Annotated in this window: 53 protein-coding genes, 1 tRNA gene, 1 pseudogene and 1 riboswitch (2 of these 56 only partly in view); of the genes and pseudogenes, 12 read left to right on the top strand and 43 right to left on the bottom strand. The window is 40.9% G+C overall.

Annotation, left to right across the window (positions count from 1 at the left end):
* Positions 1-527, bottom strand: the 5' portion of a protein-coding gene (locus PGLA_RS04165; RefSeq protein WP_068529134.1) for an ABC transporter ATP-binding protein. The gene continues 241 nt to the left of window position 1, outside the view; the window shows 527 of its 768 coding nt (coding positions 1-527); it begins with the start codon at positions 525-527; its stop codon lies beyond the left edge, outside the window.
* 313 nt (positions 528-840) lie between these two features.
* On the opposite strand from PGLA_RS04165, the gene PGLA_RS04160 reads away from it, so the two are divergent.
* A complete protein-coding gene (locus PGLA_RS04160; RefSeq protein ID WP_068529131.1) occupies positions 841-1830 on the top strand; it encodes an aldo/keto reductase family protein in 990 nt (329 codons plus the stop codon).
* An 11-nt stretch (positions 1831-1841) separates the two neighbouring features.
* On the opposite strand, the gene PGLA_RS04155 is transcribed toward PGLA_RS04160, so the two are convergent.
* From PGLA_RS04155 to PGLA_RS04140, 4 genes are all read right to left on the bottom strand, one after another.
* Positions 1842-2744, bottom strand: a complete 903-nt coding sequence (locus PGLA_RS04155) for a LysR substrate-binding domain-containing protein (RefSeq protein WP_068529128.1) — start codon at positions 2742-2744, stop codon at positions 1842-1844.
* 139 nt (positions 2745-2883) lie between these two features.
* Positions 2884-2956 (bottom strand) — tRNA-Lys (locus tag PGLA_RS04150).
* 257 nt (positions 2957-3213) lie between these two features.
* Positions 3214-4026 (bottom strand): alpha/beta fold hydrolase, encoded by an 813-nt coding sequence (locus tag PGLA_RS04145; RefSeq protein ID WP_068529125.1) that lies wholly within the window; start codon positions 4024-4026, stop codon positions 3214-3216.
* Between the two features lie 101 nt (positions 4027-4127).
* A complete protein-coding gene (locus PGLA_RS04140) occupies positions 4128-4538 on the bottom strand; it encodes an Lrp/AsnC family transcriptional regulator (RefSeq protein ID WP_068529122.1) in 411 nt (136 codons plus the stop codon).
* Positions 4539-4792: 254 nt separating this feature from the next.
* On the opposite strand from PGLA_RS04140, the pseudogene PGLA_RS04135 reads away from it, so the two are divergent.
* Positions 4793-5538: pseudogene (locus tag PGLA_RS04135) on the top strand (MBL fold metallo-hydrolase).
* A 387-nt stretch (positions 5539-5925) separates the two neighbouring features.
* Here the strand turns inward: PGLA_RS04135 and PGLA_RS04130 are convergent.
* From PGLA_RS04130 to PGLA_RS04045, 18 genes are all read right to left on the bottom strand, one after another.
* Complete coding sequence (locus PGLA_RS04130) at positions 5926-6867, bottom strand: hypothetical protein (protein WP_068529120.1); 942 nt, start codon at positions 6865-6867, stop codon at positions 5926-5928.
* Positions 6868-7069: 202 nt separating this feature from the next.
* Positions 7070-7801, bottom strand: coding sequence for a DUF6518 family protein (locus PGLA_RS04125; protein ID WP_068529118.1), 732 nt, complete (start codon positions 7799-7801; stop codon positions 7070-7072).
* Between the two features lie 328 nt (positions 7802-8129).
* Positions 8130-9356, bottom strand: a complete 1227-nt coding sequence (locus PGLA_RS04120) for an aminopeptidase (RefSeq protein WP_068529116.1) — start codon at positions 9354-9356, stop codon at positions 8130-8132.
* Positions 9357-10190: 834 nt separating this feature from the next.
* Positions 10191-10961 (bottom strand): RCC1 domain-containing protein, encoded by a 771-nt coding sequence (locus tag PGLA_RS04115; protein ID WP_068529112.1) that lies wholly within the window; start codon positions 10959-10961, stop codon positions 10191-10193.
* 72 nt (positions 10962-11033) lie between these two features.
* Positions 11034-11312, bottom strand: a complete 279-nt coding sequence (locus tag PGLA_RS04110; protein ID WP_068529109.1) for a hypothetical protein — start codon at positions 11310-11312, stop codon at positions 11034-11036.
* Positions 11313-11336: 24 nt separating this feature from the next.
* Positions 11337-11963: a hypothetical protein gene (locus PGLA_RS04105; RefSeq protein ID WP_068529106.1), complete on the bottom strand. Its 627-nt coding sequence runs from the start codon at positions 11961-11963 to the stop codon at positions 11337-11339.
* A 305-nt stretch (positions 11964-12268) separates the two neighbouring features.
* Positions 12269-13570 carry an ABC transporter permease gene (locus PGLA_RS04100; RefSeq protein ID WP_068529103.1) on the bottom strand — a complete coding sequence of 434 codons (1302 nt, stop codon included), beginning with the start codon at positions 13568-13570 and terminating at the stop codon, positions 12269-12271.
* Positions 13563-14468, bottom strand: a complete 906-nt coding sequence (locus tag PGLA_RS04095) for an ABC transporter ATP-binding protein (RefSeq protein WP_068529100.1) — start codon at positions 14466-14468, stop codon at positions 13563-13565. The genes PGLA_RS04100 and PGLA_RS04095 overlap by 8 nt, the downstream gene beginning before the upstream one ends.
* 1 nt (position 14469) lies before the next feature.
* Positions 14470-15384 carry an ABC transporter ATP-binding protein gene (locus PGLA_RS04090; protein WP_068529097.1) on the bottom strand — a complete coding sequence of 305 codons (915 nt, stop codon included), beginning with the start codon at positions 15382-15384 and terminating at the stop codon, positions 14470-14472.
* A 7-nt stretch (positions 15385-15391) separates the two neighbouring features.
* Positions 15392-15796 (bottom strand): GntR family transcriptional regulator, encoded by a 405-nt coding sequence (locus tag PGLA_RS04085; RefSeq protein ID WP_068529094.1) that lies wholly within the window; start codon positions 15794-15796, stop codon positions 15392-15394.
* A gap of 126 nt (positions 15797-15922) precedes the next feature.
* Complete coding sequence (locus tag PGLA_RS04080) at positions 15923-16645, bottom strand: hypothetical protein (protein ID WP_084410709.1); 723 nt, start codon at positions 16643-16645, stop codon at positions 15923-15925.
* A 227-nt stretch (positions 16646-16872) separates the two neighbouring features.
* A complete protein-coding gene (locus tag PGLA_RS04075) occupies positions 16873-17337 on the bottom strand; it encodes a DUF420 domain-containing protein (RefSeq protein ID WP_068529087.1) in 465 nt (154 codons plus the stop codon).
* 143 nt (positions 17338-17480) lie between these two features.
* Complete coding sequence (ctaG, locus tag PGLA_RS04070) at positions 17481-18392, bottom strand: cytochrome c oxidase assembly factor CtaG (RefSeq protein WP_068529082.1); 912 nt, start codon at positions 18390-18392, stop codon at positions 17481-17483.
* Positions 18393-18602: 210 nt separating this feature from the next.
* Positions 18603-18926, bottom strand: coding sequence for a cytochrome C oxidase subunit IV family protein (locus tag PGLA_RS04065; protein ID WP_068529080.1), 324 nt, complete (start codon positions 18924-18926; stop codon positions 18603-18605).
* Between the two features lie 3 nt (positions 18927-18929).
* The gene (locus PGLA_RS04060) at positions 18930-19556 is read right to left on the bottom strand and encodes a cytochrome (ubi)quinol oxidase subunit III (protein WP_068529077.1); all 627 of its coding nucleotides are present in this window, start codon (positions 19554-19556) and stop codon (positions 18930-18932) included.
* 2 nt (positions 19557-19558) lie between these two features.
* Complete coding sequence (ctaD, locus tag PGLA_RS04055) at positions 19559-21403, bottom strand: cytochrome c oxidase subunit I (protein ID WP_425415337.1); 1845 nt, start codon at positions 21401-21403, stop codon at positions 19559-19561.
* Positions 21404-21475: 72 nt separating this feature from the next.
* A complete protein-coding gene (gene coxB, locus PGLA_RS04050; RefSeq protein WP_068529072.1) occupies positions 21476-22519 on the bottom strand; it encodes a cytochrome c oxidase subunit II in 1044 nt (347 codons plus the stop codon).
* Between the two features lie 453 nt (positions 22520-22972).
* Positions 22973-23161, bottom strand: a complete 189-nt coding sequence (locus PGLA_RS04045) for a hypothetical protein (protein ID WP_068529070.1) — start codon at positions 23159-23161, stop codon at positions 22973-22975.
* 437 nt (positions 23162-23598) lie between these two features.
* On the opposite strand from PGLA_RS04045, the gene PGLA_RS04040 reads away from it, so the two are divergent.
* Both PGLA_RS04040 and PGLA_RS04035 read left to right on the top strand, forming a co-directional pair.
* On the top strand, positions 23599-23937 hold the full coding sequence (locus tag PGLA_RS04040) for a DUF4870 domain-containing protein (RefSeq protein WP_068529066.1): 339 nt from the start codon (positions 23599-23601) through the stop codon (positions 23935-23937).
* 76 nt (positions 23938-24013) lie between these two features.
* A complete protein-coding gene (locus tag PGLA_RS04035; RefSeq protein ID WP_068529063.1) occupies positions 24014-24919 on the top strand; it encodes a diacylglycerol/lipid kinase family protein in 906 nt (301 codons plus the stop codon).
* A 167-nt stretch (positions 24920-25086) separates the two neighbouring features.
* Here PGLA_RS04035 and PGLA_RS04030 read toward each other — a convergent pair whose 3' ends face one another.
* The 5 genes from PGLA_RS04030 to PGLA_RS04010 form a co-directional block, all read right to left on the bottom strand.
* Positions 25087-26415, bottom strand: a complete 1329-nt coding sequence (locus PGLA_RS04030; protein WP_068529060.1) for a nucleobase:cation symporter-2 family protein — start codon at positions 26413-26415, stop codon at positions 25087-25089.
* Between the two features lie 51 nt (positions 26416-26466).
* Positions 26467-27060 (bottom strand): xanthine phosphoribosyltransferase, encoded by a 594-nt coding sequence (locus PGLA_RS04025; RefSeq protein ID WP_068529057.1) that lies wholly within the window; start codon positions 27058-27060, stop codon positions 26467-26469.
* 171 nt (positions 27061-27231) lie between these two features.
* Positions 27232-27331, bottom strand: a riboswitch (purine riboswitch).
* Positions 27332-27399: 68 nt separating this feature from the next.
* Positions 27400-27687 carry a hypothetical protein gene (locus PGLA_RS04020; RefSeq protein WP_068529054.1) on the bottom strand — a complete coding sequence of 96 codons (288 nt, stop codon included), beginning with the start codon at positions 27685-27687 and terminating at the stop codon, positions 27400-27402.
* Between the two features lie 36 nt (positions 27688-27723).
* A complete protein-coding gene (locus tag PGLA_RS04015; RefSeq protein WP_068529051.1) occupies positions 27724-28584 on the bottom strand; it encodes a TrmB family transcriptional regulator in 861 nt (286 codons plus the stop codon).
* Between the two features lie 110 nt (positions 28585-28694).
* Positions 28695-29402, bottom strand: a complete 708-nt coding sequence (locus tag PGLA_RS04010; RefSeq protein WP_068529050.1) for a zinc ribbon domain-containing protein — start codon at positions 29400-29402, stop codon at positions 28695-28697.
* Positions 29403-29653: 251 nt separating this feature from the next.
* Here PGLA_RS04010 and PGLA_RS04005 point away from each other — a divergent pair, with 251 nt between their 5' ends.
* Positions 29654-31735 carry an ATP-dependent helicase gene (locus PGLA_RS04005; RefSeq protein ID WP_068529047.1) on the top strand — a complete coding sequence of 694 codons (2082 nt, stop codon included), beginning with the start codon at positions 29654-29656 and terminating at the stop codon, positions 31733-31735.
* An 87-nt stretch (positions 31736-31822) separates the two neighbouring features.
* On the opposite strand, the gene PGLA_RS04000 is transcribed toward PGLA_RS04005, so the two are convergent.
* Both PGLA_RS04000 and PGLA_RS03995 read right to left on the bottom strand, forming a co-directional pair.
* Positions 31823-33127 carry an ABC transporter substrate-binding protein gene (locus PGLA_RS04000; protein WP_068529043.1) on the bottom strand — a complete coding sequence of 435 codons (1305 nt, stop codon included), beginning with the start codon at positions 33125-33127 and terminating at the stop codon, positions 31823-31825.
* Between the two features lie 21 nt (positions 33128-33148).
* The gene (locus PGLA_RS03995; protein ID WP_068529040.1) at positions 33149-35770 is read right to left on the bottom strand and encodes a putative bifunctional diguanylate cyclase/phosphodiesterase; all 2622 of its coding nucleotides are present in this window, start codon (positions 35768-35770) and stop codon (positions 33149-33151) included.
* Between the two features lie 495 nt (positions 35771-36265).
* Here PGLA_RS03995 and PGLA_RS03990 point away from each other — a divergent pair, with 495 nt between their 5' ends.
* Complete coding sequence (locus PGLA_RS03990) at positions 36266-36871, top strand: GTP pyrophosphokinase (protein ID WP_084410735.1); 606 nt, start codon at positions 36266-36268, stop codon at positions 36869-36871.
* A 103-nt stretch (positions 36872-36974) separates the two neighbouring features.
* Here PGLA_RS03990 and PGLA_RS03985 read toward each other — a convergent pair whose 3' ends face one another.
* The 5 genes from PGLA_RS03985 to PGLA_RS03965 all read right to left on the bottom strand — a co-directional run bounded on the left by PGLA_RS03985 (position 36975) and on the right by PGLA_RS03965 (position 43608).
* Positions 36975-37814: a M15 family metallopeptidase gene (locus PGLA_RS03985; RefSeq protein WP_068529034.1), complete on the bottom strand. Its 840-nt coding sequence runs from the start codon at positions 37812-37814 to the stop codon at positions 36975-36977.
* A gap of 76 nt (positions 37815-37890) precedes the next feature.
* A complete protein-coding gene (locus PGLA_RS03980; protein ID WP_068529031.1) occupies positions 37891-38619 on the bottom strand; it encodes a hypothetical protein in 729 nt (242 codons plus the stop codon).
* A gap of 57 nt (positions 38620-38676) precedes the next feature.
* Positions 38677-41769: a DEAD/DEAH box helicase gene (locus PGLA_RS03975; protein ID WP_068529026.1), complete on the bottom strand. Its 3093-nt coding sequence runs from the start codon at positions 41767-41769 to the stop codon at positions 38677-38679.
* 732 nt (positions 41770-42501) lie between these two features.
* Positions 42502-42882: a RidA family protein gene (locus tag PGLA_RS03970; RefSeq protein WP_068529023.1), complete on the bottom strand. Its 381-nt coding sequence runs from the start codon at positions 42880-42882 to the stop codon at positions 42502-42504.
* Between the two features lie 57 nt (positions 42883-42939).
* On the bottom strand, positions 42940-43608 hold the full coding sequence (locus PGLA_RS03965; RefSeq protein ID WP_068529021.1) for an oxidoreductase: 669 nt from the start codon (positions 43606-43608) through the stop codon (positions 42940-42942).
* 383 nt (positions 43609-43991) lie between these two features.
* Between PGLA_RS03965 and PGLA_RS26510 the strand changes: the two genes are divergently transcribed.
* From PGLA_RS26510 to PGLA_RS03945, 5 genes are all read left to right on the top strand, one after another.
* The gene (locus PGLA_RS26510; protein ID WP_161487836.1) at positions 43992-44642 is read left to right on the top strand and encodes a phosphatase PAP2 family protein; all 651 of its coding nucleotides are present in this window, start codon (positions 43992-43994) and stop codon (positions 44640-44642) included.
* 282 nt (positions 44643-44924) lie between these two features.
* Positions 44925-45812, top strand: coding sequence for an FMN-binding protein (locus tag PGLA_RS03960; protein ID WP_068529018.1), 888 nt, complete (start codon positions 44925-44927; stop codon positions 45810-45812).
* Between the two features lie 77 nt (positions 45813-45889).
* A complete protein-coding gene (locus PGLA_RS03955; RefSeq protein WP_068529015.1) occupies positions 45890-47764 on the top strand; it encodes an FAD-dependent oxidoreductase in 1875 nt (624 codons plus the stop codon).
* Between the two features lie 125 nt (positions 47765-47889).
* A complete protein-coding gene (locus tag PGLA_RS03950; RefSeq protein ID WP_068529012.1) occupies positions 47890-48348 on the top strand; it encodes a hypothetical protein in 459 nt (152 codons plus the stop codon).
* A 5-nt stretch (positions 48349-48353) separates the two neighbouring features.
* Positions 48354-49334 carry a polyprenyl synthetase family protein gene (locus PGLA_RS03945; RefSeq protein ID WP_068529009.1) on the top strand — a complete coding sequence of 327 codons (981 nt, stop codon included), beginning with the start codon at positions 48354-48356 and terminating at the stop codon, positions 49332-49334.
* Positions 49335-49433: 99 nt separating this feature from the next.
* Here PGLA_RS03945 and PGLA_RS03940 read toward each other — a convergent pair whose 3' ends face one another.
* The 8 genes from PGLA_RS03940 to PGLA_RS03905 all read right to left on the bottom strand — a co-directional run bounded on the left by PGLA_RS03940 (position 49434) and on the right by PGLA_RS03905 (position 57223).
* Positions 49434-50306 carry a UbiA-like polyprenyltransferase gene (locus PGLA_RS03940; RefSeq protein WP_068529006.1) on the bottom strand — a complete coding sequence of 291 codons (873 nt, stop codon included), beginning with the start codon at positions 50304-50306 and terminating at the stop codon, positions 49434-49436.
* 19 nt (positions 50307-50325) lie between these two features.
* Positions 50326-51651, bottom strand: a complete 1326-nt coding sequence (locus tag PGLA_RS03935) for an aspartate aminotransferase family protein (RefSeq protein WP_068529003.1) — start codon at positions 51649-51651, stop codon at positions 50326-50328.
* Positions 51652-51723: 72 nt separating this feature from the next.
* The gene (locus PGLA_RS03930; RefSeq protein ID WP_068528999.1) at positions 51724-53637 is read right to left on the bottom strand and encodes a peptidase U32 family protein; all 1914 of its coding nucleotides are present in this window, start codon (positions 53635-53637) and stop codon (positions 51724-51726) included.
* Positions 53638-53670: 33 nt separating this feature from the next.
* Positions 53671-54501: an energy-coupling factor transporter transmembrane component T family protein gene (locus PGLA_RS03925; protein ID WP_068528997.1), complete on the bottom strand. Its 831-nt coding sequence runs from the start codon at positions 54499-54501 to the stop codon at positions 53671-53673.
* An 18-nt stretch (positions 54502-54519) separates the two neighbouring features.
* Complete coding sequence (locus tag PGLA_RS03920) at positions 54520-55386, bottom strand: energy-coupling factor transporter ATPase (RefSeq protein ID WP_068528994.1); 867 nt, start codon at positions 55384-55386, stop codon at positions 54520-54522.
* Entirely contained in the window at positions 55362-56279 is a 918-nt protein-coding gene (locus PGLA_RS03915; RefSeq protein ID WP_084410705.1) for an ATP-binding cassette domain-containing protein, read from the bottom strand. Before PGLA_RS03915 ends, PGLA_RS03920 begins: the two co-directional genes overlap by 25 nt.
* A 16-nt stretch (positions 56280-56295) precedes the next feature.
* Entirely contained in the window at positions 56296-56847 is a 552-nt protein-coding gene (locus PGLA_RS03910; protein ID WP_211269496.1) for a Gx transporter family protein, read from the bottom strand.
* On the bottom strand, positions 56831-57223 hold the full coding sequence (locus PGLA_RS03905) for a NusG domain II-containing protein (RefSeq protein ID WP_068528988.1): 393 nt from the start codon (positions 57221-57223) through the stop codon (positions 56831-56833). Before PGLA_RS03905 ends, PGLA_RS03910 begins: the two co-directional genes overlap by 17 nt.
* Positions 57224-57460: 237 nt before the next feature.
* Between PGLA_RS03905 and PGLA_RS03900 the strand changes: the two genes are divergently transcribed.
* Positions 57461-57671 carry the 5' portion of an FAD:protein FMN transferase gene (locus tag PGLA_RS03900; RefSeq protein WP_068528985.1) on the top strand. Its footprint extends 854 nt past the window's final position, so 211 of the gene's 1065 nt are visible here — the first part of the coding sequence; it begins with the start codon at positions 57461-57463; its stop codon lies beyond the right edge, outside the window.

The raw sequence follows: 57671 nt of genomic DNA, 5'->3' as shown, positions 1-57671 counted from the left end.
TCTAGTGCACCTGTTGGCTCATCAGCCAGAATTAAGCTCGGATTTGCAATAATCGCTCGAGAAGCTGCTGTTCGCTGTTTTTGACCACCGGATATATGGTAGGGATATTTATCTAGAATTTCCCCAATCCCAAATGTATCAGCCACTACATTGACGCGTTGTTCGATTTCCTTTGCAGGCACCTTTGACAGGGCAAGTGGCAGTACAATGTTTTCTTTGACCGTTAACGTATCAAGTAAGTTGTAATCTTGAAAAATAAATCCTAGCTTATTGCGGCGGAAGTCGGATAATTGTTCCTCTGTCATTTGGATAATATTCTGGTCATCGATAATAATATCGCCTGATGATGGCATATCAATGGTTGATAATATATTGAGCAGTGTTGATTTGCCGGCACCTGATGGACCCATGATCCCAACAAATTCACCTTCTTGTATCTCTAAATTAATATCTTCCAACGCTTTATATACGTTACCTTTGACACCAAATACTTTTTGCACATTTATAGCTTTTAATATGGGTTTCATAATTGCCTCCTGTTAACTCCTATTAAAGCAATTATAATTTACCCATCTTACACCCTTTTAATTTAAACCTTACACGAACCTTAAAACTACGTAAGCGCAAATTAGTTAATTGAAAGAATGTATTTACGTGTCTGACCTACACCTCATATAAACTTACCGTTACACAAGGAATCTCTTAGGACTCTTTAAAAGGAGGGAAGGCAATCACATATTAAAATAATACATTTTTCGAATTAATAAGGTGTGTATTATATATTTTTAATATTAAATAACACTTGTTATAATCAGATTTATATTGAAGGGAGGAATTAAAATGAAATATCGGAAACTTGGCAAAAGCGGCTTATTGGTAAGCGAGATAGCATTGGGTAACTGGATAACCCACGGTGCACAAGTGGATGAAGCAACAGCACAAGCTTGTGTACATGCTGCACTTGACTCCGGGATTACAACATTCGATACAGCTGATGCTTATTCGGAGACGAGGGCGGAATCTGTTCTAGGTGAGTCTTTAAAGGGGATACGTCGTGAAAGTATTGAATTGTACACGAAGGTCTTCCATCCAACCGGTCCTGGACATAACGATAGAGGGCTGTCCCGTAAACATATCATGGAGGCCTGCAATGCTTCGCTTCGAAGATTGCAAACGGATTATATTGATGTTTATTATGCACACCGATTTGATGCGACCGTATCACTTGAAGAAACCTTTTTGGCATTTTCCGATTTGGTTCGGCAGGGAAAAGTTCTGTATATAGGGGTAAGTGAGTGGACAGCAGAACAGATAAAGCTTGGAGCAACTTTGGCGAGGGAAATGAAAGTTCCCTTTGTGGCCAGTCAACCCCAATATTCCATGCTGTGGCGTATTATTGAAGCCGAAGTTATTCCCGCTTGTGAGCGTGAAGGAATTGGGCAGGTTGTCTGGTCACCACTGGCGCAGGGTACTCTTTCCGGTAAATATGCACCAGACAAGCCGATACCAGAGGGCTCCCGAGCTTCTACGACAGCAGGTTCGGGATTCTTCAAACGTTTGGCCGGACAGTGGTTACATCAAGAAGTCCTTCAGGCAGTAGAACGAATCCAGCCGATCGCTAAGGAATGCGGTTTGACGCTGCCACAGCTTGCGGTAGCGTGGGTTCTGCAAAACCCACATGTGTCCTCAGCTATTATTGGCGCCTCAAAGCCCGAGCAGGTAGAGGAAAACGTAAAAGCTGCAGGTGTCTGCCTAGATCCTGAGGTCATGAGGCAAATAAATAACATTTTAAATGGCGTTGTTGAGTTTGATCCAAGTAAAACCGGTTAAGATTATAGGGTTTACACAAGGTTGCCTGTCTGACTATTGGCTGTTTCCTCCATCACTTCTAGGAAATTAGTCAGAATGGTCTCACTCATATCTGTTTTCCAGGACGCATACAAAGGGACTCGCGGTGTATCTTCGTTAAATAGCCGGAATACGACATCACTACGTTGAAAAACAGAAACCGAAGAGGGAACAATTGAAATGCCTATACCCGCAGCTACCAGATTAACAATGGTATACATTTGAACAGCTTCCTGCACGATGTGGGGCTGAAATCCATGCTGCCTGCAACAATCTATAATGAGGTCATGAAAAGAAGCCCCCATATGATGCGGAGACAAGATAAAAGGTTCGTCCGCCAAAGAATGTAGAGACACAGTTGGATGTAAGGCTAACGGATGCATTTCGGGTAATACGGCAATGAGTGTTTCGTTGCTGTAAAGTCGAGAGGTGATATGTTTGGACGGATCTAGCACACGAAGGAAACCAACATGGATTTTTCCATCGTGTAAAGCTTTCAATTGTTGGGCAGATGTCATTTCAGATAGAGTAAGCTGCACATCAGGAAAACGCTCCCGAAATCGCTTTAAAACGTTGACCATCATACCACCAACTGCCGAATCAACAAATGCGATAGACAAATGTCCAATTTTTCCTTGACTTGCAAGTTGTGTCACCTTAATAGATCGTTCCAATTGTGAAACCATGTTTCTGGATTCCTCCAAAAATATCGTTCCTGCTGACGTAAGTCGAACCTGTCTCTTGGTTCGCTCCAAAAGCTTCACGCCGAGTTCTTCCTCAAGATTTTGAATTTGCTGGCTCAAGGGAGGTTGGGTTATATTCAATTTTTTTGCAGCGCGGTTGAAATGCAATTCCTCCGCCACTGCAATAAAGTAACGTAGTTTTTTCAAGTCCATAGACACCATTTCCATCCTGTTTTTGTAGTGATCTCATGATTAATTCGACCATTTTTTAAACCTATTCTCTGTATAAAGAAGTATATCCAGCATAGATTTCCCGTCTACTCTATCATATAAGATTCCGTTTCTTCAAGTATGGACTCTCAGGGATTCGAACCCTGGACCAATTGATTAAGAGTCAACTGCTCTACCAGCTGAGCTAAGAGTCCATGTATAAAATTTTGGTGGAATCTAGGGGGATCGACACCCTTGTATAGAAACTCACTGGAACAGGTCATATTTGTCGTCACAAACTCAAACCAACTAGGGGCTTCCCGAGCTCTCGTTACCTACATATATCGTTGTGTAACGCCTCTTCTTCGTACCGCTAACTGAGTACTTTCACACCCCTTTTAACTTCCAAAAATACGCACTACTTCTTAATGAAGTGCGCGTGTACGGATAAAATAGTATTCACTTTTTTCAATTAAGGAGTGTTTATAAACTGCATCAGTAGCCTGTTAAGATCGTCGGATTGATCTATCGGTGATCCGTGTCCGCTGTTATTCAAAGGAAATAGCTGCGACCCATTTATTTGCTGCTGTGTGAGCTGGGCACTTTGGTAAGGAATCAGTTGATCATGGATACCATGGAATATCGCTGTTGGAACATGGATTTGACTTAAATCCTTCGTTACATCTTCGTTTGATGCGGCTTGCAATATTTTAATGAGCGCATATGAAGCTGATTGGTATCCAAGATTAATAAACCAATTCAACATTTCCGATCCCTTGTTTCGATTGAAAAACATCACAGACAAATCACTAAGAAACTTTGGTAAATTGGCATACATTTGACTAATAAGGGCATTTGCCTGCTCTTTCGGTATCCCGTAAGGAGAGTCGGGAGCTTTAACAAAAGAAGGAGAAACTGCATCTACTAATGCTAATTTCGAAACATGACGTCCTTCATATCGAGACATATATCGAATCGTAAGCGCTCCACCTACAGAGAAACCAAGTAAAATGATATCTTCTAATTTTAACTGTTCCAACACTACAAAGATGTCATCCGCTAAACGATCGTACGAATAGCCTCCCCAAGGCTTATCTGACTGACCATTACCACGAATATCCATACTGATACACCGGTAACCATACTGTGGTAACACATTGAATTGATATTGAAACATGTTGTGATTCAGTGGCCAGCCGTGAACGAAAAATATAGTTTTGCTACTTGGTCCTGGATTTAGATCTTGCACAAATACACGTACATCTTTCTCAACTTCAATATACATGTTCTACCCTCCAGTTAGCGAACAAAATGGTTTTTTATTTTATGCTATGACACGAGGTTAGCAGATATGTTGTGAAATTGGTTAATGATTAAGGGTTCAAGCTATTTATTAATAACAATCGTTAATTTGTAGTTTGCATGTTCGTTTAGCCTTGTCAGGAATTGGTCTACGTGTTCGTTGGATGGAAATCTGCACTCAAGAAGGTAACAACCATCCCCACTAACTTTATAATTATTTAATACGTAGTTTTCTTGTGTTTTTATAAATGAGAGATAAGGTTGATGATAAGTACTATTTGTAAAGATCGTAATAAAAGCATGCATGAAACACCCTAATTTAGCTTCATTAACTTTAATGGTATAACCCTCAAGTACCCCGTTATCCTCCAGTTTTGCAACTCTAGATGCAGCTGCTTGTCCGGTCAAATGAACTTTCTCTCCTAATTCTTTCATCTTAATACGACTGTTCCTGGATAATTCAGCCAATATTAGCATATCGGTTTGATCCAACATGAAACCCATCCTTTCGTGGAATAAGAAATGAATTTATGTATATGCATCCTTATTCCTTCTCTACGTTTAAACCATTGGTATAAATTGAAGTCAACATTCTATCCAATCATAGTAAATTATTCCCACATCAACCTCGATGCACAAATTAATTTCAAATCTCAAGTCAAACCTTCAAATGACTTGATTTTATCTATGTAACAGCTAATTGCTTATCAAGTAAACTTAATACATACAAAAGAAAAGGAGACAATAATATGAATGTAACACAAATTAGAAACGCAACTTTGGTGGTTGAATATGCAGGGAAAAAGTTTTTGGTGGATCCATTTTTAGCGGACAAAGCTTCTTACCCCCCATTCCCCAATTCGTTGAGACAAGATGAATTTAATCCTTTAGTTGGTTTACCAACATCCATGGACAATATTATAAATGTAGATGCTGTAATTGTAACACATCTTCATATAGATCACTTTGATGATGCTGCCAAAGAGGTATTGTCAAAAGATATAAAAATGTTTGTACAAAATGAAGAAGATGCCCAAGAAGTAAAAAAATTCGGTTTTCAAAATGTAGAAGTTTTACAAGAAGATACGATCTTTGAAGATATCAAACTCATTAAGACAAAAGGCGAGCACGGTAGAGGAGAAATCTTAAAAATTGCTGGTAACGTATGTGGCGTTATTTTCAAACACCCAAATGAGAAAACTTTTTATGTAGCTGGAGATACGGTTTGGTACGAAGCTGTTCAGGAAGTGATCGAGACACACAAACCAGAAATCATCGGTGTAAATGGTGGAGGCAATCAGTTCCTACAAGGTGGTTCCCTAATCATGGGGAAAGACGATATCTATGAAGTGTTTAAGGCTGCCCTATTGTCAGCCATATGGAAGCTGTAAACCATTGGACACTTTCAAGAAAAGAATTAAAAGGCTTCATTAATGAAAAAGGAATCTCTTCTAATGTATTAGTGCCAGATGACGGCGAATCTTATACATTTTAAGAAAAAACATATAAAGCAAAGATGATCATGTAAATTGAAACCAATAAAGAATTAGTTAGTCGTTTTTATGAAGCACTTCAACAACAAAACTTTGTGTTTTATCCGCAAGTTGATACTCCTTATCATGGCATTGACGGATTTATAGAAGCAGAAACACTTCGATGCATTTCCTGACTTCAAAATGCCGATTAAAGCTATGGTTGCTGAAGGAAAGGTCATCGAGAAAAGAGCTCATGTTGATAAGTATGACATCTATACGCAACTTTGAGTTAACCTGGCTCCATAAAAAAAAGAGGCGTCCAGTAATTTGGAGCCTCTATTTTTCCATGCTATCCTGCCTGTTAGTTGAACAAGCGTGTTCCGTTAGTGCTATGAGGCTGCGGAAATTTATAAAATTAGTCTATCCAGACCAATTGCACTAATTAATAGCCGCTCTTTCCTGCTACCTAACATATTTTGTGTCCAATCTACAAAACCACCATCACCAATGTAATACTCCGTTTCACCTATAACTGTCTTTAAAGTGAATTGCAATCCTTTGTAATACTGGTTTTCCTTATCCGGCTCACCTGTACTTACCGACACATTCATTGACAGTTCATGCCCGTGTTTTATGATCCTTGAGACCAGACCAGCAGTATCTTTGTAACCATTACGTTCACTTAAGATGATCTCGATTTCAGATCCAAAAAGAGTCTTAAATATACTTTGATAAACTTTTATATGTTCCCATAATGATTGTTTTTCGAAGCTGTAGGAACCTTCATCTACTCCAGAAGTCACCATACAAAATAAATGGAAATGTGGTAGCATCCCTGGAGCATCTCCAAAGAATTGCGCTCGGACATGCCTATGGGTTGTACAGAAGCGAATGAAATTATCTCTCCTATTCTTTGAATAATTTGTTTTAATTAAATCACTGATATGTAGTGTTAAAAGATTAGTTGCATCTGATACAACTTCCGTTCCTCTAAGGGCTGAGATGGCTTTGTTTTGATCAACCGTTCCTAGCACAGAAGCACAACCCAAAGGTGCTACGGGAGATAATTGAATTGCCGAAATAGAATGTTTAGAAGCAATATCTAAAACGTCCATCTCCAACTTCTTAAGCAAGAGTACATCGACCTCAGCTGGGTGTACAAAACGGTTTTCCCGATATCTTTTAAGTAGATCATTCGGAGAAGATGTTTTTGTTTTCTCGCTGAATACTTTTAAGAGAAGTGAATTCAAGTCACTTGAGGATATCCTATCAACTAAAAGGTTAATTAAATCAGCTTTTTCAAGTTTTCGCAGGATTCTTTCAAGATCGGCTGTAAGCGTAGGTTCCATAAATTTCACCCTCCTTTGCTAAATAAAAACAAAAAACCTCCCAAAATATGAGGTGAATTATTCGCGGTGCCACCCAAATAGCCATTAACAACTAACGACGATACAGGTAATAACGGACCTGGACTTTTTCAAATTGGTTATTAATGGATAATTATATTATATAACTCATTCACTCCTATAATCACGCCTTACAATACACCGTTCATTCACCAAATATCCGGCCAAAAATATTAAAATTTATCACGATTAAAGATAATATTATGGCTATTGGTAGAATAATCAAAAATCGAATTTTGTTTTTCGGAATGATAAGTAACAAAATAACTATCATTATTAGATATATTCCCATAAGCCATGGTATTAAATAGTAATGAGTATGAACGGGTAAGTAAGCATTACATAATTCAAACCCTTCTGACAGCAATACTGTGATTGGAAGGGCCGAAACAATATTAGAAAACAATCCGCTTCCACGCGCATACCACATAATATAAGCACAAACAGGTGATACAGCTGCGCATATACTCCAAAAAATAATTTCTCTTTCCGGGAAAAAATGTAGCACCATCGTTGTATACACATAATAAACGGTAAGCATCGACCCAAAAAAGGCGAATATTTTTACAGCCGCTAATTTGGGGGAATAGCTGAAAACCGATAAAAGTGTGGCAACAAATACCCATATACCAAGACGATCACCTATTTCAGTGAATATCGGGTTGAAATAAGAAGGGTTATCCATAATTTTTGCCAGTAAACCCAGAATAACCCCAATAATAATTGCAATTACTATTGAAAAAACTTTTTGTTTTGTAGTTGATTTGTTCGCAACTCTAATCCTTATCAACTTATTATATATTCCCATTATACCCTCTAATTTTTCAAACTCATTTGCGGGTAGTGACAGCTTCGCTGGTACGTGAATACTTCCCAATCGATTTCATAAAAAAAACCGCAGTCATAGGCCTCTCTCATGATTGCGAGGGTATTATTTGTGACATATCATCTTATTTCTTATGACATTAGTTCATCGTAATTTTTATGTTTATGACTGAGATTTGTTGTTAAGCTCCTTTTTTGAATATTATTTCTTAAAACTAAGTTTGATCGAAAATGTCTCGCGAGCCTCATTTTACGATAAAATGAAATCAGTTTGGATCGGTTACACTCTTCTGAACAGAAAAATTGTGGTCTAGTAAACTACAGACCAATTCGTGTTTTAGCTACTACTATTTTATCGGAATACTCTATTCCAATATATATCAAATAACCCACTGCCCTTTTATCATTATTGCTTCTTCTTGCCCATCATTTGTCACACCATAGACTGCCATTTCTTTATTGCCAACCATGAAATCTTTATGGATTGAAGAGTGATTCATACCGCGTTCTTTTCTTTCTTCAAGGCTCATAATATTACCGTCTTCTATATTATCTAAGTAGGCCTGTCCAAAAGCCAAATGACTCGCAGCATTTTCATCAAATAATGTATTTTTAAAATGGATACCTGTTTTCTCAATTGGTGAATCAATAGACACTAGCGCAACTTCTCCTAAACGTTTAGCTCCACTATCTGATTCTAGTAACAGCTTAATGGTGTCTGGCTGATCACTTTCATACTCCACAACTTCTCCATGTTTGAATACCAATTTTAACGTACTCACGAGTTTTCCAGAAACGATTAGCGGTTTAGTCATGGTAACATATCCATTTACTTCTATTGTATTGGGCATCGTCCAGACTTCTTCAACGGGCATATTGGACATAAATGCTTCTCCTGAAACGGTTTTTTCCGAACCACCATTCCAGATATGTCCTTCAACAAGCCCTACTGTTAAATCAGTCAGCTCACTCACAAAATGCAATTTACAATATCTTTTTTGATTCAAATACGATTGATACTCTTTTAACCGAGCATCATGTTTTAACCAGGCCTCTTTGGGATCTTTCATAGTAACACGTGTTGCCGTAAAGATATTCTCCCATAAAAGTGATATGGCTTCTTCTTCAGGTAAGGTTGGGAAAACAGCTTTTGCCCAGTCTTTTGATGATGCAGCTGCCACAACCCATTTTGAGTGATTTTCCATACCGTATCTCATCGATTCTTGCATGGATTTTGAGCGAGCTTTATTAATTCTTCCCACTCGAGCACTTTCCACTTGTTTCAATAGGTCTGGATTGGGAGATACTAGCGATAATTGCAAATAACCTGCTTTGTACAAATTCAGTTTAAAATCTGCCACCACAGATGGAAAATCGTCTAAAAGGTCATCGTTCAAATGTTGGTATCTTGCCAAATTCATTTCATCATCTTGAAAATCATATACAATATGAGCCGCTCCCATTTGATAAGCTCTTTTGACAATCAATCGAACTAATTCGAGATTTTGTGAATCAAATTTTATCTGAATGTTTTCTCCTGGTTTGACATTCAAGCCCACACTTAAGATCAAATCAGCATATATTGCTAATTTCTCCTGAAAAGTCATCTAAACACCTCTCTTTCACCCAAATACTACCATGTACCTATTTAAAAATATAGTTGTAAAATGATTTTTAGGAGAAGGAACGTTTCCTTAGCAAAACAAAAAAAGAAGACCACTTTGGCTTATGCCTCGGTGGGTCTCTCCTTTGCACTATCGTGTCCCATAAGACAAATTGTTCAGTGACATTATAGTTGGTGCCTAAAAAACCTGTTAAATCAGGTTTTTTTGAGTTTATAACCCTTCTCTCATTTTACATTATAGTAGGTACCTGAGAAAAATGAATTCATCATGCGATTACATTAAAGTTGGTGCCTTTAAAGCAAACAATTCACACACTTTGGGCCATTATCGGCTTTTAGTTTCACTTCATTAAAATCATTATTTTCAGGAACAAGATATTGGTCTGGCATAATAGAAATATTGGGCTCCAGGCTCCAATTTATCAGCATGTACACACTTTTCAATTAATTGTACTCTTTCAAGCTGATAATTTTCATCCAATCGCACAATACTGTATTATTAACTTCCCAAGGCCCCCCCTTCCGGCTGACTACGTTAGGTGTCAATTTAAATTGACACCTAACGTATATCTTTTCTGAAGGGGGATAACTATTTTTCTTCCACTCTAATTATTATTTTCTATCTATGTTTCTTCTAAGCAAACTCCTACATTTTCTAATAATAGGATCTAAACCATACATAATGAAAGTATACACCGCGTCAGTTTTAATATCACTTATCATCAATTTCCAAAAAAATTAAATCCCTTTTCCATCTGTATTAACTAAGGTTTTTCCAGAAGGTCCCCCTCTCGACTCTTCAGCTTATCTATAACTATTAAGCAATAAGTATATTACAAAACTTATCTTTTACAGCATTAAGCGACTGTTTCTTAAGCTCTCCTTTCCCATTAACGAGTGTCACATGTTCAGTAATCGTCAATTCAAGTTCTTCAGAAGGAATAATCTCTAATTCTAACTTGCCCACATCAATTTCATCTAAAAGAAAATAAATTGTTTGTTGTCCAGTTTGATATAAAGATAACTGAATCTCGGCAATTCCTTGATGAAATTCAATATCTACAACAGTAGAACCACTATTTGAAAGCTCCTTCTTCCCGAATTGTCCAGAAGCACCGTTAGGTGTGGTTGTATATCCTGATATAGATACTTTATGTGTACCATTAAAATCAGTATTTGAAGAGCCATCCGATCTATATACCGCTAAAGTAACTGTTGTTTCTTCTCCTGACATAATAGATATATTACCGTTATTTTTAATAGTATAACTGTTTGTATCTACAGGATATTTCAAGGTTACCTTCAGCGCTTTACCCTCTATCACAGGGGCTGGAGTTAAGCGTGATCCAAGTGTCCCATCTCCTAGTTGTCCTACAGTGCTGGTGCCCCATGCCCATACACTTCCGTCCGTTTTTAAAGCTGCACTATGCCTTTCGCCGACCGTCACTTCGCTGCTTCCAATTAGGCCTGTGATTCTTATATGTGAAACTGGATCAATTCTCGTTCCATCTCCCAGTTCTCCATTCCAGTTAATTCCCCGATGGTAACAACTCGTAAGCTGATAATATATTTGGCATAATATTACCAATAGCCCTACCTATTACTAAATCATTAAGGGTAACCCCAGTTGCATTACCTGTTTCAAATATGTAAGAAGCCTTTAAGTATTACTCATATCGGTTGACCATACTGTAGATTTCTTTAACCATTGTTCATCTTTATATATCTCTATCCTAACAGGATGGGGTTCATCATCAAAACTAAAATGAATTTTCACATCTTTCCCAAACTCTACCTTATATTCTTCTGCCCAAACATTTGTACTTCTGGTACTGATACCACCAGAACCATCAGCATTTACATTTAAAGAATAACCATAATTAGGAATTGAATTAAATAATATCAATAAAACAAGTAATGTCGAGATAATTTTCCTCATATAATTAACTCCCTCTTAATAATTTTACTTACAAAACTCCATTGGATCACAGTCAACAATTCTTTTATCTTTGTTAAGTACAACTGAAACGTATTCTTGTTGATTTTTATCATAAAACACTAATCTCAGCTCAGCATTTAGGCGGTTCCTTAGTACCAAACCAACCTCATTTTGTTGAATCTTACCCTCAGTTTCCTTTTTAAGAAGAATTACAGTTCTAATAACCTCATATTTTGTCCGACTTTCACTTTCTTTCGAATCTATAATATAAGGTAAATCATTTTCTTCTATTATCCGTTGGATTTCTTTCCTAATGGCTGTCTGTGTTTTATGAGAGGGAGTTTTAAAGTAATTACTGACATCCACAGAGTAACGAATAATTAATGGAGTTAAGACAAGGGACAAAAGAAAAGTGTAAAGGGCTATCATTACCAGCCTTTGATTATTCTTCTTGTTTAAAATAAACATTAAAACACTGTATCCTATAATAATAATGGATAAATAGAATGTTAAAACTCCTCCAGGTCCTGGATCCCAAACAATAAATTCGGGATCTTCTAACCCTGCCATAATATTAATACTTAAAGAACAACTTGTAACCCCGACACCAAAACTCAATAACAACAATAACGCTTTCAAAACTATCCTCAAGTTTCATCACCTCCCTATACAATATATATTCGGATGAAATAGGGAATAAATGAACATTTGGTATATTATTCAATTCAATATAACTCCAACAGCTAATAATATTTAGTAGTACTGCTAGTACCAAACTCAAAAAAAAAACAGTTAGATCAACGAATTGATCTAACTGGCCTTAATAGTCTCATTTTCAATATTTATAAATTCTCAGTTATACATAAATTATTAATTTCAAAGTATATTCAGCCAGCCTACGTTCTTTTCTTTCTCTCCTTGTCCATTGTCCACAAATTTCAATGTGCAAGCTGCCACTATATCTTATAAGCCTTCATCGCTTTACGAAGCTCTTTGATCGTTGGACGTTTACCATACATAAGTACACCTGTACGATAGATCTTCGCAGATAACCATCCGAAGAATAGGATTGAGACTAACATGATAAGGATTGAAACCCATATTTCCCACATCGCTATTTCCCCGATACCAATCCGTACAATCATTGTCGTTGGTGATAGGAATGGGATGAATGAAGATACTTTCATCAACATGGAATCAGGAGCACCCATGCTGAAGCTTCCAATGTAGAATGCCGCAAGTGATAACATCGTAATCGGCATAACTGCTTGACCTAAGTCTTCTGTACGGCTCACGATAGATCCAACAGCTGCGAACAACACTGCATATAGGAAGTATCCGAGCACATAGAATAAGAACCCATAGACTATAACGTCTATACTAACCTGTGAGAGATCTATATTAAAATCTGCAAGTAGTTCTTTATTTTGTGGCATCAATAGATTTCCTATGATCACCAGAATAAATGTAACGATCTGGGTCAAGCCCACTAAGAACATCCCAATAACCTTACCGAACATTTGAGTCAATGGTGATACGCTTGTGATAAGGATTTCCATGATCCGTGAGCTTTTCTCCGTCGTTACTTCGGCGGCGATCATATTGCCTGTGGTCATGGAAGTAAAAAAGAAAAGAATAATCAGGAGATACACCACTCCAAATTCCATCATCTCCGCTGCTTCATCTTTTTCTTCGACAACTGTAGAAGCATTAGGATTGGCATTGATGTTCTGTGCATCAAACTGCACCGGCGTTTTTAATTCAGCAATTTGCTCTGCTGTGAGGGAATCCTTCACAATAACCTGCATCTTAACAGCCTGCAATGCAGCTGAAAGCTCCGCCTGAGCGATTGGGTTCAAACCATCATCTTCATTAGAAGAATATACAACTGAAGGGAATAATGTCGCCTGTTCTTCTGAGAATTCCAGATATCCGTCAATCTTACCGTCTTCAATGTCTTTCTTTAACACTGCTGCATCTGATGTATCATATTTCATGAAGGTGAATTCATCATTATTCTGTTCCTTCCAATAACTATCTAACTGTCCTGCCAATTCAACTTGTTGACCATATACGAGACCTATCTTCGTACCCTCCGACTTCAAATCCTCTCCAGTAAACAACTGGATCAAGTAAGGAATGTTAATAGCAATAGATATGATAATAGCTAACACTAATGTTGTTATGAGAAATGCTTTTGTCTTCACCTTGTTACGAAATGTAAATCCTATGACAGTACCTAACTTATTCTTATTCATGTGATTCACCTACCTCTTTAATAAAGATTTGATTCAGTGTTGGTTCCTTTAACTCGAACTTCTCTACAACACTTTGCAGCATCGCTGTCTGCAATATCTGTTGAGCAGCTGATGTATCAGAAATGGCGATCAGATACCCACCTTGCTCTTGAATGGTCACTTTACTTACACCAGGAATATTCTCTAGTCCAGTTACTTCACTTGTCGTTCCCAAAGCCACCTGTTCACGTGGATATCTACCTTTGATTTCTTTCAGACTACCCTGAACAATAGGGTTAGAACGATGCATAATGGTAATGTTTTGGCATAACTCTTCGACGTGTTCCATGCGGTGCGTAGAGAAAAGTATGCTTGTTCCTTGATCGCGAAGCTCCTTAACCGTTGACTTTAATAGCTCCACATTCACAGGATCTAACCCACTGAATGCTTCATCTAATATGAGGATCTGAGGCTTGTGCACAACAGCTGCGATGAACCCGATTTTTTGTTGATTTCCCTTGGATAATTCTTCAATTCGTTTATCATAATACTCAGGAACTTCGAAGCGTTCCAACCAATAACGCAGACTCTTATCTGCATCTTTACGAGGCATGCCTCGAAGCTGCGCTAAATAATTAATTTGATCACTCACTTTAATCTTCGGATATAGTCCTCGTTCCTCAGGTAGATAGCCCATGATTTGCCGAAGTTCATCATTATGTGGTTTACCATTGTAACGTATACTTCCTCCATCGGGATATATAAGTCCTAATACCATACGCATAGTTGTCGTCTTGCCAGCCCCGTTTGCTCCAAGTAGTCCATAGATCTCACCCTTCTCTACTTGTAGAGACAGTTCATTTACAGCGGTCTTATCTCCAAATTGCTTTGTTACCTTCTCCAGCTTTAAAGATTCCATATTATTCTCCCCTCACTGACTGTGCAATGACAGCCTCATCTCTTTGAATCCATAGACTTAGTATTTCATCAAACTCTAACCCACGCGTCTTTATTACTTGTATTCCTGAATGTTGTAGAAGATTCTCTAGTTGCTTACACTCAGTTGTTATCAGTCGTAGCACACCCGGAGACTCCTGATGCGCCTGCACAACTCCTGGTAAATCTTCTAGAATTGTACTATCACTTCTAACCCATACTTCCTTCCAATTATCCAGAAGACTATCTTTCTCAACCATCCCGAGTATTCGACCCTGATGTACCAGTATGATGAAATCTGCAAGTCTTTTAATCTCATCTACAATATGGGTGGATAATAGAATCGTCGAGTCCCCCTGCTTCATATATGTTTGAAGCTCATCAATCATTCTCTTCCAGGCGAATGGATCAAGCCCGGAAGAAGGTTCATCTAACAACAATAATTTGGGACGTGATGCCAAAGCCACTGCAATTTCCAGTTTTCTTCGTTCACCCTTAGACATTTTATTTAATCGAGTGTTAACGGGTACATTAAACGTCTTCAACAATTTCTGTAACAGGATATCGTCCCATTCTTTGTACCAGTATGAACGAAATGTTGCGACTTCTTCCGCTGTCAGATGGTCCTCTTCGCTGTTAGATTTCTCTGATACATATCCAATTTGTTGCTTAATCTCTGGTGGAATACCATCAGGATAGGATTGACCGAAAATTGTTATATCTCCTTCATCAGGGATCACGGTCTGCATCAGCATATTGATCAACGTACTTTTACCCGATCCATTCTCTCCTACGATCACAACGACATATCCTTGTGGTATAGACAGATTCAGAGGGCCAATCATTTTATTTCTTCGCTTCTTCTTTACACCAACCATATTAACGACCATCTGCTCCATATCAGAATTACTCCTTCCCATCCTCGGGATGATATTTACGCGTTACTATATCTAGAAACAGCCTCTTGATCTCTTCTTCACTACACTGAACTGAAATCCCAGCATCAACTGCTTTGCCTAAAGCATCCTCAACAGATTCCCGTTTGAATGTTTCACGTTTAGACTCACCAACCTTTGCAACAAAGGTTCCTGTTCCTTGTTTCGTTCTAAGCAGGCCTTCACTCTCTAAATCCTGATACACCCTTCGAACCGTAATAACACTGCAATTCAATCCACTCGCAAATTCCCTAATCGATGGTAAAAGTGTATTCTCCTCGATCTGACCATTTATGATAAGCGATCTTAGTTGAGTCTCTATTTGATGATACAGCGGCTCTGCACTATTCTCGTTAATTTGAATTGGTATCCACACCTTTCACACCTCATTCCTGAATCTGATACATCTATATAGATTGAACTAAAGTTTGCGCTCACAAGCTCAATCATCTTTAAAGAGAATCATGAATATGAGGGTTCGTCTTTAGTTCAATCTATCTAGCTAAAGAAGATCTCTGTGTTGTAATTTGCGAAAAGTTAACTTACCCAATAGAGCCAAGGTTATCATTCCACCTATCAAGGATATCCACATGACTGGCGATAGTATCCCCCACTCTTTGCTCATTTTTACCGTATATAAGAACATATTTCCACCTAGTAACCAATTGGTAATCCCCACAATAGCCGTAACCACCATCATCACCATCGACAACCAGAAGTATTTCCTTCCACTACTAGTAAATTCGAAATGAATATAAAACCCTGTGACTGCCAGTGCATATCCAATCCATGTTAGAGCAAAACAAATGTAATTTCCTATAGACATTTCCGATCTCAACTGATAGCTAACTCCATATATGATACTAAAAACGATTACGCTATTAATTGTAAATGCTATTAACATCTGGATGTATCTATAGCACATTATGACTTTAGGGGAGATGGGTAATGTACGTAGATAGATCAACATTTGTGTGTATGAATCCTCTGTCATATATTTAAAAGACTTCTTTGAGAAATAAAAACCCAACATCGGGATCAGTGTTAGCAGTAGAACATCGGCTGCCGGTATTATTTCGTTCTGATGATCATATTGAGTTCCTATAAGCGTGCTAATCATAACTCCTATATATCCCATGAATATGATAGAAACGATCACCATGAACTTCTCGATTTTTATATCCTTTTTAAAAATGACCCAAGCATCTTTTATTACAGTATTCACTCTCATCGCCTCATTTTTAAAAATTATTGTTCTCCAGCATTGTCGTCTCTCACTGTTATGTTGGTGTGTTCGCTGTGCTTACTGTATATATCTTTATACACAGTATAATGTGTGCTTATACATTCGTCAAGAGATAATTTGATATTTTTCCCATAAAAAAAGACCCCTCAGTTAAACTGACAGATCTCATCTTAAAGTTACATATACTGCTTATAACAAGCTATTCACTATATCCCGAAAATGGCTTCCCACATCGGTTTCGTATGACCACCTGGATATAAAAGGTAAAGAAGAGTGTATACAGCCACACCCGTGATCGCTGTGAAGAACCACATGATCGAAGAAACCTTCCCCCATTTGCGGTGCTTCGCATACTTAGCCTTAAATCCAAGTGTAAGTGTTGTAAGTCCAAATACCGCAGCAACCGTTGCCAGAGTAATATGAAATATCAAGAATACGCGATAATAAATTTCAAGATCTTCCGGACCGCCCCATTCGGTATTACCCACAAATATGGTGCGTGACGAGTAAATAACAAAGAATATCATCGCCGCAATAGCTCCAGCAATCATGACCTTCTTATGTGCTTCCCTTTTACCCTTAATAATAAGGACCCAACCAATGGCTACTAATACTGCACTTATGACTATGAATGTGGTACTTATCGTTGGCAGCAAGAAATATAAATCCATGTATATCCTCCTAAAATTTTTTTAGCGTTACTTCGGTGCAATAACTTCGAAAAAATCACTTCGGAAGCACTACTTCGTTTTTTTATTGCAGCGCTTCTTGATATTACTTCGTAAAAAAACTAGCATCGGAAGCATTTCCATTACTACATATGATTCAAAGTACTATCCTTAAGTTCACTAGGATTCATATCATCGTCTTCGCGATTCTCTTTCTTATACCAGTTAAAGAACACGTAAGCTAATATCGAAGCGAAAATAATCTCCTGTATGAACTTCATCAGAATACCACCTACCTGTTGGTCAACCTGTGGAGACATCAGATTAAAGAAGGTAGGACCTCCGAACTTGTCCAATATCGCTGCAGGATCTCCACTAATGCAATACCCCATCGCTTCGGCCCAGATATTCGGATCACTGTATGTAGCATACAGTGGCTGAGATGCAAATATTATTAATCCACATGCTGGAGTTAATAATACCATATTTAAAAAGATATATCCCATTTTGCCTACACTCGATCCTTTTGTACTCTCAGGTAATGGATTGAGAAGTGTCCACCACATCAGCATAGCTGTTATCAATAATACAATATAATACAACCGATGCACGTTAAAGTGTAACATCACATAATCATGAATGGCTGGTATGTGATAGAGAGAGAATAATCCATTGAATAGAAGAGCCGCAACCACCGGCTTAGCCAGAAACTTCAAACTCCGCAATGGATTTACTTTCACCAACGCTCGCCATAACCATTCGGGTAATCCCATCATGATTAACGGGGGTGCTACTAAATACGAAAGCGCCATCGTTAACATATGGAACGAGAACATCATATGACCTAACAGACTTACAGGCCCTCCTTGAGCTAAATAGAGCATAAATATACCCATGATAAACATACTTTTCTTCATCCATGAAACCGGCTTGGCTCCTTCGAACTTCTCACTTAGTGGACCCACAACAAGCAAGTACCCAACAGTTATGAGCAACATGAAGACCAGAAATAATGGACTCCATAAGTCCGCAACACTAAAGTATTCTAATCCCAACATTTAATAACCTCCTACCTCAACCGACTTCCCTTTGTCAAAACAAGCACAATTCTATGAACAATATACGAACATTCAAGAAGAAATAGCTACACAGTCCCTTAAGGGGCGGCTAGCCGTCTCTCTCGGAAATATAAGATGTAGCGTATCAAGTGAAACTTATACTTTCGTATATTTTAAAAAAAGAGGTGGCATGAGCCACCCCTTCTCACCTTACCCCCACCACATCCAAGACAATGCAGTAACAATTGCCGTACCTGCTACAAAGAATCCACCTAACATGAAAATGATAGGTATCATATGTCCTTTATCCTTCAGATGCATCCAATACCCCATCTGTACAAACACCTGCAAGACAGCCATTACCAACAATATGATGATCGTAAAGGCTGGATTTATTCCTCCTGCAGCAACCGCTGCAAAAGCAATCAGCGTTAGTACAATCGAGAAGATAAAAGCTACAATATGTTTCTGTGGACCCTCGTGCCGATGCCGTTTATTAACCAGTTGATGCTCATTCTGCTCATCTACTGTCATGCTTTAGCCCACCTTTCCAAGCAAATATACGACCGTAAAGATAAATACCCATACTACGTCGATAAAGTGCCAGTACATAGCGGACACGTAAATCTTCGGTGCCGTCACGACTGTTAATCCTTTTTTATACAACTGTCCAATCAGAACACCGATCCACAATACTCCGAAAGCTACGTGAGCACCATGAAAGCCGACCAATGTGTAGAACGCTGAACTGAAGGCGCTGGTAGTCATGCCGAAATTTTCTAAATGCATATACTCATAGAATTCGTAAATTTCAAGACTTAGAAATCCAAGACCTAGAACGACTGTAACAATCAACCAGAATATCAGGTCTTTCACCTTGTGACGATGCAATGCCTGAATTGCAAACACACTGGTTAAACTGCTCACTAGCAATATAAACGTTGCAGCTGCCGTCAGTGGCAGACTAAAAAGTTCAGCTGCCGTAGGGCCTTCATTCGTCTGATTACGAAGTGTAAGGAATGTAGCGAAGAGAGTACCAAAGAGTACGGCCTCGCCACCAAGAAATAGCCAGAAAGCAAGAATTTTATTACGACCTTCAAGTGTTGCCTTCTCAGGATATTGAGGCAATTGGCCTTTTTCATGTTCTGTGTGTGTTGAAGCCATACTTATACCCCCTCCTCTTCTAGTTCCTCTGGTTCAATGTGCCAGCCATGATCATCAAAGAGAGAACGCATTAACATGGATCCGAACGTAATAAGAAGTCCTAATCCACACACAATCCAGTTATTAAATATAAAACTCATAAATGAATTAGAGAATTCTTCTCCGCTGAACATTAAACCAAGACCTGCGATAAAAATACCAACGGACATTACAAAAGGAATAATGGTAGGTGAAGGCATATGGATTGGTCCTACAGGTTCTGCAGGTGTCATTTCCGTATTTCCAGCCATTTTTTCTTTCCAATATGCATCAATACCCCGTACAAGTGGTATTTGTTTGAAATTGTATTCTGGTGGAGGAGAAGGAATCGTCCATTCTAATGTACGTCCATCTTCCCATGGATCATTAGCACAACCTCTTGGCTGCGTGAATGATCGACAAACATTTATGAAGAATAGAATCACACCAACGCCCATCAAGAAAGCACCCACGGTACTGACTAGATTCATTGTATCGAACCCTTGATTCGGCAAGTATGTAAACACACGACGTTGCATCCCTATAAGTCCAAGGAAATGCTGTACGAAGAATGTCATATGGAAGCCGATTGCAAAGGTCCAGAAGGTCCATTTGCCAATCGTTTCATTTAGCACACGTCCGAACATTTTAGGCCACCAATAATGAAGTCCTGATAGTAGTCCGAACACCATACCACCCACGATAACGTAATGGAAATGAGCTACAACGAAATACGTATCATGGAACTGAAAGTCTGCAGGAGCAGATGCCAACATGACACCTGTTACACCACCCATGGTGAATGTTGGGATAAAACCAACTGCAAACAGATTAGCCGTATTAAAGGTCACTTGACCGCCCCACATGGTAAACAGCCAGTTGAATATTTTAATTCCAGTCGGAACCGCAATTAACATCGTTGATATTGAGAATAAGGCGTTTGCCACAGGTCCAAGCCCTGTTGTAAACATATGATGCGCCCATACCATGAATCCCAAGAATGCGATCAAGATGGTTGCAAATACCATTGAGCTATATCCGAACAACCGCTTACGTGCGAATGTAGGAATAACTTCTGAAATAACACCGAACGCTGGTAAGATTAGAATATATACTTCTGGGTGCCCGAATATCCAGAATATATGTTGCCATAGAATCGGGTTACCCCCGGCATCTACATTGAAAAAATTCGCACCTAGTACTCGGTCAAACGTTAATAGTACTAGACCAACCGTTACAGCTGGGAAAGCGAACAAAATCATAGCTGAAGTAATGAAGGAAGTCCATGTAAACATAGGCATACGCATATAGGACATTCCTGGTGCTCTCATCGTAATGATGGTTGCTAGGAAGTTAAGACCCCCAATTAATGTACCCAGTCCTGCAATCTGCAAGCCAACGGTATAGAAATCAACTCCGTGCGAGGGACTGTATGTAGTATTAGATAAAGGCGTGTAAGCTGTCCAACCGGCATCAGGTGCACCACCCATTACCCAACTAAGATTCAATAAGATTCCTCCGAACAAGAACGTCCAGAAACCTAAAGAATTCAGAAATGGAAATGCGACGTCACGAGCACCAATTTGAAGAGGAATAATAGCATTCATAAGAGCGAACACAATCGGCATGACGCCTAAGAAAATCATCGTTGTACCATGCATTGTAATTAATTCATTAAATGTTTGTGCATCTAACATGTCATTCATCGGTTTAATCAATTGAAGACGAATTAGAAGAGCTTCAATACCGCCAATTCCAAAGAACAATCCTCCACCAAGTAAATATAGGACAGCGATCTTCTTGTGGTCGACAGTCGTTAGCCAATCCATTAAGCCCTTGTAACGCTTAACACTATGAGCGTGAGCCAAGGTTGTGTACCCCCTTTAGAGTCCTTGCTGATATTAGTATTCTAATTTGTAATTGGCTAAGTATTCTGCAATGCCATCAATTTCAGCATCGGTAAGTCCTAAATCTTTAGGCGCAGGCATTTTATTACCTGGTTTCACTGACTGTGGATCATGAAGCCATTCTTTCATGTTCTCTACAACAGGGTTCCCTTCATCATTCGTCTCCGAATTCAGTAAGATACTTGCAACCGCTTCTCGTGAACCAATTCCGGTAAGAGAAGGTCCACCCACCCCACCTTGATCACCAACGGCATGACAAGTTAAACATTGATTCTTGAATGTTTCTGCAAGTGCCTTATCTTCAATAGCTACCATTGGCGCCTTCATAGCTGTTTTCCATGTCTCAAAAGATTCAGGACTTACGGACTTCACTTTGAACTCCATAAAGCCGTGGGAAGGTCCACATAATTCTGCACATTTACCACGGTATACCCCTTCTTTCGGAGCACTGAAGCTGAAACGGTTAATCGTTCCATCTGGATTTGTATCCATTTTTCCGGATAGTGATGGTACCCAGAAAGAGTGAATTACATCTGCAGTCTTCAATTCGAACGCGATATTCTTGTTTGTTGGAATGATCAAATCCTGAGCTGTAGTAATCCCAAACTGAGGATATTCAAATTCCCACCAATATAGATGTGAAGTAACCTTCACTTGGATAGCATCCTTATCATTGGCATGATCTTCTCCAAAAGCAAATACCTCTTTTACAGTAGGTACTGCAAGAACAAGAACTAGAATCAATGGAATAACCGTCCAAATAATCTCTAACTTGAAATTACCTTCGACTTGCTCAGGCATGTCTTTGTGTTCAGGTCTTCTTCTGAACTTAACGATTACATACGCTGAAATAGCAAATACAATCACTAACACAACTAACATAATCGAGATTGAAAGCTTAATTAAATCGAACTGACCTTGTGCCACAGGCCCTTGCGGTCTTAATACCGACAAATCGTCGCGGCCACATCCAGCCATGAGCAAGGAAAAGATTGCTAGCATTGGAAGAAGTCGTTTCATAACCTGCCACCGTTTCATTAATTATCTACCCCACTTCTGCTGCGATTTTACATATTTTACAAAACATTATCACCTTAAAAAACCTGTATCCCACGCACATTTCACGTAAAATATCAACCTGTCAATTAAAATTATCACCTATTTTAATATAAGTTTAAGGTACTGCTTTGTCAATCATTGGAGCTTAGTTCACAAAATGTTCAAATATCGAAAAAACAGCATTGTGTAGGCATTTGTAACCGATTTCAAACTTAAAAAAAAGCTAGTTTATTGTCGAATATCTCTAGCAAATGTGCTTTGCACAAAACCTATTCCCTGTATTTTTGCCTATTTTGTGTCTTTCAATATTACTTAATTGTATTAATCCCCCAGTAATATCCAATTGAATCGCACACAAAAAAACCGTATTCCACGGTTCAAAACCGCAGAAGACAGTCTATAGAGGTCTTCCATTATGTTCAATTCATTGTATTATGAAACGGATGAATTCATACGTCCCAGTTCATGTTCAACCACAGAGGTCAATTCCTCTTCATATCCTCCCATAATATGATATTTCCGGACGTAATCCTTCACAAATTTCTTAGGATCCTTAGGCCGGAAAATTCGTGTCATTTCCCTCAGACTTTCCTTGACTTCGTTATGACCTTTCGTTGCCATAATTGTTCCCTCCCAAAACGCTGAATGAAAAGCTCGGGTTTAGAGAATGCCGAAAAGATCTTCCTTAAAAACATCGTGAAGTAATATGCATTATGAGATGGATAGAAAGCTCTTCGATCACCGCTAGGCATTTAACAATAAAATTACCCAGAACCAGTGTAGCTGAATCACTCATCCACATTATATCATACTTCCCAATATCTTGGGTTAAATGATTCTATTTTTTCTTTTTTTTGGCTTTAGGGATTGAAATACCCTAGCGCAGTTAGCTTATCAAGCCGTCTTATTAACATGTTATGCTGCATGTCGCCATTTCAACTCAGTCATCTGCTCACTATAGTTTACAACATATACATAAAACTTTCTCATAACTTATCTAACTTGTACATAGGGTAAAGGGATCAATTGGTTTAGATAATAAGGAGCGTGGTCTACTCATGTCCCCATTCAAATCTTCCTCTGGTTTACCTGAGAATGTTGCTGCTGCGTTATGTTACTTGTTTTCTTTTGTTGGTGGAATCGTCTTTTTGGCTGTGGAGCAACGCAGTCGATTTGTTCTGTTTCATGCATTGCAGTCCGTTATATTCTTCTGTGGCATGATGGTGGCGCATGTCATCTTTGGTTTTATCCCGCTCATTGGCCCATTGATCGCATCATTGCTATCCATCCTAACCCTGGTCATGTGGGTGATATTGGTCGTGAATGCTTTTCAAGGAAGATGGTTTAGAATCCCACTCATAGGTGACATTGCCGAAAGTCAGATACGACACTTATAGAATTACCATATTTTATAGTTTTCTTTTATACCTTTTCTTCTTAGAATAGATATATCCATTACTTGGAGGAGAAGAAATGTATCTATTCGTTATAAATAAAAAGTCCGGCAATGGAAATGGGTTCCGCACTTGGCTCAAGGTACGATCCATACTTCAGTCACGTCAGATTCAATACCATTATATTTTTACAGAGAGTTCCGATCAAGCTGTCACTTTACTCACAGAAATGTTGCAGCAACCTGAAGCTTGGCAAGCCGTTGCGATTATCGGTGGAGATGGTACGATTCATAGCATCTTACCTGTGCTAAATGAAACTGGCATCCCATTAGCGGTCATTCCAGCAGGTTCTGGTAACGATACAGCTCGCAGCTTCGGCATCCCCTTCGACACGGTTGGTTCGGTAAATGTATTACTTTCAGGTCAATCACAAGCAGTCGATCTGATCTCAACCTCAGGAACTCTAACATTAACAGCACTTGCCATTGGCTTTGATGCCCAGGTCGCTGAGAACGTGAACCGTAGCACTTATAAGAAATGGTGCAATACTTTTAGAGTCGGTAGAGTCGCTTATATTATTGGAATCCTACATACCTTGCTTACGTTTAAACCAGGAAGGGTCAACGTCACCTGCGATAACCATACGGCCTCATATGAATCTACTTGGATGACGGCTATCTCGAATGTGCCCTCCTATGGTGGCGGGTTCAAGATAGCACCACAAGCCCTTCCCAATGATGGTCAACTAGACATCTGTGTCGTTCACGGTTGCACTCGTTTACAGCTATTACGACTATTCCCTAGAGTACTTACTGGGGGGCATGTCAACCTTCCATTTGTCACCATGCTACGTGGACAGGTAATTTCCATCGATAACGAGTACTCAAGGCTAGCCCTTGGCGATGGAGAGAATATACCCTATCTTTCTTACGATTCTATTCTGTGCCCTAGCGCCTTGCAGATGATGCTTCCACAACCAAAGTGATACACAATTAGATTCGAATGAGCTGGATACATTTAAAGGGACTCTCCCACTAGAAGGATTTTTTTCTACGAGGATAAGTCTCTTTTCTATAACAAAAAAGGGACCCCTCCCTCAGGTCCATATTTAGACCTTCTGGGATAAGCCCCTAGAAAATGATAAAGTTGAAGTTAGGCAGCTTTGCCCGCTTCCGCACCTTTTAAACCATTAAATATAAGATTCATCGCAATGGCTGTTACACTCCCTGCAACAATACCATTATCAACGAGAATACGAAGCCAACTTGGTAATTGTGCAAATAGATCTGGCACTACCGTAACGCCAAGGCCCATACCCACAGAACATGCGATGATGAATAAATTCTCATATCGATTCAGATCCACTTGATCCCCAAGCATACGAATGCCAGACGATACAACGAGTCCAAATAAAGCAACCATAGCTCCACCTAATACAGACGCAGGAACTAGCTGTGTAAGCGCCGCAATCTTAGGCACAAATCCGATTACAACCAGAATTCCACCCGCCACCACGATGACGTCACGCGTCTTAACACGACTCATTTGTACGAGCCCTACATTCTGGGAATAAGTCGTATATGGGAATGAATTAAACAATCCTCCTAGTACAATTGCGAGACCTTCAGCACGGTAACCACGAGTCAGGTCCTTAGAAGTCAGATCTTTATCCACAATCTTACCCAATGCCATAAAGACACCCGTAGACTCAGCAATACTCACAATAGCTACCAATATCATCGTTAATATGGCCGAAGGATGAAAGGTTGGTGTACCGAAGTAAAACGGTTGTATACCATGGAACCAACTCGCTTCTCTAAGCGGCGTCAAATCAACCTGACCAAACATGGCTGCCGCTAGCGTCCCTACAACTAAACCAATTAGAACAGATATAGATCGTATAAACCCCTTCGTGAAACGGTTCATTAGAATAATAAACAATAGCACACCAAATCCAAGAGACAGATTGAAGGGACTTCCGAAGTCAGCCGCCCCCTGCCCACCACCAAGGTCTGTTAAAGCCACTGGGATGAGTGTCACACCGATGATGGTCACGACAGAACCTGTTACAACCGGTGGGAATATAGCTATTAACTTTCCGAATAAACCTGAGAATAAGAGCACAAAGATTCCTGATGCAATAATGGCACCGTATATAGCCGACACACCATACTGAAGACCGATAGCAATCATAGGTGATACCGCCTGAAAAGCACACCCTAACATCACCGGAAGTCCAATCCCGAAGTATTTATTCCCCCATACTTGCAATAATGTCGCCACACCACAAGCAAGCAAATCAATACAAATGAGATAGGTTAATTGTTCTGAAGAAAGACCCAATTGTCCTGCTACGATAAGAGGAACAATAACTGCACCTGCATACATGGCCAGCACATGCTGAAGACCTAGTGAGAATGTTTGAAGCGGATTTCTATTTTTCTGAAAAATAGGCTCGTGGCCTTGTTCACTCTGTTGCATCTGTCAGTACTTCCCCCTAAACGATAATAAATCAAATATGTTGCTATATGTTTAAGCTTCGTTTATATCTTCCTCTTCTACAAACGTCACGGTCTCATTCTCTAAAGCCGCGACACGCACAAGAGACTCTACACGATATCCCGCATCTAATAGAAGCTGACGTCCAGGTTGGAATGATTTCTCAATAACGATACCGATTCCCACGACCTTTGCACCTGCCTGCTCTACGATCCGAGCTAGTCCAAATGCTGCTTCACCATTCGCTAGGAAATCATCAATGATTAATACACGATCATTAGGATCTATGAATTTCTTAGCTACCGTAATTTCATTCGTCTCTTGCTTCGTGAAGGAGTATACTTTCTCTACGTAAATGTCATGCTTAAGTGTTAATGACTTCTGTTTGCGTGCAAAGATTAGGGGAACATTCAACTCAAGTGCCGTCATAATCCCTGGCGCGATACCAGAAGACTCTATTGTCAGGACCCTTGTAATAGCCTCATCTTTAAATCGACTTGTGAATTCCTTGCCCACTTCTTTCATCAATACCGGATCCATCTGGTGATTCAAGAAGGAATCCACTTTTAATACTTTATTACTTAGGACGATGCCTTCGGCTACGACTTTGTTTCTCAATAATTGCATTCTATATCCCCCTTAAATAGTTTCAGTTCATTCATACCTTCACAAAAATAAAAAAAAGAAAAGCCCTCTCACACCGCTAGCTTTCAGCAGAGAATCGAGGGCTTTAGATTAACAAATATACAGTTCCATTCTTCTTCACAGTCAAAATCACCTGTTCAAAATAATGGAACTGACTATATATTATTAACCCGTAGTCCAATCATTCCGGTGATCGGGTAGAGACATGCAGGCCTATTCCTGCACCTATACGAGAATCATATAAATGTAACTTGGAAAGTATAACGCATAACACAGCATAAAATAAAGAGGAAATTGCTTACTGTTTCATTTGAAATAAATCTACAAGAAATTGCTAAGAATTGTTTTGAGATCCCTATCTTCCGTGTACTTTTCTTCTCCCATGTCCAGCTCAGTAATTCTAATGAAGTCATAGTCTGCGGAAGGGTCAACGGGCTTAAATACTAATGAATCCGGATCAGAAAGTACGACCAAATAATCCATATCCTTAAACATTTCAATAAGTTGATCATTCCCCGGTTGTTGATTGTCACTCAGAAAGATTAACCCTCGTAGATGTTTAAGCTCACCTTTATGTTTCACTTGAAAATGAACAAGACATTCCTTCATATGATTGTTCCTCCTAATTCTTGTAGTCATTATTTATTAAACGTCTTCGACTTCTCCCGATTCTTGTACTACACTACCCTTCTCACTATTCCCCGTGATTGAATCCATACCCACATACTTATTATAAATTTGTTCATAATGTGAGCCATAACGTTCTGCTAGTTCGTTACCGATGTCATTCTCCATTTCATATAAGACCATCTCCTGTGTGAAATGGCTAAGTAGTAACTCTGTCATCACTGGATGGACCGTTACCATCGCCACAGAAGAACAAGTATCTCCACGCATGCCGAGCATAGACCAAGTTCGATCGATAACGAATGAGAATTTGCGTCCTGCACACTCTGAGGGCTCCATTTGGGATGAATCCCACCCTGGCCATAACATATGGCGACTTAATGAGGTTTCTCCTCCATCTGTGGACCAAAGTAACTTCACACCCCTACCCTCAGCACGTTCTAACTCACTCCGTAAGAGTGAGGCTTCCTCATGACACACATCAATGACAATTTCCCGCTCCGCACGCTCTAACTCCCGAGTCAATGCCGCCAGAATCTTATCATCTCCTTCTACAGAATAAAAAGGAGGCTGATCTGTTACGGATCTTGGCATTTGACTCTCAACAAATGACAGAGATTCACGTACTTGGCCTGAAATCATATGGGTTAATTCCTCAGTCTTAAGCATACTGTACCGAACAGGCTCCCCCTGACTACTATGTAGAAAGCCCTGTTGGGATAGACGTTGTAACGTAGTATACACATTGGATCGTGAAACACCCAAACTTTTGGCCACTTCATAACCAGATGAAGGACCCCTTCCAGCCAATTCTACCATCACTTTGGCTTCCATCTCCGTAAATCCTAGATTTCTAAGATGATGTAACAACTGTTCCATTCTCCTGTCCCCCCAAGCTGCGTGAACGTGTTCCATTTCCCGAAACCATTTGTTTGAATATGATATAGATTGAACTAAAGTTTTCGCTCTCTTTAGTTCAATCTATATAGTTAAATCTGTTCTGCACCACACCGTGGGCACCATTTTGATCCTAGTTGCAGGTCAACCGCGCAAATCTGACAATTGAATGTTAGCTCTGGTGCTACTCCTTCATCTTCGACAATCATGTCCTCATCATTATCGTTGTTCCAATTACCAATTCGACGGTCAAGCTCTAACTGTCTCTCTCTCTCACGCTCTAACTCTTCAAATTGTCTACGTACTCTTTCTACATCCTGAAGCTGATTATCTAGACTGTCTACAGGTTCCACTTCTTCATCAGATTCATGATACGTAGGGTCTAGTATTTCCAGATCTTCAGGTAGTCTTGATTTCTTCTCTGTATAAGGGCTATTCCCCTTCCTATGTTTCGACTCATTTTCCAACAATTTCGTGCCACAATGGGGGCAAAAGTTTACATCTAACGCTACAACATGACCACATTGACATAATCTTTCATTTTTCAACTCTGCAATGCGTTCGCGAAGACCGTCTATTTCTCCCCTCAGGTTATCACAAGCTCTCGACAACTTCACCATCTCTGTCTCAGCGACACTCATATCCTCAGCTCGATACCCTTCATAGAATACTTTGCCCATTTCTAAGAAATGATCATTCATATTATCCTCAATCTCAATAATCTGACCTTTTATTTTGTTCACTTCTACCATACTCTGAGCCTTATTAGCCCCATTCTTGATTCGTTTCATAATATCCATTGATATGATTTCTCCTTCACCATTCGATTACATTCATTTTTCCATCGTTTATTTCCTATAATAGCCCTATGATGTAGAGCAAGGATTATGCTTATTTCTGTTAGATAAAGGAATGCTTGGCTTCACCCTTGTCATTAGCGTTATAATATTAGTTACTGTCCTAAGAAATTATAGCTAATTCTATCATACCAAATTTATATAGGGATTGTGAAAAGGTAAATCTCTCACAGTTTTTGAAAGGAAGGCCGAACTTGCAACAAACAACCACTAGATATCAATCCCATCCGGCCGGTGTGCCCTTATCCACACCATTACCACAGACTGCGTCTGCTCCAACAACGACAAGTAAAGAACTCGTTCATCCTTCCATCGATGATTCGTTCTACTTCCGTGCCCTTGAGAAAGAAGGCATACATCTAAACGGTCCACAGATTCAAGCTGTGCGCCACGGTTCTGGGCCCTTACTCACGCTTGCAGGTGCTGGTTGTGGGAAGACAACTGTCTTAGCCGCACGGACTGGTTATTTAATAGCCGTTCGTGAGATTCCTGCTTCCCAAATCCTATTAGTAACTTTCACGAGTAAAGCAGCGTCAGAGATTAAAGAACGAATTGCTCGTATTCCTTGTATTACAACCCGTGCAGCACGTGCTGTCCAAGCTCGAACATTCCATTCCTTCGGGCTCGCTCTATTACGACAGTCTGGACAACACGAGCAAATTCTCAGTGATTACGCTACTAGACATACCATAATGAAAATTATATTACGCCGTCTAAAAGCAGGTGAGACCTACCAGCCAGAGACACTCTTAGCTGCACTATCGTCTTGGAAAATGAGTGGCGAATGGCCCTCCGACCTTCCATCTAAGACAGCCGAAGAAATGAAGATCAAGGAAATCCTACTCACGTATGAAGAATGGAAACAGGGTCGCAACCAGTGGGATTTCGACGATATATTGTTACACACGTCGGATCTATTAAACGACCCTCAACGCTTATCAGAACTCCAATCGCGATTCACTTATATGATGGTCGATGAGTTTCAAGATACGAATACTGTCCAATACGACATGGTACAGAAGTTATCTGCAGGACACCGTAATCTGATGGTTGTAGGCGATGATGACCAGACCATCTATTCTTTTAACGGTGCACGTCAAGAATCTATTCTGGATTTCGATAAAGTATACCCTGATGCCACCATCATTGCCCTACCGATCAACTATCGAAGTGACAGTCGTATTCTAGGTTTAGGTACTGCACTCATTACTCACAATGAATTCCGACGTCCTAAACAACTCGTAGCCGCAGGTGCTGAAGGATTACCTCCCCACTATGCTTCTCCTGCGAATGTAGAGGAAGAGGCATCGTTTGTTATGGACCATGTAGAAAATCAAGTACGACTTGGGAAGGTCACATACTCAGACGTGGCTATTCTTCACCGTACCGCGGGTAGTAGCCGCGCCCTGTTGGAGCAACTATTACTTCGAGGTATTCCCTTTGTCCAATACGGGAATAACACCGTATTCTATGATCAGTCCTTAATTAAGACGTTAATGGACCACCTTAGACTATCTTTAAATCCGCGTTGTAAAGAGGCTTTTCAAAGTACGCTCGGTCCACTCTATATTCCTCGTGAAGATGGCATGAGCTATCTCGTTGAACAAGAGAATAAACAACCGAAGAAGTACCCTCTTATTCATCTAACGCGTTGGGATCGACTTAAACCTTTCCAACAAGATGCGGTCAAAGAAAGAATACGATTGATCAAGAAACTTGCGTCATTGAAGCCTGTATATGCCATACAAGAAATGCGCAGACTCTTTTATGATAAATATTTGGAAGCTGGGGATCCCCTACTCCATACTCAATATAAAGATACAATGATAGATAGTCTTGATGAACTCGAGAGTGCTGCAGCGCAGTTTGATACGATTGATCAATTCATAGCTCATGCAGATGAATTAACACTGCGTCATCAACAAATGGAAGCTCTCCGTGATGGGGATGCAGGCGATGCTATACAACTATTAACCATTCATCGTGCCAAAGGAATGGAATTCCGACATGTTTATTTGATTGGTGCAAGTGAAGGGATTCTCCCTCACAGTACAGCATTGAAAGAAAAGGTTACCCAAGAAATGAAGGCAACCCATTCAGAGAAAGTTGAATCTAAACTCGTTAAAGCAGCACTTGAGGAAGAACGTCGTCTAGCGTATGTAGCCGTTACTCGGGCGAAGGAACGTCTCTATATTACTTCCCCCCTTCACTTCCATGGCAAAGCTGCAGAACCATCCCGTTTTCTATTAGAGGCATTTGGAATTAAAAAATTATAGGATCCCACTAAAAAAGCAGCTCGTACCTCGTCAGAGGATGGGCTGCTTTTTCTCTATTAGACAAACAACTGCTTCCCGAAGCACTAGCTAATTATTTTGCAGAATGGTAATTTCCTCACCTAAATTTGTGAGCAACGTTTGTTCCGTTTGGTGCAGTATCACTTCTGCCTCCCTGTTACGCTCGATGCCAATATTAATCTGATCTCTCCAGATTTTCCGTGCTTGCACATCAATAGGAGTTGATTTGAATTCTTTCATCTTTTCGACCAAGCTTTCGTGTAAGGCATACAGCTTCTGCCCACCGTAGTAATCGCTCTCCTTAGACAACTTCTTCGGGTTACCGCGTGCTGGAAGATAAGCAGGCACCCCAACCCCCTCTGTCCGTTTACTCCACTCGGTTACGAAAAATTCAATAAATTTCCATGACCATTCTTTATTTCTTGAAGCCGAAGGCATCATAAGATTGGTACTGTTCGCCCAGCCGTATTGATTGAAGGGAAGTCGGGTTTCCCTCCATTTCCCTGCTGATTCAGGTGCCCATTCTTCAATTTGTGCGGCCCCCCACGTCCCTAAATACAACATAGCAATCTTTCCTTCTTTAACGGCCTTAGCTCCAGAAAGTGTCCATATGTCCATGGAAGCTGCAAGCGCGTTGTCGTTAACTTGTTTTGCGATTTTGATGGCACTAAGGAAGTTGTCATTATTACGGGAAAATTCAAAATTGGAGTCAAATAAACCTTGAGTACTATCGAAAATTTGTACCACCTCAGTTGCCCATTGCGTAATATATCGGTCATCCTTTTTCAAGGTCTTTGCAATTTCCATCCAGTTTTTAGGTTTTTCCATGAATTTCCCGAGTTCTTCGGGATCAGTTGGGAACCCGTATTGCTCCATAATATCCGCCCGGTAATACGTCATCATTGGTGAGGTAGCCACTGGAAAACCAATTAATTTCTTTTCATTATGAGAAAGGTTACTTTTCCACAGGTATTCACTGAAGTCCATACGATATTTCTCCGCACCGTGATCCAACAGATTCTCCAATCCATTAATGGCTGTAAAATGGCCGAAATGCTCACTGTCACTCACCATAATGTCAGGCGTCACACCGTCTACAATAGCATGTTGATAAGCAGATACATAAGCATCAGAATCAAATGTTTTCACTTTCACGGAAACATTTGGGTACTTTTCCTTAAATCTTTTGATCGCCGGTTCCCAACCACTATAGTAACTCCAGATTTCCAATTCCACTGGATCTGTAGACAAATTAGCCGGGGAGGATAAAGCGGGGAGCTCCACAGAAGGAACTTCTTCGCGGTAGTTACATCCTGTCGACGTTACAAAGAAAAGAGCAAAAGATATAAATATGACAAAAATTGTTTTTCTCATAATCGAGCTCCTTCAATTGAATTACTGACTGTATTCGGTAATTAAATATTTCTCAAAAATGCTAACTTCTAACGGTTTACTGAAATAGAACCCCTGAAGTTCATCACATTCCAAACGAGTGAAAAAGTTCCGTTCTTGCTCTGTCTCAATGCCTTCCGCAACAACCTGCAGGCCCATACTATGGGCAAGCTCAATTACCGCTTTAACGACAGATGATTTCATTTCGCTCTGCTCCGCCCCTTGAATGAATGTGCGGTCAAGTTTGACCACGGAAATTGGCAGACTCTGTAATTGGCTTAGTGAAGAATAGCCAGTACCGAAATCATCAATAGAGATTTGAATGCCCATGTTTCGCAGTTGAGTCAACGTTTCAATGACGGGATCCATATGCTTGATAAATACACTCTCAGTAATTTCAAGATTGATATATTGGGCACTCAGCCCTGTCTCCTCTAGGATAGTTTGAATATCCTCCAACAGACCCGTCCGATAAAATTGTTTGGCGGACAGATTGACAGACATTGGGATCTTAGGAAACCCTCGATCTTGCCAATCCTTCGCCTGCCTACACGCTTCTCGTAATACCCAAAGATCAATTTCTACAATCAAACCTGATGTCTCGGCAAGTGGAATAAATTTGGCGGGAGAGATAATCCCTGCTTTCGGATGCCGCCAACGAATTAGTGTCTCTATACCAGTCGTTTTCCCGGATGCTGGACTGACCAGCGGTTGGTATACAAGGAAGAGCTGTTCATCATGCAATGCATTGCGCAGACCATTCTCCAGGTACATCTTCTCATTAAGCGAGTCTTCCAGCGCCTGGCTAAAGAAATGGTAACTACTCGCTCCTTGTTCCTTCGCGACATACATAGCCATATCTGCTTTTTTTAGAATATCTCCCATAGAAATTCCATGTTCAGGATATAAGCTGATACCAATGCTGATCGTCGTGTAGACGGATGAATCTTCTAGATCAAATGGTGCTTCAAAACAGTTGCAGATCTGTTTCGCAAAATCATCGGGTGCATGATTTGTCTCGTATCGCATGACAAACACGAATTCATCACCACCCAATCGGAAAACTCTGCAACTTTCATCTGCAATCACTTTAAAGCGTTCTGCTACTTTCTGCAGGAGAACATCTCCTACTGCATGACCGAGCGTATCATTGATTTGTTTAAAGCGGTTCAGGTCCATAAACATGACAGCGATCCGTTCGTTGTGGTCGCCATCTTCCGCGAGCAAGCCGCTTAATACTTGATGGAACTGCAACCGATTAGGCAACGTGGTTAAGCTATCATAATACGCTAATTGATGTAGCTTTTTCTCGGAAGATTGAAGCCGCTGGTTCATCCACGAAGCTTCTTGGAACATATGAAGCAGATTCTGGGACATATCCTTGAAATTATGGGTGAGTGAATCAATTTCCAGAATTCCACTATTTGGCCACTCCAGAGGGACCATCTGCTTCAATCTCGCTGGCAGATTGGTCGTCGATCTGGCGAGCTGCATTAGGCTTCGACCAAGCCACCAGTTAATAACCCATGCCAACAGGGCTGCGATTGTGATATTGCCGAGCATGTACAATAATTGATAAATATATTCCCGGAATATCTGTTCCTGATATGCCTTGACAGGAACGCTAACTGAAATAACCAACGGAATCCGTTCCAACGAGACTGCATGAACATAATGAGCATTGCGCCATTGTTGAGTGGGAAGCAGAACGATGGATTGAGCAGGTACCTCAAACAAATAGTTATCATCAATAAGGGTAGCCGATTGAGGCTGCTCCCGAGTAAGAGCAGCTTCCTTGTTGTTCGTAGCCAGCACCTTATTTTGTTTATTCGTAATGGTGATATCGAACAACTTCTGTGTTGTATTGCGTTTGATCATTTCCTGTAAATACCCAATCTGAATAAGCCCCTCCAACTGAACTCCCAACACGTTCTCCTGTTTCCACTGATCCAGTTCTCCCTTTATGCTATTAGCCGTATTACTCGCCGTTTGAAGTGTCGTACGAGTAGACACATCATATGCATCCCTTCCGTTAATGATCATATTCATGAGAAAAGGAAGAGCAATAAGCGTAATAGACAAATGAAACAAAACCCGACGAAATGTAACCTTAAGAGGCTTGTCCTGTACAAGACCAAGCCAACGCCCCAGCGGCAGATAGTTAACAAGTATTTCGGCGATCAAGGTATTAAATAGACCATTGGATGCAGTAATGGAGAATAGAATAATAAATTCAATTAATGAAAGCGATCCCGAAAACCAACAAGCGACAAGCGTAATTGGGGCACCGATACATAACCAGAACAGCGCATCGGGTCCCAGTAGGTAACCTTGTCTCCTCATCTGCCATAACCCAATCCAGCAAACCTCAAACAGAAATATAATAATGTAAGAAGGCTCATGATAGATGAATATGGAAACAGCATAAACAAGTACGGCTACCGGTAGAACCATTCGAATTCCGTAGAGTCGTACCAACATCAATAGAAAAATATTCGTAAATGTAAACTCGATGCCGTAAATCAGTTGTGGGTGTTGCGAAGCGCTTCCAAATGCCAGCAGTACAGCGCCTGCGAAGAAGAGCCACTTGCAAAGGAACTGGGAATCAACAAAGTTTCTTCTCATTATGCAATCACTCCTTCAGATGCATTTGTCTTCAATTGGGTAGAGACAAGATCGTCTTGCCTGCTTACTTATAAAAAAAGACCAAAATGACCTCATGAGCCCATTGGTCTGCAAATACCATAAATAATTTGTTTCTCTATGTATATCTGCAACCCTACTATTCATCTAAGAGCTTTAGACCCGTGGCTCTTCATCCTACTATTTTGTATAGTTTTCCTTTATTTGGATATTATCACAATTCATTTTACTATAAAAAATGTCGTGTGAATAGAACTATTGGCCCTATTATTTTACCTCACTACCCATTTTTTGCTTCTAATCCTCTTTTTCAGGTAAAATAGAATCATCACCATATTTTAAAGTATAGGAGATCACCCATTGAAAGAACATGAAGGTAGTCAACTTGTGATAAGCCCGATTCATCTACATGATATTGGAACAAGACAATTAGCCGACGAACTTTTACTCCAACTCAATGAGTGGAATAATGTTCCGATGTTATATCAACTTGCTCTAGAAGAGTTACAGAATAAGATTAACGTCATCAAGACGGAACTGAAACAACTAAATGGTTACAGTCCTATTGAACATATTAAAGTACGAATCAAAGAACCTAAGAGTATCCTGGATAAAATGAAACGTAAAGGCTGTGGCCTTACTGTTGATAATATGCTGAACCAAATCCATGATATTGCCGGTATGCGAATTGTATGTGCTTTCGTCAAAGATATTTATCTCTTATTGGAGCACTTCAAACAGCGTAGTGACATTCATGTGCTAGAGGTAAAGGATTATATTAAGGACCCCAAACCAAACGGCTATCAAAGTCTTCATATTATCCTAGCAGTGCCTCTCATCCTATTAGAAGGAACTCGTTGGATGAAGGTAGAAATTCAGATGCGCACCTTAGCCATGGATTTCTGGGCAAGCATGGAACATATCTTATTCTATAAGTATGACAAGCAAGTACCTGCTCATGTACACACCGAGTTGAAAGAGGCTTCTGAAGCAGCATATGCTCTTGATAAGAAGATGCTTAGAATCCAGAAGGAGATTCTTTCGAATACGACAACTTCAGAACCATCGCTATTATCCCCATAGATCATCTCTTTGAAGTCAACGATTCTTTAACGACCTATCTATAAACAAAAGGCTGCATCCTATGTAGGATTGCAGCCTTCTGTTTATAGTATATAGAATAGTCTTATAGCTTAATAAACGCATCATCGAAATATTCTTCTACTGTCAATAAACTCTTTGCTAGGTCTGGTGCTACGTCAGTTCCTACGTATCTAATATGCCATGGTTCGTATATATACCCCGTTTTCTCCTCAGCACCTTCAGGATAACGAATAATGAATCCATACTCTGGAGCGTGTTCCGCTAACCATTTACCCTCTGTTGTCTCTCCAAAAGATTGCTCCAGCGTATTATCAACACTTGGACTGGACACATCTATTGAAAGACCTGTTTGATGTTCGCTATTGCCCGGCACAGAACTAACGCGAGATGCTTCTTCCTCACCCTTAATACGAACATTACGGTCATATATGACCTTTTGTCGAGCATAAGAACGATATCCAGACACTGCACGTAACTCAATACCTTCCGATTCTGCTCTAGCAAATAACTTTTCTAAAGCTTCAGCAGCTTCCTTACGCATAAATCGCTTCTCATTCGCTCCATCAAAGGAGAAAGCAACATTGGGCTCTACAAGATCCTTAGGCTCGTAACCTTCAGGAAGGCTCCGCTGTTTGTTCACAATAACCGTTACCGCCTCAGGGTTCGTTACTACAGATCGACCATCTTGCTCTTGAATGGTTGCTTGAAGTGAATTCTCATTTCGTATCGCCATAACGGCGGCAGCTTGTCCCTCAACAACTTCCAATTGATCCCCCTGACCGGCTGGAGCCTGTAATGCTTGTCCTTCCTGTTGAGCAGATCCTCCAGTATCGGAACCACAGCCAACAAGTACACCCGATAGTATAAGCACAGAGCCAAGAACATGCATCCAATGTCTCTTCTCCCATGTCTGTGATTTCATTGATGATTCTCCTTTATGTGCTTTCTTTAATACGTATATCATACATCATATGAACTAAATTCGCACGAGACCGCTTCTATTCCTCAATGAATTGGCGGCGACGTTTCTCAGCTATATCTGATGTCTTTTTCATAATCATTTTTAGTGCCTTTTGAACTCCTAGAGATCCTTTTAACAGCGGAGTCCAATCATCTAGTTGATTCTCCCCATCCTCTGGCGGTTTAAGATTCAGAGTCACTTCTCGAAAAAGTGGACCAGGCTCATGCAGCCGCCCTTGCTCTGCAGCCTCTGCTAACCATTCTCCTGGAGAAGGCCCGCTCTTCCCCTTCTCCTCCATTAGAGATGCTTCTACCCCAGCAAATTCCTTTGCTTTTGGATTAATAGATGCTGACCACACACCAAATACCCCAGACATTAACTCTTTACGTGGCAACCCCATGAGTGTTAGTTGCATAACCGGATCGATAGACAATTGTTGCCCAGCATATTCACGCACAACCAATATCTCTTGGCAGTTAGAATTCCCACAACTACATGTCGCTTCTTCCATCAATATCTCCTTAGATGAAGGCATCAAATCATTAAGCCACTGTGGAGTCGTCCCCTTCAAAAGAAGGTAGAGATCATGTGGGCTATTCTTTAATTCTAAAAGAATCTCTTCTTTGATGAGTGGAGAACACACCTGAGCTACAGGTATGTTCACTTCATGTGTGCTAACTTCAGTTAATTCATCAAGGGATTTGGCAAACGTCCCTATCAACATGCCTGGACGGACATCCAGTATGACCTGTGCTATCTCTGTCAAATGAATCCCTCCTGCCCTTTATCAAATATTAGAGCAACCCTTACAGATTCATTAGAGTTACATCCAGTCCTCGCCTTGCAGAGCGATAAGATCCTTCAGATCCGCATCCGACATCTCCGTCAACCATGTCTCGCCCGAACCTACCACTTGTTCAGACAGTGCTTTTTTATTCTCAATTAGTTCATCAATCCGCTCTTCCAGAGTACCCTGACAAATGAGCTTGTGTACTTGCACATTCTTATGTTGTCCAATGCGAAATACACGGTCAGTCGCTTGATTCTCTACAGCGGGATTCCACCAACGGTCATAATGTAGTACATGATTTGCACGAGTCAGGTTTAGCCCTACTCCCCCTGCTTTTAACGAAAGCACGAAGAACGCAGAGCCCTCTTCCTCTTGAAAGGAACTTACCATCTCATCTCGCTCATGTTTCGGTATGCCTCCATGCAGGAATGATGGAGCTTTTCCGTACCTTGCAGCAAGTCTTGAAACAAGCAGTTGTCCCATAGCTACGTATTGGGTGAAAATAAGGGCTGATTCGCCAATCTCCGCAATACTATCAAGCAGCTCGAGCAAACGCTCCATTTTACCCGAGGCCTCCTGTTTCGATCCCCGACTTTCTTCTTTCCCGAGAAGTTGTGGATGGTCACAAATCTGCTTCAGCTTCGTAAGTGAAGATAAGACTAAGCCCTTTCTGGCGATGCCAGTCTCCTGCTCTATCTGCACCAACATTTGATCAACAACGGCTTGGTACATCGCTCCTTGTACATCTGTTAACGTACAGTAAGATTTAAGTTCGATCTTCTCAGGTAAATCCTTGGCGATATCCGGATCACTCTTCAGACGACGCAACATGAATGGTGCGACTAATCTATGAAGTTCTTGTAAGCGGCCTTGTTCATCATCTCCAGTATACCGATGCCTAAATGAGGAAGATGTTCCTAGATAACCAGGGTTTAGAAATTGAAAAATGGACCACAGCTCACCCAATCGATTCTCTACAGGTGTACCCGTCATTGCAATCCGATGAGGAGAAGACAATTTCATCACACTTTGAGCCTGCTTCGTCCGATAGTTCTTAATGTATTGCGCTTCATCCAACACAATGGTTGCCCATGATACCTGCGCCAGATCCACGCCATCTCTACCACATAAATGATACGTCGTAAGAATAACATCATGTTCGGTAGCCTTCAGAAGGAATGACTCTCCATGCAGCCGTCGATTCCCATGATGAATATAGATAGATAAATCTGGTGCAAAGCGCTGGAGCTCTCGCTGCCAATTCCCAAGTAATGATGTAGGACAAACAATCAGTATAGGATTTATGTTCTCGGACATACGCTCAAGAAGGCATGTAATGACCTGTACCGTCTTTCCTAGCCCCATATCATCCGCTAGACACACACCGAACCCTAGATCCCTCATAGCCGAGAGCCATTGATAACCACGCTCCTGATACGGACGTAGTACACCGTGAAGCGACTCAGGAATGGGACGGATAGGCACCTTTCGGGAATTACTACCTTCGAGAAGGGAGGATAACATCCCCACCGTTTCCATTCCCATAACGGAAATGCCTTTCCACATCCGCTCATTGCCATCTTCAGCAGTTAAGTGCATCCAGTCGGATACTTCCATCTGGCCTTTCTCGTGTTTCTTAATGTATCGCATAACCTGGCGAATTTCTTTAAGATCCACTTCAATCCATTCGCCGCGGAACTCTGCATAAGGAACATCCGACTCTGCTAACTTCGTCATTTCTTCGAGCGTAAGTGTTATCCCACCCAACGCCGCTTCCACTTCAAATGAGACTAAGTGATCCATACCTAACGCGACCGGTATCCCGACTCTGCCATCTGTTTCAGGCGACTGTACCATTTTCAAAGATAGGCCGACACGCTTACGTTCCTTACTCCAGCGCGAGGGTAACTGAACAGTAACCCCAGCTGCAGTTAGTAGCGGGACAGATTCACGAACGAAGGCAAATAGTTGTTCAGGTGTAAGCTCCATTCCAAGGGGTGCTGGAGAATTCAGAGTATCTCTAATTTCTATTGACACCGAAGCTGCTTCCCCGAGTGCCATCAGAAGTTGTTCCTGGACAGCTACATAATGTCTCCCTCGAACTTCCAAGTCAGATTCCTTTCTCCCCCATATAAAGCTTGATGGTAGCCAAGTCCCGTAATCATCTTGAATTTCCGCCCAAAAGGACACATACCATCGTTGTTCTTCTTCTAGCATTCTAGGCTCCATCCGTAGTCCTAAGTTCAGACGACCCATCTGCCGTGCCTGCTCCTCCTCGCTTCCGATCACAGGAATGGAGGTACCTCCAATGCGCGACGCCGTCTTTGTTAGCTCTTCAATTTCATCTGGAGATCCCTGTACAGAAATATCGCGACTTACCGTCAAGAGCCCATCCCACCATAATTCAGATAGCGGTGAATATCCTCTTCGATAATTAGCCATATATCGAGAAAGCTTAGCTTCTAATCCCTGTATCACATCTTTCGTTTCCGTATGAATAACCGCACTTAGGAAAGAATGCAACACAGCAGCACCAGCTTCTTCTTTGGTTTCGAAGCCCCCAAATGCGGGCACGCCAAATGCAAGTGGTGGCATCGAAGCAGCAAGTTGTAAGAAGACCTCTGCTTCGTGTTTATCCCTTAATTTAGGCTTCCAGCGAGAAGTCACGACCTGTTCACCCGTCCGTCTGCGTGAACCCGTCGATACAAGGGGGGCGGTCCCTGGTGCTATCCGACCATGAAGCATCAGCTCCAATGCGAACCGTGCCACCTTCACCCAGTAGCTCATTTCAGGACCCGGTTGTATTCCTTGTGCTAAACAAGTTTCGTCGTCCCAAGCAAGGAGCATATAGAATGCATCCTGGGGAGAAAGAGCAAGGCCTTCTAGCGTCCTTCCCATCAGTTGGCGTCTTTCTCCTCTTCTATTGCTCACTTTGGGGTTCGAACTTGCAGAAGGATATCGAAGTTCTGCCAACCGAAGCACGGCATGTGCAAATGGACGTGCTCCACCCTTCCATTCAAACTGTTTAACCACTCGGCTCCAAGCATCTACCTTTGGTTCAGATACTTCACCGGAAAAACAAAAAAACACTTCGCCTAGCCATACGCCATATAGCGGTTGATTCATCGTTGTCTCCTGTCGTTTCACTGCTCACATATTTTAATTACATCTTAAACGAAAAGGGAATATTTAAAAACCTCTTCACCTTCGGAACTCAACCAAATTATTCCCTTTTTTCTCAGATCTAATTACAATAATGCTACTTTTTCTCACATACCAATTAGAACCGGCTTCGCATCCTTTTAGGACGTTACGTTCCTTCAAGAAATATAAGGATAACGTATAGCGTGGAAATTATACTTCCATATCATTATAAAGATGTAAAAAAACCCACCCCAAGTTTACTCTCCAAAGGTGGGTTTGTGGACTTAAGACACAAAACTAGGAACTACTTATTCTCATTTATGGATGTAATTTAACTCCATTTACCACTGTTTATCATACCATACTGGTAGAAACAATAACAACAGAACCACGATTACCTCTAGAAATACTTTTTATTGCCTCCACCTTACCTATACTTCCCGCTCCCTATATATTTTACAGAAACAGGGACAAGTTGAGAACTTTTATAATAAATATGGGTATATCCTACTGGGTATCCTTTCACAATGCTTTCTAGCAGGTATCCTATTCCTTTATGCGATCTGGTTGCTCTTTTTCCGAACCAGAAAAACAAGGTATACACTTTTATCGCTGAAGAGATCGGTATTCTCACTTACATGAGCCAATTCATACAAAAAAGCTGAATTACGCGATTGATTCCACGCAATTCAGCTTTTTATTGTATAGACTACACTATTTCTTTATTACTACTGCTTCGATCTCAACCAAAGCGTCTTTAGGTAGGCGTGCCACCTCAACCGCGCTACGTGCAGGGAACGGTTGTAAGAAGAATGAGCTATATACTTCGTTCATGGCTACGAAGTCATTCATATCTTTAAGAAAGACCGTCGTCTTCACAACCTGATCCATTCCCGCTCCCGCTGCTTCAAGAATGGCTTGTAGGTTAGTAAGAGATTGACGTGTTTGCCCTTCAATACCCTCTGCAAATTGTCCAGTCTCTGGATTAAGACCCAATTGGCCTGATGTGAAAATAAATCCTCCTGCTTCTATCGCTTGGCTATATGGTCCAATAGCTCCTGGAGCAGCTTCTGTTGAAATTGCTTGTTTACTCATTGTTTATGTCCCCTTTCATTCTATTCATATTCGAAGTAATAGATCACTTTATAAGTATTATTGTACCAGCCCTACGGCATGAATAACATCATTAGGATAAATATGTACCCCTAGCGGACCCGCTAATGCAATACTCACCATAGCGTGGGCCACCACTTCAGCTGGAATTGCTCGATATTTGGCCGCCTTCCCACGGAAAAGAAAGTCTAGCGTTGTCATAAGACGTGCACTTATCCCTTCGCCCAACCGTTTCTCTTTCCGATCCCCTAGAAGTAACGATGGTCTAAATAAATGAACCGCTGGAATCCCTTCTCGGGAAATAGCATTCTCAACTTCACCTTTAGTCCGGTTATAGAACAGCCGTGAAGAAGGATCCGCTCCCATAGCCGATATACAAAGGAATTGGCGAACACCTGCCTTATGTGCTAGTTGAGCAGCAACTAACGGATATTCAAAATCCACCTTGCGAAACTGTTCTTGAGATCCAGCTTTCTTGATCGTAGTACCCAAACAACAGAATACATCTAGAACGTCCTCGAACAACTCTTGGTGTTGATCCAAGGTATCCCAATCCACTAGAATCTCCTTGAGCTTCGGATGTTGGATACCTAGAGGCCTCCTAACAAGTACCTTCACAACATCGTAATCTGCTCGATTCAGTAATTCTTTAACTACGAATCCACCGACTAATCCTGTAGCACCTAATACCATAGCCTGAAACCCCATAGAAACCTCCTAAAAGTTAGCACTCCTCTATAAATCTCTCTTTTGTCCCCATTTTACAGGCAGGTAGTCAACTGTCAATCTTATTTAAGCAAGCCGATGTATCCTTTCTCACCTATCTAGCATGCGCTTGCAACACTCCCTAATAATGTGTCAATCCATTACTAAAAGCCAACCCAAGCTCAGTTCATTCTAAATGAGGCTAATCCTTCCTTTTGAAATTTATAAATTGAGAGGTATAATTCAATAAGCAATTATAGCTCAGAACATAAACCATCACTATAATGGTAGATTCGTAACATGACAGTCATATGCCTTTCATTAACTTTCATTGCTCCCTAATTTTCTTGAAATTTCTATTCTCACATACAAAGGGGTTTATTCGCTTGTCAACTTGGTTCAACAAATCATATGTATGGTCTCTCAGTCTACTTGGTTCACTCGGGGTTATGGGTCTAATCTACAATGTCCTAAATTCATTCACACGCGACTCATTCGTACTTACCTCGCCCATCGACGATATAATTCCCCTAGTACCCGCGATGAGCCTTCCTTATTTGGCTTGGTATCCTTATATTTTTCTGGCTATGGCGTATTTGTGCTGGAAGGATCGTCAACTTTATTTCCGCACACTATTTTCTATGAATATAAGCGTAGCTGTATGCTATTTGATCTATTACTATTTTCAAACAAATGTACCTCGCCCCATCGTTATTGGTCATGGCTGGGATATTCAGCTGCTGCAATGGATCTATCGAAGTGATAAACCATTCAACTGTTTCCCGAGTATTCACTCCCTATACTCTTATCTTGTGATGAGGGCCTCTTGGAACTCAACAAAAATACGATTCCGCACAAAAGCCATTTTCTCCATATGCTCATTAACCATTATCATTTCTACATTTATGGTGAAGCAGCATGTTATTTACGATGCCATCGGTGCCATTCTCTTGGGTGAAGCAGTATTTATTCTCATCCTATCCAGTTTAAGGGTCCACAAAAGAGTCCACGGCAAATCGTATGAACGTTATAGTTAGTAGAAATATCTAATATTTTTATATTTTTTCCTTCTTTTCTTCCTAAATACGACAATATTTGATATAATGTGGACAAATCGAAGGAAAAAATATTTAAAATTAGTGATATTTTTGCTCTGAGTGTGATTTTTTTCACATATATTGAGATAAAGATCATGGTACCATTTTCTCATAGATATTTAATCATTCGCCACTTGCCTATTTGGATAGCAAAGTGTGTTCCCTTGTTCTAATGGTTCACATTTTAATATATTAAATTTAATTAATATGGGGGTAATACAAATGAAAAAGAAATGGTCTATCCTATTGTGCAGCTTGATGATGGTCGGTGTACTCGCAGCATGTGGTAACAACAATAAGGCAGCTGAACCTTCTACAACCGAGCCAACTACTGAAGCTACTGCACCAGCAGCAACACAAGGTCAATATACAGACGGCGCTTATTATGCTGAAGGCGACTTCGATGCAAAAAGCGGATGGAAACCTTATATTGTACTAACCGTTAAAGACGGAAAAATTGCAACGGCAGATTGGAACTTTGTTAGCTCCAAGGGTGGACCTGACAAGAAAACACTAGATAAAGCTGGTAAGTATGGTATGAAAGAAATCGGTAAAGCACAAGCCGAATGGTATGAACAAGCTGCATTAGCTGAAAAATTCCTAATTGAGAAACAAGATCCTGCAGCAATTACATTGAATACAGAAGGTAAAACAGATGCAATCTCAGGCGTTTCTATTCACGTGAATGACTTAGCTACATTGGCGAAGAAAGCTTTGGATGCAGGCCCTGCTGAACCTGGAACATATAAAGATGGATCATATCATGCTGAGGCAGATGCATTTGATGCTACATCTGGTTGGAAGAGTACTACTGATCTTACCGTTGCTAACGGAAAAATCATTTATGCTTTCTTCAGTGGTGTGAATGAAGCTGGAGAAGATAAACAAGCGAACTCTATTGAAGGTAAATACGGTATGAAGGCAAATGGTGGATCTGTTGCTGAATGGCACGAAGAGGCTCAAGCAGCTCAAGCTTTCTTGATTGAGAAACAAGATCCAGCTGCGATCACTATGAACGCAGAAGGTAAAACAGACGCTATCTCTGGTGTAACCATTCATGTATCAGACTTTGTTACGTTGTCACAAAAGGCGCTCGAAGCTGCCAAATAATTACTGTCTAGCGTTGGTGATTATTGGTATCATGAAGTGTTGAAATAAATCCGACATAATAACGAGGTGAACTATCAATGAAGAAAATTGTCCTTTTGGGCGGAGGTTACGGTGGTGTTCTCACCGCCAAGAAATTAGCTAACAAATTCAAGAAAAATAACGACGTTCAAATTCAATTGATCGATCGTAATCCGTATCACACACTCTTAACAGAACTTCATGAGGTAGCGGCTAATCGTACCCCGGAAGATGCAGTTAAGATTGACCTGAAGAAGATTTTTGCCAATCAGAAAGTGGATGTTGTCCTTGATGACATCAGCAAAATTGATTTTGAAGGTAAAACCTTAATATCAGACAAGACTACATATGACTATGATTACCTAGTCATCGGAACAGGTAGTAAACCAACCTTCTTCGGCATTCCTGGTGCAGAAGAAAATGCATTTACATTATGGTCTTTCGAAGATGCAGTTCGATTGAAGAAACAAATTCGCGACATGTTTAGTGAAGCCGCAAAAGAAAAAGATCCAGTTATCCGTAAGACAAAACTCTCCTTCGTTGTTGTAGGAGCAGGCTTTACAGGTGTTGAATTGATCGGTGAAATGGCTGAGTTCCGCGATGAGTTATGCAAGGAGTTCTATATTGACGCTCAAGACGTTCGCTTAGTCGTTGCAGATATGGCAGCTAAGATTCTACCTATTCTACCCGATAAGCTGATCGCTAAATCAGAGACTCACCTCCGTAAAATGGGTGTTGAGATCATTACGAATGCCAAAATTACGGGTGTTGATCCTACTGCTGTCAAGCTTGGCGATACTGAGATCGCAGCTAATACGATTGTTTGGACAGCTGGTGTTGAAGGCTCTGATCTTGTAGGCTCATTAGATGTGAAGCAACAAGGTCGCAGACGTATTGAAACCAACGACAAATTACAAAGCTTAGATCATGAGAATGTGTATGTTGTCGGAGACAATATTTTCTTTATTCCTGAAGGTGAGACTCGTCCAGTTCCTCAGATGGTTGAGAACGCTGAGCACGCTGCTCCACTGATTGCTCATAACATTCATGCAGATGTGACAGGTAAAGCGAAGAAATCTTACAAACCTGCGTTTCACGGAACGATGGTATCGATCGGAAGCCGTTACGGTGTTGCAAACGTAGGACTTCCTAATAAGATGTTCATGCTTACCGGATTTATGGCTATGATGTCTAAGCACTTTATTAATCTATTCTATTTATCAACCGTTGCTGGCTTTAATAAAGTATGGACTTACATGATGCATGAATTCTTCCATGTGGAGAATCGCAGAAGCTTCCTTGGAGGTCACTTCTCCAAACGTTCACCGAATTTCTGGCTAGTTCCACTACGTATCTATGTAGGTTACATGTGGCTTCATGAAGGTTGGGAGAAGATCGGTAAGATATGGGATGACCCATCTCGCATTTTCTTGATCCCTGCATCTCCTACCGCTGATGTTACCTCAGCTGCAAGTGAAGCTGTAACTGCCGTTGCTCAGACTGTCGATGCTCAAGCCGCAGCTTCTGCCGTTGCTACGACAGGTGAGACGTTAACGGCTCTACCAGTTCCTGGATTCATAACTAGCATTATGAATGTCTTTATGGATTTATTCTTCTATAACTCAGATGGTGGCTATACTGTATTGGCTCAAGTATTCCAAACAGGTATGGTTCTTGCAGAAATCACCTTTGGTGTGCTACTCATTCTTGGTCTATTCACTGCTGTATCTTCGATCGGGACGATCGGTATGGGCGTTATGATCTGGACATCAGGTATGGCACCTTATGAAATGCTCTGGTACGTAACAGCTGCAATTGCTACTATTGGCGGTTCAGGAAGCGTATTTGGTCTTGACTACTACGTTCTTCCTTGGTTGAAGAAGCAATGGAAGAAGATCCCGCTTGTTAGAAGATGGTACTTATTTACAGACTGATGTTTCACAACTTCTTAATTACCAAAGTAAGCTATACATTAGAGTAATGTGCGAATCGCACATTACTCTCCTTATTTTATATGGTCTTGAAGGTATGATGAAAACCGATCCAAGGGGTGAAGCATATGCACACACAACTTATGAATGAAACCTTCCAACTACTCCAAGCTGAGTGTTCGCCAAAGGCTGGAATTGCGTTGGACATCGATCGAACAGAAATGCTGGTTACGGAATCTCTACTGAATAGTTACGACTTAGCTTATGAGCGTAAAGTTCATCTTCTCGCACTTTACACTGTACTTAAGCTTGCCACAAGTCGTCATAAAGACTGTAATTATTCTGATCCAAATCTAACCCGCAAGGTGCTAGATGGTGATTATTTATACAGTCTTTATATTCAATTAGCCGTCCAGTTTGAAGAAATCGATCTGATATCATACCTAGCACCCCACATCAAAAAGTGGCAGATCCGAGGTGCTGAAGGACATTCCGAAGTTGAGTTGTTATACACCTGCTTGGAACAGTTCTTAAATCTTGAATTCAGACGTAATGTATCCACCGCAACTGTAGAACAGGTAGGTTAAACAACATGAAACTACATGAGACTCTGAATATCAATTTGCGACGTATCAACAAGAACATTGAGGATATCGTTAGATTGGATAGAGATGTACCATTTTCCTCTGTTTTATCTAAAAGTATCCTTGCACTTATCCGATCTGGAGGAAAAAGGCTGCGCCCTTTGATGGTTGTTGTAGGGAGTCGCTTCGGCACCATTCCAACAGGTAAACCACAGCTTCAATTGGCCGCGACTGTTGAATTCATTCATGCTTCCTCTCTGATTCATGATGACATTATTGACCGATCAGATTTGCGTCGTGGACAGCCCTCGATGCATACGATGACGGGAGTAGCTGAAGCCGTTCATATTGGCAGTTACATGTCTGCTCGTGTGATTGAACTCCTATCTAGCTACTCCTCTAACAAAGATCTTTATATACGTGACTTATCAGCGATTGCAACAGCTCAGCTATGTATTGGTGAGTATGAGCAACTTGAGCATCGGTATGATTATGATCTAACACTAGATGAATATTTAGAAAAGTCGCGGAATAAAACAGCTCAATTAATGGCTACTTGTTTACGAGTAGGGGCTTTATCTACGGAAGCTGATCCTGACGTTGCGGACCTACTATACACATTTGGTGAGTATCTGGGAATGTCATTTCAAATCCATGATGATCTGTTAGACTTTACGCAGACGCCTGATATACTTGGCAAACCGACAGGAAGTGATCTCATCCACGGACAAGTCACGTTGCCTGTCATCTACGCCCTGCAAAAACCTGAGCTTGCAACTACCATTCGAGCGATTCATGAAGGTTCAACAGACGTAGAAATTAAAGAAGCTATTAACATGATTACTTCATCTGGTGCGTTAGAACAAACGGAACAGCTTAGTCATGATTATTTGAACAAGGCTCAAGACATTATTGAGCAGTTATCATCTTTCCCTGCACATCGGGATCTCCAATCCCTGCTCAATTATTTTGCAGGACGTGATCATTAAGAGAAGATCTATAAGATTCTCTCTACACACAAAAGAACCTCCCTCATCATGTTCAAATGATGTAGGGAGGTTCTTTTGTGTATTCCGATGTTCAATGAGCTAAGCGATAAAAAAGAAGTCTATTAAGGTACAAGCTACGATCACCATACTAATCACTTGATTTAGGTTATACGCAGCAATCTTCATTAATTTAGGTTGGTGAGGTTTGATAATACCATGTTCCGTCATGAGCAAAATGGCCGCAATTCCTAATCCGATAAGATACATCCAGCTCAAATCTCTGAAATAGTAGAGAAATAGTAACAGTACCAGCATGACAATGTGCATGCCTTTAGCCATCCATAGTGCCGTTTTCAAACCGAAGAAACTAGGAATGGACCACAAGCCATGATTACGGTCGAACTCAATGTCTTGCGTTCCATATATTACATCAAAGCCTGCAATCCAGAGCATCACAACGGTTCCCAACACAAAGGGTGTGAAAGCGAACTCTCCTGTCACCGCAAACCATGCTCCAATGGGAGCGGATGCGATTACGAATCCGAGGTACAGATGGCTGAGCCATGTAAACCGTTTCGTATATGAATATACCGTGATGAGGAGAATACCCACCGGTGACAGGATCATACACAATGGATTTAGCATCGACGCTGCAATGACAAAGATAAGATAATTGATGATTACAAAAATAATAACTTCACGCGTCCCAAGTAATCTCTGTGGAAGATGCCTTGTAGCGGTACGCGGGTTCTGTTCGTCAAACTTACGGTCAGCGAGTCTATTAAAGGCATTAGCTCCGTTACGAGCACCAATAAGGGCAATTAATCCCCAAATCATTATCCACCACGAGGGCCACCCGCCTGCAGCCCATACCATGGAGATCACAGCAAAAGGTAACGAAAACAATGTATGTGAGAACATGACCAGTTCACCAAATTGCTTACTTTTTTGAAATATAGGTCTAATATTCAATGCAATCCACCATTCATCCTCAACGAGGATTCCTTCCCACCCCTGCCGCCTTGGACGCTTCCACTCTCTCTAACACTATATCTAGTGCCTTCAGCATCTTCTGGATGTCCTCATCCTGGATGACCAGTGGAGGTTGGAAAGCTAATACATTGCGATAGATGCCATTCTTACCGATAAGGAAACCTTGTTCCTTCATCTCCTCAAGTACTTGATCCGTTAATATAGCTCCGAGATCTGGATTAGAAGCTAGTAACTCCACCCCGATCATCAATCCTTTACCACGCACCTCTGAGATCACCGCTCCATGTCTTTTCATAAGCTGTTCTAATCCTTGCATGAGTATGTGACCAAGCTCCTCTGAACGTTCTACGAGTCTCTCTTCACCGATGTAGTCTAAAACAGCCATTCCTGTAACGGAAGATACAGGATTCCCGCCAAATGTCGAAGCTGATGGCCGATTTAAAGATGCTGCAATATGATCTGTAGTAGAAAAAGCCCCAATAGGGACACCATTCCCTAGCGCCTTCGCCATAGAAATGATATCAGGTACTACGTCAAAATGTTCTATAGCAAACATCCGACCTGTTCGTCCAAACCCCGTCTGGATTTCATCAGCAATCATAAGTACACCATAGCGTTCGAGGCGTGCCTTCACTTCCTGTAAGTAGCCATCTGGTGGTACTATGATGCCCCCATTCCCTTGAATAGGCTCTATGATCAATGCTGCAATCGTATCTCCCTTTTCCTCTAGCACCTTATCGAGCGCTTTAAGGGAATCTTGAGCCGCCTCCTCAGGAGTTACTCCTGTACGATAGGGACGTGGGATGAAGTACACTTCTTCCTCTAAAAAGGGATCCGTACGCCACATAGACAACCCCGTAACACTCATCGTCAGATTACTTCGACCATGCAGGCCTTGTTCAAGAGCGATAAAGCCTTTACGCCCCGTGTGCATCCTTGCTAATAGAAGTGCTCCTTCGTTAGCTTCAGTACCACTGTTAACGAAGAAAGTCCGTTGTAGTGTTCCAGGCAATAGCTCAGCAAGACGTTCTGCCAAGTCTACAATCGGCTGTGTCAAATATATAGTAGTGGTATGCTGTAGCCTCTGAATCTGATTCAGCGTTGCATCCGTAATGGAAGGATTACAGTGTCCACAAGCTACAACAGAGACACCTGCAAAAAAGTCTATATATTCCTGCCCTTGATCATCGTACAGATGTTGCATCGAGCCTTTCACGATCTGAGGCGGTTTCTGATAGAAATGTTGGGTACAGGGATAAAAGTACGATGCTCGCTTTGCCTTGATCTCTTCGGGTCCGATATAGTGTTCTGTCATGGATTTCATGCGGATTCTCCCTCTCGTCTGATATGCGAGTTCTTTAAATAGCTGTATAAACCTATGCTTTGTGTGGTTTTATCAATTAAATTGCAATGAACCAAGCGTATATCCGGCATACACGGGTTGAAGCTCTTCAAACTGTTCCCCAACTATGGCCGCCTTATAAGCGCAAATAATTGTACGTAACTGACTCACAGAGTAGGTTGCACCCTCAATTCGGAAGTGAGATAATCCCGCCTCCGCCAACTCCTTCAACAAGGGAAGGTAACAGATTTCTTTAGCCATTGTCAGATGATTCCGACCATGCTGATCACGATATACCGGATTCTCACCCTTATCGGTCATCAACACAAGCACTGAATTATCTACGTAATGATTATTTTCTTCTCCGACGGATTCATGTACCTCCGTGTTTTCATAGAGATCATGCTCCATATACATGACTGTTGGAGATCCATGTACGACTGCTTCCAAAGGCAATCTGGAGTTCTTGAGTAGCCCTGTGAAATGTTCCGCAGTCATCTCTGGCGATATCGTCATTCTTTGTACGCCTAGACCGGCATACATCTCAGCAGCTAAATGATTGTATATATTCAAGCTAGTATCTCCAATCAATGGATACCCTTTATCCGCAAATGCATGAATAGCACCACTGTTAGTCACTACTAGACCGTCAATTCCTAATGGTTCTCTAGAGAGTAATTCGCCATATTGTTCAAAATGGAGCTCCGTCATCATCCGAGGCAATCCGAGATACAACTTGGTTGTGCCTTTGATGCCACTTAGTTCAATAATATTCTTCTTCGTGAACGGTACATCTGGTAGATACACATCACCTGAAAGGTACAGATGATCAACGCCCTCTTCTATCGCCATACGAGCCTGTTCCATATTATTCACGCGAACGCTTAATTCTGGGCGAGAGGACCGTTCCAAACGTTGTACTTGTGACAGCTGCTCCCGTAGCTCTGCAACACGCTCTTCCTTCATTGAACGCTCAGCCGTTGGTGTGCTGAATACTTTACCTGTACTATAGAACTTCCCGGTACCTTCGTACCTCCGATTCATATTAGACAATCCTGGCTTACCAAAGGCATAGGCCGTGGAGAAATCTCGTTTACGATTCTCATACAGCTTGTCACTATCCACTGTACGCTCATACCCGATTGGATCTTCAATATACCGATCAATGGCATCCCCATAACTGTTGATCAATAACAAGATGAAGTCTACATCCCGCATCCGTCCTTCAATTTTGAATGAACAAATACCCGACTCAATCAATTCAGGGATATTCTCATACATATACATATCTTTCACAGCAAGTGGATAATCCGCTGGATAGATATTTCCGTCTTTCTTCACACGATACTCCCACCGACATGGCTTCATACACTTACCTCGACTACCACTCATCCCGAACACAACAGAGCTGAAATGACAGTTAGCCCCATGTGCTACACACATATCTCCATGGATGAAATACTCTAATTCCATTCCGCTTTGACTCCAAATATATCGAGCTGTTTGTAGATCCATTTCTCTTGATGTTACGACACGCGTCACACCAAGTTCTTGTAGCAGTCGGACGGTCTCTAAATTATGGACATTCATCATTACAGAGGAATGGACTTTGAGATCAAGCCCCATCTCTTGAATCAGCTTCACTACGGCATAGTCCTGCACAATCAGAGCATCTACCTGCGCTCCTTCAAGAAAGCGCAGGTAATCTTTAGCCTCTTCTACATCGTCCTCACTAAGGAGGTTATTCACCGTAACATATACTTTTTTATGTAGTTCATGTGCTATATCAGTTGCTTGAACAATTTCTTCTAGTGTAAAGTTGTATCCTTTACGCATCATACGCATATTCAGACTCGGTCCACCAAAGAAAACAGCATCACAAGGTGCTTGAATAACTTCCTTGAAAATTTCGAATGTTCCAACCGGTGCTAGTAGTTCAATTTCTTTTCCATTAAAGTAACGTGCCATTACAATCGCCTCCACCAAGAAGTAGTTAACTCTTTATAGCGTCCAAAGTTCTCCAGTTCCATAACCCGACATCCACACCATAGCAACAAGCATTACAATGAAGAAGCATATAAATATCGTATCTCGCTTTCTCCATACCAGACGGTGATACTTTGTACGCGGTTCTCCCAATCGGAATCCTCGTGATTCCATAGAATGAACCAGATCCTCAGCCCTGCGAAATGCGCCCACCGTAACAGGAACCAGCAAAGAGACAAGCATCTTCCCCTTCTCTTTCCACGGAAGTTCTCTTAAATCAGCGCCACGAGATGCTTGTGCCTTGAGTATAATCTGGGCTTCCTCAAGAATCGACGGAATAAACCGAAGTGCAATGCTGACCATCAATGTGAACCGATCAGGTGACACTCGTACAACCTTTAGTGGCTTCAACACACCCTCTAACCCCTGATTAAGACGACCCGGTGTCGTCGTAAAGGTTAGAATCGCTGTAAAGGATACAAGGAACACCATTCTTAACACAGAGAATAGTCCTAATTTAAACCCTTCAAAATATAGATTCCAAGAGCCGATACTCAGGAGTATCGCACCGTTCTTATCGTCCACTTTTATACACTGAACAATAAAGATAAAGAGCATTAATACCCATAATGGCTTAGCAGCTCTAATGAAATATTTAATATGAATACGTGTTAACGAGATAATAATTAAGGAAAACAAAATGACATAAGCCATCTCTAACCATGTATTGGACAAGATAATAATTACAACATATAACATCATCGCTACCATCTTCGCACGAGGATCAATACTGTGTACCCATGAGCCAGTATCAATCGTTCGGCCGATTAGCAATTTCTCGCTCACCCTCGATCCCTCTTCCCTTTATACGTCCTCTGAGTTGACCAAATGTGCAATCCGCTTAGACATCGCCTCTGCACTCAAGCAAGGATCTTCTTCACTCCATCCGAATTTCTCAGATAGCGAACGCCAATAACGTATTGACTGTGGAATGGTAATACCGTAAGACTCCATTCGATCAGCTTGTTCGATTAAAGCTTTAACCGTCCCTTGAAAGACGGTTAGACCTTCGTGGAGAACAATCCACTGATTCGCAAAAGGAAGTAACTCATCCATTCGATGTGTCACAATGATAACCGTCCTCCCATCTTCACGACATAGACGATGTAACAGTTGAATTAATTCTGCTCTACTCACGGGATCAAGCGTCGCTGTTGGTTCATCGAGCACTAATATTTCAGGGTCCATGGTTAATACAGAAGCAATCGCTACCTTGCGCATTTGTCCACCACTCAGCTGAAATGGATTACGTGAAAGTAAGCTTAAATCCAATCCCATTTGCTCCATTGCTCTCCGCGCTCGATCTTTGGCTTCTTCCAAGCTATATCCGAAGTTTATAGGACCGAAGCATAAGTCCTTCTCCACCGTATCTTCAAATAATTGCTGTTCAGGAAATTGAAAGACGAGCCCTACTCTTTTGCGTAATTGATGGAGCTTAGGTGCCTTTTCTCCACCTTTTAGCGTAATATCAAGTACCTGAACCGTTCCTGAAGTTGGTTTCAATATTCCGTTGAACATCTGAAGCAGTGTAGACTTACCAGAACCTGTGGCTCCCGCAACACCTGCCAAAATACCTGATTCTAAATGTAAATTGACTCCTTGCAGGGCCGCTTGGCTCCACATGCTGTTGGCGTCGTACTCATAACTCACTTGATTGAATGTAATGGCCATAGTGCCTCCGTAAGTTCCTTTTCGCAATTGGGAATCGAGATGTCCACGCCGTACCTATGCAACGCTGTCGTAAGTTGAAAGGCGAAGGGTGCGATTAAATGACTCATCTCGAGAATTTTCTCATCTTGAAATAGATCTGTTGGTGTTCGATCCGCAATAAGTTTACCTTCGTGTAATACGAGCACTCGTTCAGACGCAGCTATCTCTTGCGCATCGTGCGTAATAGAAATAATGGTGTATCGTCCACTCTTATGCATATCAGACAAAATATTGAGCAAATCATTTCGTGTCCTCTCATCCAACATCGATGAAGCTTCATCAAAAATGACGATCTCAGGCTCCATACTTAAAATCGATGCAATGGCTACACGTTGCTTCTGACCTCCCGATAGCTCACTTGGATGTTTGTCCAGTAGCTCCGTGATACCTAGCTTCTCCGCATAGGAGTTCACTCTTTCCTCCATCACTTCTATAGAAAGGCATTGACCCTCAAGACCAAAAACAATGTCCTCTTCTACTGTAGCTCCAATAAATTGATTGTCAGGGTTCTGAAATACCATCCCTATCGCCTTCCTGATATCACCAATTGTATCTGATTGCAATTCTTTACCCTTCACCATAATGGAACCTTCACCTTTGGAAAGAAGAGCATTCATTAGCTTCACAAGGGTTGATTTACCACAGCCGTTCGCTCCGACCAGTGTCACCCATTGCCCTTGTGGAATACTCAGAGAGATATCATCGATAACTGGAAGGTCCTTTCCGTATCCATAACTTACCCCGACAAGTTCAATAGCTGGGTAACCTGGGCCCGGAATTACATCAGAACTTTGTGAGGTGGATTCAGTTGCATCCGGCGTATAATGAGGTTCTTTCAAGTCATGTTGCTTCATGTTCGTCTCCCTCTTCCTAACGGTTAGTCTGAAATTCCTCAAACAAAGATAGCTTAGTTAAAGAAGGCACTAAATATTTGACAGCTATACCAACCAGAATTCCTGTTACCAAACCCGTTATCAACAATAAGGGCATATAATAGTAAATATTCGAACTTTGGAAGACAATGGATGCTGCTGTAATTTGTCCGAAGTTATGACCCACACCACCTACAATGCTGACTCCAATCAAGCTAACTTGATTACGACCCAATTTCATAACTAGAAACATGACTATAAAGCTAAACAATGACCCAAAAAGACTGAACAACATACTAGAGAAAGTTCCGAAGATAAAGGCCGTAATAATCGTTTTTAGTATGACTAACATCAGTGCATCTCTACCTCTTAGAAAATATAAACAGGTCAATATCATGATGTTGGCTAGCCCTAGTTTGGCACCTGGTATTTGTAAATTAACAGGAATAATAGACTCTACTATACTTAGAACTACCGCTACTGCAGCAAAAATAGCGATCATAACTGTTCTTTTCAGCATTCGCGTGGATTCTTCAGTTGACAATGGCATCAGGCTCATCTCCTACATCTTGTACCCCGTTTATTTCAACCATAACGCGATGGGGCAAACAAATAATGCTCTGTTTCGGTTTCTGAATAAATCCAAAGGTGAGACATACTTTATCTGGACAATCTGTATCGTACATTTCGACACCATAATCATGTACTTTTACAACATTCGTCCCACGTTCCGATCTTATTTCGATGATTTGTTCTTCTTTAGTCAACTCGACGGTCTTATACAACTTACCATTTAGAGTAATGTCAGCCGTGAGGATTTCATTGTGATTGTTTTCACTTTCGTCACCAGGAAGCCATCTGGGAACCAAGAAAAATAACGCCACAGCAGCAATGATAGCAATGATTAGCAGGTCTCCGCGTTTCATGGGTAACTCCCTTATATTTTAATTGTCTAAATCTTAGACGCTTTAATTATACCTATCTTCTGGAATTGCTTCAATCATAATTACATATTATTGGATGATTTTCACGATTGTCATAAAACGATCAATTTACAGAGACAATACGTCACTATTTGCACCAAACATGACATATATCATATCTTTTATATAGAATTTTAAGTATAATTCAGGGCGAAAATGAGCTGAATATGGAGGACATACATGAAACCATTTAGACACTTACTACTACTACTCCTATTGTGCCTATCTATCGGTCTAACGGGCTGTGCAAACTCGGAATCACCTTCTGTTCCAACGGTTAACCCTCTATCCAAATCCTTTTATGTATTTGATACCATCGTACAAGTACGGGTTTATGACGAAGAAGTCACCGATCATAATTTCGAAGATATTCAGGGTATTCTCGATACAA

The organism is Paenibacillus glacialis, assembly GCF_001637205.1.
Lineage (GTDB): Bacteria > Bacillota > Bacilli > Paenibacillales > Paenibacillaceae > Paenibacillus_AQ > Paenibacillus_AQ glacialis.
Note: the sequence above shows the minus strand (reverse complement) of the source record. Positions and strands in the feature narration are given on the sequence as shown.

What these genes read in the sequence shown, in the direction of transcription:
- PGLA_RS04160 (WP_068529131.1), top strand. Translation starts at nt 841, where the DNA reads ATGAAATATCGGAAACTTGGCAAAAGCGGCTTATTGGTAAGCGAGATA.
- PGLA_RS04155 (WP_068529128.1), bottom strand. Translation starts at nt 2,744, where the DNA reads ATGGACTTGAAAAAACTACGTTACTTTATTGCAGTGGCGGAGGAATTG.
- PGLA_RS04145 (WP_068529125.1), bottom strand. Translation starts at nt 4,026, where the DNA reads ATGTATATTGAAGTTGAGAAAGATGTACGTGTATTTGTGCAAGATCTA.
- PGLA_RS04140 (WP_068529122.1), bottom strand. Translation starts at nt 4,538, where the DNA reads ATGTTGGATCAAACCGATATGCTAATATTGGCTGAATTATCCAGGAAC.
- PGLA_RS04130 (WP_068529120.1), bottom strand. Translation starts at nt 6,867, where the DNA reads ATGGAACCTACGCTTACAGCCGATCTTGAAAGAATCCTGCGAAAACTT.
- PGLA_RS04120 (WP_068529116.1), bottom strand. Translation starts at nt 9,356, where the DNA reads ATGACTTTTCAGGAGAAATTAGCAATATATGCTGATTTGATCTTAAGT.
- PGLA_RS04110 (WP_068529109.1), bottom strand. Translation starts at nt 11,312, where the DNA reads ATGAGGAAAATTATCTCGACATTACTTGTTTTATTGATATTATTTAAT.
- PGLA_RS04100 (WP_068529103.1), bottom strand. Translation starts at nt 13,570, where the DNA reads ATGAATAAGAATAAGTTAGGTACTGTCATAGGATTTACATTTCGTAAC.
- PGLA_RS04095 (WP_068529100.1), bottom strand. Translation starts at nt 14,468, where the DNA reads ATGGAATCTTTAAAGCTGGAGAAGGTAACAAAGCAATTTGGAGATAAG.
- PGLA_RS04090 (WP_068529097.1), bottom strand. Translation starts at nt 15,384, where the DNA reads ATGGAGCAGATGGTCGTTAATATGGTTGGTGTAAAGAAGAAGCGAAGA.
- PGLA_RS04075 (WP_068529087.1), bottom strand. Translation starts at nt 17,337, where the DNA reads ATGGATTTATATTTCTTGCTGCCAACGATAAGTACCACATTCATAGTC.
- ctaG (WP_068529082.1), bottom strand. Translation starts at nt 18,392, where the DNA reads ATGTTGGGATTAGAATACTTTAGTGTTGCGGACTTATGGAGTCCATTA.
- PGLA_RS04065 (WP_068529080.1), bottom strand. Translation starts at nt 18,926, where the DNA reads ATGACAGTAGATGAGCAGAATGAGCATCAACTGGTTAATAAACGGCAT.
- PGLA_RS04060 (WP_068529077.1), bottom strand. Translation starts at nt 19,556, where the DNA reads ATGGCTTCAACACACACAGAACATGAAAAAGGCCAATTGCCTCAATAT.
- ctaD (WP_425415337.1), bottom strand. Translation starts at nt 21,403, where the DNA reads ATGGATTGGCTAACGACTGTCGACCACAAGAAGATCGCTGTCCTATAT.
- coxB (WP_068529072.1), bottom strand. Translation starts at nt 22,519, where the DNA reads ATGAAACGGTGGCAGGTTATGAAACGACTTCTTCCAATGCTAGCAATC.
- PGLA_RS04045 (WP_068529070.1), bottom strand. Translation starts at nt 23,161, where the DNA reads ATGGCAACGAAAGGTCATAACGAAGTCAAGGAAAGTCTGAGGGAAATG.
- PGLA_RS04040 (WP_068529066.1), top strand. Translation starts at nt 23,599, where the DNA reads ATGTCCCCATTCAAATCTTCCTCTGGTTTACCTGAGAATGTTGCTGCT.
- PGLA_RS04035 (WP_068529063.1), top strand. Translation starts at nt 24,014, where the DNA reads ATGTATCTATTCGTTATAAATAAAAAGTCCGGCAATGGAAATGGGTTC.
- PGLA_RS04030 (WP_068529060.1), bottom strand. Translation starts at nt 26,415, where the DNA reads ATGCAACAGAGTGAACAAGGCCACGAGCCTATTTTTCAGAAAAATAGA.
- PGLA_RS04025 (WP_068529057.1), bottom strand. Translation starts at nt 27,060, where the DNA reads ATGCAATTATTGAGAAACAAAGTCGTAGCCGAAGGCATCGTCCTAAGT.
- PGLA_RS04020 (WP_068529054.1), bottom strand. Translation starts at nt 27,687, where the DNA reads ATGAAGGAATGTCTTGTTCATTTTCAAGTGAAACATAAAGGTGAGCTT.
- PGLA_RS04015 (WP_068529051.1), bottom strand. Translation starts at nt 28,584, where the DNA reads ATGGAACAGTTGTTACATCATCTTAGAAATCTAGGATTTACGGAGATG.
- PGLA_RS04010 (WP_068529050.1), bottom strand. Translation starts at nt 29,402, where the DNA reads ATGGATATTATGAAACGAATCAAGAATGGGGCTAATAAGGCTCAGAGT.
- PGLA_RS04000 (WP_068529043.1), bottom strand. Translation starts at nt 33,127, where the DNA reads ATGAGAAAAACAATTTTTGTCATATTTATATCTTTTGCTCTTTTCTTT.
- PGLA_RS03995 (WP_068529040.1), bottom strand. Translation starts at nt 35,770, where the DNA reads ATGAGAAGAAACTTTGTTGATTCCCAGTTCCTTTGCAAGTGGCTCTTC.
- PGLA_RS03990 (WP_084410735.1), top strand. Translation starts at nt 36,266, where the DNA reads ATGTTATATCAACTTGCTCTAGAAGAGTTACAGAATAAGATTAACGTC.
- PGLA_RS03985 (WP_068529034.1), bottom strand. Translation starts at nt 37,814, where the DNA reads ATGAAATCACAGACATGGGAGAAGAGACATTGGATGCATGTTCTTGGC.
- PGLA_RS03975 (WP_068529026.1), bottom strand. Translation starts at nt 41,769, where the DNA reads ATGAATCAACCGCTATATGGCGTATGGCTAGGCGAAGTGTTTTTTTGT.
- PGLA_RS03970 (WP_068529023.1), bottom strand. Translation starts at nt 42,882, where the DNA reads ATGAGTAAACAAGCAATTTCAACAGAAGCTGCTCCAGGAGCTATTGGA.
- PGLA_RS03965 (WP_068529021.1), bottom strand. Translation starts at nt 43,608, where the DNA reads ATGGGGTTTCAGGCTATGGTATTAGGTGCTACAGGATTAGTCGGTGGA.
- PGLA_RS03960 (WP_068529018.1), top strand. Translation starts at nt 44,925, where the DNA reads ATGAAAAAGAAATGGTCTATCCTATTGTGCAGCTTGATGATGGTCGGT.
- PGLA_RS03955 (WP_068529015.1), top strand. Translation starts at nt 45,890, where the DNA reads ATGAAGAAAATTGTCCTTTTGGGCGGAGGTTACGGTGGTGTTCTCACC.
- PGLA_RS03950 (WP_068529012.1), top strand. Translation starts at nt 47,890, where the DNA reads ATGCACACACAACTTATGAATGAAACCTTCCAACTACTCCAAGCTGAG.
- PGLA_RS03945 (WP_068529009.1), top strand. Translation starts at nt 48,354, where the DNA reads ATGAAACTACATGAGACTCTGAATATCAATTTGCGACGTATCAACAAG.
- PGLA_RS03935 (WP_068529003.1), bottom strand. Translation starts at nt 51,651, where the DNA reads ATGAAATCCATGACAGAACACTATATCGGACCCGAAGAGATCAAGGCA.
- PGLA_RS03930 (WP_068528999.1), bottom strand. Translation starts at nt 53,637, where the DNA reads ATGGCACGTTACTTTAATGGAAAAGAAATTGAACTACTAGCACCGGTT.
- PGLA_RS03920 (WP_068528994.1), bottom strand. Translation starts at nt 55,386, where the DNA reads ATGGCCATTACATTCAATCAAGTGAGTTATGAGTACGACGCCAACAGC.
- PGLA_RS03915 (WP_084410705.1), bottom strand. Translation starts at nt 56,279, where the DNA reads ATGAAGCAACATGACTTGAAAGAACCTCATTATACGCCGGATGCAACT.
- PGLA_RS03910 (WP_211269496.1), bottom strand. Translation starts at nt 56,847, where the DNA reads ATGCCATTGTCAACTGAAGAATCCACGCGAATGCTGAAAAGAACAGTT.
- PGLA_RS03905 (WP_068528988.1), bottom strand. Translation starts at nt 57,223, where the DNA reads ATGAAACGCGGAGACCTGCTAATCATTGCTATCATTGCTGCTGTGGCG.